71 protein-coding genes and 1 pseudogene (1 of these 72 only partly in view) are annotated in these 55741 nt (G+C 39.5%); 15 read left to right on the top strand and 57 right to left on the bottom strand.

The features are described from left to right. The first annotated feature begins 238 nt into the window (after positions 1 to 238). Positions 239 to 1194 (top strand): annotated as a pseudogene (locus tag OCV39_RS06250) (IS110 family transposase). 32 nt (positions 1195 to 1226) lie between these two features. On the opposite strand, the gene OCV39_RS06245 reads toward OCV39_RS06250, so the two are convergent. From OCV39_RS06245 to OCV39_RS06230, 4 genes are all read right to left on the bottom strand, one after another. After that, positions 1227 to 1712, bottom strand: a complete 486-nt coding sequence (locus OCV39_RS06245; RefSeq protein ID WP_261889298.1) for a hypothetical protein — start codon at positions 1710 to 1712, stop codon at positions 1227 to 1229. A gap of 702 nt (positions 1713 to 2414) precedes the next feature. Continuing rightward, entirely contained in the window at positions 2415 to 2951 is a 537-nt protein-coding gene (locus OCV39_RS06240) for a nucleotidyltransferase family protein (RefSeq protein ID WP_261889297.1), read from the bottom strand. A gap of 713 nt (positions 2952 to 3664) precedes the next feature. Continuing rightward, a complete protein-coding gene (locus tag OCV39_RS06235) occupies positions 3665 to 4144 on the bottom strand; it encodes a hypothetical protein (RefSeq protein ID WP_261889296.1) in 480 nt (159 codons plus the stop codon). Positions 4145 to 4351: 207 nt separating this feature from the next. After that, positions 4352 to 4969 (bottom strand): hypothetical protein, encoded by a 618-nt coding sequence (locus tag OCV39_RS06230; protein WP_261889295.1) that lies wholly within the window; start codon positions 4967 to 4969, stop codon positions 4352 to 4354. Between the two features lie 195 nt (positions 4970 to 5164). On the opposite strand from OCV39_RS06230, the gene OCV39_RS06225 reads away from it, so the two are divergent. Both OCV39_RS06225 and OCV39_RS06220 read left to right on the top strand, forming a co-directional pair. Beyond that, a complete protein-coding gene (locus OCV39_RS06225) occupies positions 5165 to 5413 on the top strand; it encodes a type II toxin-antitoxin system Phd/YefM family antitoxin (RefSeq protein ID WP_171757608.1) in 249 nt (82 codons plus the stop codon). Beyond that, on the top strand, positions 5403 to 5693 hold the full coding sequence (locus OCV39_RS06220) for a type II toxin-antitoxin system RelE family toxin (RefSeq protein WP_053302227.1): 291 nt from the start codon (positions 5403 to 5405) through the stop codon (positions 5691 to 5693). The genes OCV39_RS06225 and OCV39_RS06220 overlap by 11 nt, the downstream gene beginning before the upstream one ends. A gap of 136 nt (positions 5694 to 5829) precedes the next feature. Here the strand turns inward: OCV39_RS06220 and OCV39_RS06210 are convergent, their stop codons facing one another. The 3 genes from OCV39_RS06210 to OCV39_RS06200 form a co-directional block, all read right to left on the bottom strand. Further along, complete coding sequence (locus OCV39_RS06210) at positions 5830 to 6378, bottom strand: hypothetical protein (RefSeq protein ID WP_261889293.1); 549 nt, start codon at positions 6376 to 6378, stop codon at positions 5830 to 5832. A gap of 148 nt (positions 6379 to 6526) precedes the next feature. Next, positions 6527 to 6919, bottom strand: coding sequence for an NUDIX hydrolase (locus tag OCV39_RS06205; RefSeq protein ID WP_261889292.1), 393 nt, complete (start codon positions 6917 to 6919; stop codon positions 6527 to 6529). Between the two features lie 138 nt (positions 6920 to 7057). Next, on the bottom strand, positions 7058 to 7435 hold the full coding sequence (locus tag OCV39_RS06200) for a PH domain-containing protein (RefSeq protein WP_017054357.1): 378 nt from the start codon (positions 7433 to 7435) through the stop codon (positions 7058 to 7060). Between the two features lie 211 nt (positions 7436 to 7646). Between OCV39_RS06200 and OCV39_RS06195 the strand changes: the two genes are divergently transcribed. The 3 genes from OCV39_RS06195 to OCV39_RS06185 all read left to right on the top strand — a co-directional run bounded on the left by OCV39_RS06195 (position 7647) and on the right by OCV39_RS06185 (position 8725). Beyond that, positions 7647 to 7925: a type II toxin-antitoxin system RelB/DinJ family antitoxin gene (locus OCV39_RS06195; protein ID WP_017054632.1), complete on the top strand. Its 279-nt coding sequence runs from the start codon at positions 7647 to 7649 to the stop codon at positions 7923 to 7925. Continuing rightward, positions 7918 to 8187, top strand: a complete 270-nt coding sequence (locus OCV39_RS06190) for a type II toxin-antitoxin system YafQ family toxin (RefSeq protein WP_017054631.1) — start codon at positions 7918 to 7920, stop codon at positions 8185 to 8187. The genes OCV39_RS06195 and OCV39_RS06190 overlap by 8 nt, the downstream gene beginning before the upstream one ends. A 229-nt stretch (positions 8188 to 8416) precedes the next feature. Beyond that, positions 8417 to 8725: a thiamine-binding protein gene (locus OCV39_RS06185; protein WP_261889485.1), complete on the top strand. Its 309-nt coding sequence runs from the start codon at positions 8417 to 8419 to the stop codon at positions 8723 to 8725. Between the two features lie 722 nt (positions 8726 to 9447). On the opposite strand, the gene OCV39_RS06180 is transcribed toward OCV39_RS06185, so the two are convergent. The 10 genes from OCV39_RS06180 to OCV39_RS06135 all read right to left on the bottom strand — a co-directional run bounded on the left by OCV39_RS06180 (position 9448) and on the right by OCV39_RS06135 (position 17375). Then, on the bottom strand, positions 9448 to 10158 hold the full coding sequence (locus OCV39_RS06180) for an HAD family hydrolase (RefSeq protein WP_261889291.1): 711 nt from the start codon (positions 10156 to 10158) through the stop codon (positions 9448 to 9450). A 190-nt stretch (positions 10159 to 10348) separates the two neighbouring features. Continuing rightward, complete coding sequence (locus OCV39_RS06175) at positions 10349 to 10774, bottom strand: hypothetical protein (RefSeq protein WP_261889290.1); 426 nt, start codon at positions 10772 to 10774, stop codon at positions 10349 to 10351. Positions 10775 to 11602: 828 nt separating this feature from the next. Then, a complete protein-coding gene (locus tag OCV39_RS06170; RefSeq protein ID WP_261889484.1) occupies positions 11603 to 12004 on the bottom strand; it encodes a GFA family protein in 402 nt (133 codons plus the stop codon). A 114-nt stretch (positions 12005 to 12118) separates the two neighbouring features. Further along, complete coding sequence (locus tag OCV39_RS06165) at positions 12119 to 13054, bottom strand: hypothetical protein (RefSeq protein WP_261889289.1); 936 nt, start codon at positions 13052 to 13054, stop codon at positions 12119 to 12121. 177 nt (positions 13055 to 13231) lie between these two features. Continuing rightward, entirely contained in the window at positions 13232 to 13819 is a 588-nt protein-coding gene (locus OCV39_RS06160) for a DUF1294 domain-containing protein (RefSeq protein ID WP_261889288.1), read from the bottom strand. A 726-nt stretch (positions 13820 to 14545) separates the two neighbouring features. Further along, positions 14546 to 14740 (bottom strand): hypothetical protein, encoded by a 195-nt coding sequence (locus OCV39_RS06155; RefSeq protein WP_261889287.1) that lies wholly within the window; start codon positions 14738 to 14740, stop codon positions 14546 to 14548. A 262-nt stretch (positions 14741 to 15002) separates the two neighbouring features. After that, positions 15003 to 15281, bottom strand: a complete 279-nt coding sequence (locus OCV39_RS06150) for a hypothetical protein (RefSeq protein ID WP_261889286.1) — start codon at positions 15279 to 15281, stop codon at positions 15003 to 15005. A gap of 172 nt (positions 15282 to 15453) precedes the next feature. Next, complete coding sequence (locus OCV39_RS06145; protein WP_261889285.1) at positions 15454 to 16089, bottom strand: CatB-related O-acetyltransferase; 636 nt, start codon at positions 16087 to 16089, stop codon at positions 15454 to 15456. A gap of 423 nt (positions 16090 to 16512) precedes the next feature. Further along, positions 16513 to 16644 carry a hypothetical protein gene (locus OCV39_RS06140; protein WP_261889284.1) on the bottom strand — a complete coding sequence of 44 codons (132 nt, stop codon included), beginning with the start codon at positions 16642 to 16644 and terminating at the stop codon, positions 16513 to 16515. Between the two features lie 212 nt (positions 16645 to 16856). Then, complete coding sequence (locus OCV39_RS06135) at positions 16857 to 17375, bottom strand: hypothetical protein (protein WP_261889283.1); 519 nt, start codon at positions 17373 to 17375, stop codon at positions 16857 to 16859. 196 nt (positions 17376 to 17571) lie between these two features. Between OCV39_RS06135 and OCV39_RS06130 the strand changes: the two genes are divergently transcribed. Together OCV39_RS06130 and OCV39_RS06125 are read left to right on the top strand one after the other, a co-directional pair. Then, positions 17572 to 17820 carry a type II toxin-antitoxin system Phd/YefM family antitoxin gene (locus OCV39_RS06130; protein ID WP_171757608.1) on the top strand — a complete coding sequence of 83 codons (249 nt, stop codon included), beginning with the start codon at positions 17572 to 17574 and terminating at the stop codon, positions 17818 to 17820. Further along, positions 17810 to 18100, top strand: a complete 291-nt coding sequence (locus OCV39_RS06125) for a type II toxin-antitoxin system RelE family toxin (protein ID WP_053302227.1) — start codon at positions 17810 to 17812, stop codon at positions 18098 to 18100. Before OCV39_RS06130 ends, OCV39_RS06125 begins: the two co-directional genes overlap by 11 nt. A gap of 130 nt (positions 18101 to 18230) precedes the next feature. Here OCV39_RS06125 and OCV39_RS06120 read toward each other — a convergent pair whose 3' ends face one another. The 7 genes from OCV39_RS06120 to OCV39_RS06090 form a co-directional block, all read right to left on the bottom strand. Continuing rightward, positions 18231 to 18851 (bottom strand): hypothetical protein, encoded by a 621-nt coding sequence (locus OCV39_RS06120; RefSeq protein ID WP_261889282.1) that lies wholly within the window; start codon positions 18849 to 18851, stop codon positions 18231 to 18233. A gap of 153 nt (positions 18852 to 19004) precedes the next feature. Then, on the bottom strand, positions 19005 to 19439 hold the full coding sequence (locus OCV39_RS06115) for a GNAT family N-acetyltransferase (protein WP_261889281.1): 435 nt from the start codon (positions 19437 to 19439) through the stop codon (positions 19005 to 19007). Positions 19440 to 19592: 153 nt separating this feature from the next. Beyond that, positions 19593 to 19982, bottom strand: coding sequence for a hypothetical protein (locus OCV39_RS06110; protein ID WP_261889280.1), 390 nt, complete (start codon positions 19980 to 19982; stop codon positions 19593 to 19595). Positions 19983 to 20033: 51 nt separating this feature from the next. Continuing rightward, positions 20034 to 20885, bottom strand: coding sequence for an IS3 family transposase (locus OCV39_RS06105; protein ID WP_261889241.1), 852 nt, complete (start codon positions 20883 to 20885; stop codon positions 20034 to 20036). Continuing rightward, positions 20882 to 21190, bottom strand: coding sequence for a transposase (locus OCV39_RS06100; protein WP_017054517.1), 309 nt, complete (start codon positions 21188 to 21190; stop codon positions 20882 to 20884). The genes OCV39_RS06105 and OCV39_RS06100 overlap by 4 nt, the downstream gene beginning before the upstream one ends. Before the next feature lie 198 nt (positions 21191 to 21388). After that, positions 21389 to 22843: a caspase family protein gene (locus OCV39_RS06095; RefSeq protein WP_261889279.1), complete on the bottom strand. Its 1455-nt coding sequence runs from the start codon at positions 22841 to 22843 to the stop codon at positions 21389 to 21391. 760 nt (positions 22844 to 23603) lie between these two features. Further along, positions 23604 to 24029, bottom strand: a complete 426-nt coding sequence (locus OCV39_RS06090; protein ID WP_261889278.1) for a GNAT family N-acetyltransferase — start codon at positions 24027 to 24029, stop codon at positions 23604 to 23606. Positions 24030 to 24260: 231 nt separating this feature from the next. On the opposite strand from OCV39_RS06090, the gene OCV39_RS06085 reads away from it, so the two are divergent. Next, positions 24261 to 24857: a hypothetical protein gene (locus tag OCV39_RS06085; RefSeq protein ID WP_261889277.1), complete on the top strand. Its 597-nt coding sequence runs from the start codon at positions 24261 to 24263 to the stop codon at positions 24855 to 24857. A 222-nt stretch (positions 24858 to 25079) separates the two neighbouring features. Next, positions 25080 to 25481 carry a YkgJ family cysteine cluster protein gene (locus OCV39_RS06080; protein WP_261889276.1) on the top strand — a complete coding sequence of 134 codons (402 nt, stop codon included), beginning with the start codon at positions 25080 to 25082 and terminating at the stop codon, positions 25479 to 25481. A 138-nt stretch (positions 25482 to 25619) separates the two neighbouring features. On the opposite strand, the gene OCV39_RS06070 is transcribed toward OCV39_RS06080, so the two are convergent. The 11 genes from OCV39_RS06070 to OCV39_RS06020 all read right to left on the bottom strand — a co-directional run bounded on the left by OCV39_RS06070 (position 25620) and on the right by OCV39_RS06020 (position 33406). Then, positions 25620 to 26057: a GNAT family N-acetyltransferase gene (locus OCV39_RS06070; protein ID WP_261889275.1), complete on the bottom strand. Its 438-nt coding sequence runs from the start codon at positions 26055 to 26057 to the stop codon at positions 25620 to 25622. Between the two features lie 105 nt (positions 26058 to 26162). Then, positions 26163 to 26609, bottom strand: a complete 447-nt coding sequence (locus tag OCV39_RS06065) for a GNAT family N-acetyltransferase (protein WP_261889274.1) — start codon at positions 26607 to 26609, stop codon at positions 26163 to 26165. 722 nt (positions 26610 to 27331) lie between these two features. Further along, complete coding sequence (locus OCV39_RS06060; RefSeq protein WP_261889273.1) at positions 27332 to 27811, bottom strand: DM13 domain-containing protein; 480 nt, start codon at positions 27809 to 27811, stop codon at positions 27332 to 27334. Positions 27812 to 28048: 237 nt separating this feature from the next. Beyond that, positions 28049 to 28705, bottom strand: coding sequence for a hypothetical protein (locus OCV39_RS06055; protein WP_261889272.1), 657 nt, complete (start codon positions 28703 to 28705; stop codon positions 28049 to 28051). 150 nt (positions 28706 to 28855) lie between these two features. Continuing rightward, positions 28856 to 29359 carry a peptide deformylase gene (def, locus tag OCV39_RS06050; RefSeq protein ID WP_261889271.1) on the bottom strand — a complete coding sequence of 168 codons (504 nt, stop codon included), beginning with the start codon at positions 29357 to 29359 and terminating at the stop codon, positions 28856 to 28858. 146 nt (positions 29360 to 29505) lie between these two features. Beyond that, positions 29506 to 30009 carry a hypothetical protein gene (locus OCV39_RS06045; protein ID WP_261889270.1) on the bottom strand — a complete coding sequence of 168 codons (504 nt, stop codon included), beginning with the start codon at positions 30007 to 30009 and terminating at the stop codon, positions 29506 to 29508. A gap of 134 nt (positions 30010 to 30143) precedes the next feature. Continuing rightward, on the bottom strand, positions 30144 to 30458 hold the full coding sequence (locus tag OCV39_RS06040; RefSeq protein ID WP_012550279.1) for a helix-turn-helix domain-containing protein: 315 nt from the start codon (positions 30456 to 30458) through the stop codon (positions 30144 to 30146). Further along, entirely contained in the window at positions 30445 to 30777 is a 333-nt protein-coding gene (locus tag OCV39_RS06035) for a type II toxin-antitoxin system RelE/ParE family toxin (RefSeq protein ID WP_023603298.1), read from the bottom strand. The genes OCV39_RS06040 and OCV39_RS06035 overlap by 14 nt, the downstream gene beginning before the upstream one ends. A gap of 205 nt (positions 30778 to 30982) precedes the next feature. Then, the gene (locus OCV39_RS06030; RefSeq protein WP_261889269.1) at positions 30983 to 31876 is read right to left on the bottom strand and encodes a hypothetical protein; all 894 of its coding nucleotides are present in this window, start codon (positions 31874 to 31876) and stop codon (positions 30983 to 30985) included. 149 nt (positions 31877 to 32025) lie between these two features. Then, complete coding sequence (locus OCV39_RS06025) at positions 32026 to 32472, bottom strand: hypothetical protein (RefSeq protein WP_171757633.1); 447 nt, start codon at positions 32470 to 32472, stop codon at positions 32026 to 32028. Positions 32473 to 32608: 136 nt separating this feature from the next. Beyond that, positions 32609 to 33406, bottom strand: coding sequence for a hypothetical protein (locus OCV39_RS06020; RefSeq protein ID WP_261889268.1), 798 nt, complete (start codon positions 33404 to 33406; stop codon positions 32609 to 32611). 694 nt (positions 33407 to 34100) lie between these two features. On the opposite strand from OCV39_RS06020, the gene OCV39_RS06015 reads away from it, so the two are divergent. Next, positions 34101 to 34373: a type II toxin-antitoxin system TacA family antitoxin gene (locus OCV39_RS06015; RefSeq protein WP_261889267.1), complete on the top strand. Its 273-nt coding sequence runs from the start codon at positions 34101 to 34103 to the stop codon at positions 34371 to 34373. Further along, entirely contained in the window at positions 34370 to 34867 is a 498-nt protein-coding gene (locus OCV39_RS06010; protein ID WP_261889266.1) for a GNAT family N-acetyltransferase, read from the top strand. The genes OCV39_RS06015 and OCV39_RS06010 overlap by 4 nt, the downstream gene beginning before the upstream one ends. A gap of 1279 nt (positions 34868 to 36146) precedes the next feature. Here the strand turns inward: OCV39_RS06010 and OCV39_RS06005 are convergent. From OCV39_RS06005 to OCV39_RS05980, 6 genes are all read right to left on the bottom strand, one after another. Continuing rightward, on the bottom strand, positions 36147 to 37109 hold the full coding sequence (locus OCV39_RS06005; protein WP_261889265.1) for a DUF2971 domain-containing protein: 963 nt from the start codon (positions 37107 to 37109) through the stop codon (positions 36147 to 36149). A 136-nt stretch (positions 37110 to 37245) separates the two neighbouring features. After that, on the bottom strand, positions 37246 to 37728 hold the full coding sequence (locus OCV39_RS06000; protein ID WP_136996049.1) for a putative signal transducing protein: 483 nt from the start codon (positions 37726 to 37728) through the stop codon (positions 37246 to 37248). A 129-nt stretch (positions 37729 to 37857) separates the two neighbouring features. Beyond that, on the bottom strand, positions 37858 to 39183 hold the full coding sequence (locus tag OCV39_RS05995) for an ApeA N-terminal domain 1-containing protein (protein WP_261889264.1): 1326 nt from the start codon (positions 39181 to 39183) through the stop codon (positions 37858 to 37860). Between the two features lie 138 nt (positions 39184 to 39321). Beyond that, positions 39322 to 39831, bottom strand: a complete 510-nt coding sequence (locus tag OCV39_RS05990) for a ClbS/DfsB family four-helix bundle protein (protein WP_261889263.1) — start codon at positions 39829 to 39831, stop codon at positions 39322 to 39324. A gap of 150 nt (positions 39832 to 39981) precedes the next feature. Further along, positions 39982 to 40749: a GIY-YIG nuclease family protein gene (locus OCV39_RS05985; protein ID WP_261889262.1), complete on the bottom strand. Its 768-nt coding sequence runs from the start codon at positions 40747 to 40749 to the stop codon at positions 39982 to 39984. Positions 40750 to 40916: 167 nt separating this feature from the next. Further along, the gene (locus tag OCV39_RS05980; protein ID WP_261889261.1) at positions 40917 to 41291 is read right to left on the bottom strand and encodes a DUF6232 family protein; all 375 of its coding nucleotides are present in this window, start codon (positions 41289 to 41291) and stop codon (positions 40917 to 40919) included. Between the two features lie 198 nt (positions 41292 to 41489). On the opposite strand from OCV39_RS05980, the gene OCV39_RS05975 reads away from it, so the two are divergent. Beyond that, on the top strand, positions 41490 to 41774 hold the full coding sequence (locus OCV39_RS05975; protein WP_017051427.1) for a type II toxin-antitoxin system RelB/DinJ family antitoxin: 285 nt from the start codon (positions 41490 to 41492) through the stop codon (positions 41772 to 41774). Next, positions 41771 to 42049 carry a type II toxin-antitoxin system RelE/ParE family toxin gene (locus OCV39_RS05970; protein ID WP_136996165.1) on the top strand — a complete coding sequence of 93 codons (279 nt, stop codon included), beginning with the start codon at positions 41771 to 41773 and terminating at the stop codon, positions 42047 to 42049. The genes OCV39_RS05975 and OCV39_RS05970 overlap by 4 nt, the downstream gene beginning before the upstream one ends. A gap of 134 nt (positions 42050 to 42183) precedes the next feature. Here the strand turns inward: OCV39_RS05970 and OCV39_RS05960 are convergent, their stop codons facing one another. The 5 genes from OCV39_RS05960 to OCV39_RS05940 all read right to left on the bottom strand — a co-directional run bounded on the left by OCV39_RS05960 (position 42184) and on the right by OCV39_RS05940 (position 45025). After that, the gene (locus OCV39_RS05960; protein WP_069507788.1) at positions 42184 to 42486 is read right to left on the bottom strand and encodes a hypothetical protein; all 303 of its coding nucleotides are present in this window, start codon (positions 42484 to 42486) and stop codon (positions 42184 to 42186) included. 141 nt (positions 42487 to 42627) lie between these two features. Further along, positions 42628 to 43041 (bottom strand): hypothetical protein, encoded by a 414-nt coding sequence (locus tag OCV39_RS05955; RefSeq protein WP_261889260.1) that lies wholly within the window; start codon positions 43039 to 43041, stop codon positions 42628 to 42630. Between the two features lie 139 nt (positions 43042 to 43180). Beyond that, entirely contained in the window at positions 43181 to 43711 is a 531-nt protein-coding gene (locus OCV39_RS05950; RefSeq protein WP_261889259.1) for a HEPN domain-containing protein, read from the bottom strand. 159 nt (positions 43712 to 43870) lie between these two features. Further along, positions 43871 to 44290 carry a hypothetical protein gene (locus tag OCV39_RS05945; RefSeq protein WP_261889258.1) on the bottom strand — a complete coding sequence of 140 codons (420 nt, stop codon included), beginning with the start codon at positions 44288 to 44290 and terminating at the stop codon, positions 43871 to 43873. 156 nt (positions 44291 to 44446) lie between these two features. Further along, positions 44447 to 45025, bottom strand: a complete 579-nt coding sequence (locus OCV39_RS05940) for a hypothetical protein (protein ID WP_261889257.1) — start codon at positions 45023 to 45025, stop codon at positions 44447 to 44449. A gap of 226 nt (positions 45026 to 45251) precedes the next feature. On the opposite strand from OCV39_RS05940, the gene OCV39_RS05935 reads away from it, so the two are divergent. Beyond that, positions 45252 to 45653 carry a YkgJ family cysteine cluster protein gene (locus tag OCV39_RS05935; RefSeq protein ID WP_261889256.1) on the top strand — a complete coding sequence of 134 codons (402 nt, stop codon included), beginning with the start codon at positions 45252 to 45254 and terminating at the stop codon, positions 45651 to 45653. A 140-nt stretch (positions 45654 to 45793) separates the two neighbouring features. Here the strand turns inward: OCV39_RS05935 and OCV39_RS05930 are convergent, their stop codons facing one another. The 11 genes from OCV39_RS05930 to OCV39_RS05875 form a co-directional block, all read right to left on the bottom strand. Next, a complete protein-coding gene (locus OCV39_RS05930) occupies positions 45794 to 46249 on the bottom strand; it encodes a GNAT family N-acetyltransferase (protein WP_029203407.1) in 456 nt (151 codons plus the stop codon). A gap of 126 nt (positions 46250 to 46375) precedes the next feature. After that, positions 46376 to 47038, bottom strand: a complete 663-nt coding sequence (locus OCV39_RS05925) for a hypothetical protein (protein WP_261889255.1) — start codon at positions 47036 to 47038, stop codon at positions 46376 to 46378. A 728-nt stretch (positions 47039 to 47766) separates the two neighbouring features. Continuing rightward, entirely contained in the window at positions 47767 to 48237 is a 471-nt protein-coding gene (locus tag OCV39_RS05920) for a GNAT family N-acetyltransferase (RefSeq protein WP_113795341.1), read from the bottom strand. Between the two features lie 137 nt (positions 48238 to 48374). Next, positions 48375 to 48911 carry a nucleotidyltransferase family protein gene (locus tag OCV39_RS05915; protein ID WP_261889254.1) on the bottom strand — a complete coding sequence of 179 codons (537 nt, stop codon included), beginning with the start codon at positions 48909 to 48911 and terminating at the stop codon, positions 48375 to 48377. A gap of 132 nt (positions 48912 to 49043) precedes the next feature. Beyond that, positions 49044 to 49661, bottom strand: a complete 618-nt coding sequence (locus tag OCV39_RS05910) for a DUF2971 domain-containing protein (RefSeq protein WP_171757623.1) — start codon at positions 49659 to 49661, stop codon at positions 49044 to 49046. Between the two features lie 137 nt (positions 49662 to 49798). Beyond that, entirely contained in the window at positions 49799 to 50263 is a 465-nt protein-coding gene (locus OCV39_RS05905; protein WP_261889253.1) for a GNAT family N-acetyltransferase, read from the bottom strand. Between the two features lie 144 nt (positions 50264 to 50407). Next, positions 50408 to 50968, bottom strand: coding sequence for a nucleotidyltransferase family protein (locus tag OCV39_RS05900; protein WP_261889252.1), 561 nt, complete (start codon positions 50966 to 50968; stop codon positions 50408 to 50410). Positions 50969 to 52141: 1173 nt separating this feature from the next. Next, positions 52142 to 52666 (bottom strand): hypothetical protein, encoded by a 525-nt coding sequence (locus OCV39_RS05895; RefSeq protein ID WP_261889251.1) that lies wholly within the window; start codon positions 52664 to 52666, stop codon positions 52142 to 52144. Between the two features lie 149 nt (positions 52667 to 52815). Then, complete coding sequence (locus OCV39_RS05890) at positions 52816 to 53250, bottom strand: GNAT family N-acetyltransferase (protein WP_261889250.1); 435 nt, start codon at positions 53248 to 53250, stop codon at positions 52816 to 52818. Positions 53251 to 53399: 149 nt separating this feature from the next. Further along, complete coding sequence (locus tag OCV39_RS05885) at positions 53400 to 54206, bottom strand: hypothetical protein (protein WP_261889249.1); 807 nt, start codon at positions 54204 to 54206, stop codon at positions 53400 to 53402. 1295 nt (positions 54207 to 55501) lie between these two features. Continuing rightward, positions 55502 to 55741: the final stretch of a hypothetical protein gene (locus OCV39_RS05875; RefSeq protein WP_261889248.1), read on the bottom strand. Its footprint extends 327 nt past the window's final position; only the last 240 of its 567 coding nucleotides appear in the window; the start codon falls outside the window, past its right edge; it ends in the stop codon at positions 55502 to 55504.

The raw sequence follows: 55741 nt of genomic DNA, 5'->3' as shown, positions 1-55741 counted from the left end.
ACAAGCGTTAGGAGTCACTCTTAAATTGTTTGTATGGATAATAGGCACTCCAATCGGGTAAGGTGAGACCCAGACTTTAGCTGCAACTAAAGTTCTTCTATTTGGTAGTTCGATTAAATGATGGCTCCTCTATTGAGAGACCGATAACAAGTTCGAACGCCAGATAGAACTCCAAGCACCACACTCGAATAGTCTTCTGGGTCTCGAGCCCGCATTTGCAAGCAAGAGTTAGCTTATTATGAATACAAATACACTTCAAAACATTAATGTCGGCGTTGATACTGGCAAGTCACAATTAGATATTTACATCCGCCCTCTCGACATTTACTTCACTGTCCCAAACACCGAAAAAAGGCATCCGTGATGCCATCAAAACCATTAAGAAACACAAACCTCAGCGCATCGTCATCGAAGCGACTGGCCGATTAGAAATGCCCTTCATACTCGAATGCGATAAAGCCAAATTACCTTATGTGATTGCTAATCCGTTGCGTATTAAAAGTTCGCAGGTGCCACTGGACAACGAGCTAAAACGACCGATTAGATGCTGCTCTTATTGCACATTATGCTGAACGTATGCAACCCGAACTCACCAAACTGAAAAGCGAAAACATTCGCCTTATGAGTGACTTAGTCGCAAGGCGCAACCAGCTACTCACCATGCAAACCATGGAAAGAAATCGGCTACAAATATTACCAAAGAATATCTCATCAACCATTACTCCTATCCTTACCGCTCTGAAGAATCAGATAGAAAAAGTTGAAGCAAAGATAGCGAAACTGATTGATAGCTGTCCTGAGTATCAAGCCAAGAATGCGATTCTCCAAAGCATGCCTGGCGTGGGTAAGGTCCTTGCGGCCTCCTTAATTAGCAATGTGCCCGAATTAGGGTTTATCTCCAATAAACAAGCATCTTCGCTCATTGGTGTCGCACCAATAACAAGAGAGAGCGGCCGCTTCAAAGGCAAACGGATGATACAAGGAGGGCGAGCTCAAGTTAGGACCGTTATGTATATGGCGATGATGTCAACTATTCAGTGTAACCCAGTTTTCAAGGCAATTTATGAACGATTACTTGCAGCAGGAAAACCAAAAAAAGTAGCGATAGTTGCTTGTATGAGGAAGATGGTTGTGATTTTAAATTCAATGCTGAGAGACGGTGTGATGTGGGATAAAAATAGCGTCAAAAATTAACTATTGACGCCATAGTCTCTTGTTATACGAATTTACCCACCCAAGTTACTAAATAAGCTCATTAACTGGTTCACCGAACCAAATTTGGTTAATGCTTCGCTTACTAATTTCGAACCAGCATCTTTTGCACCTTGATTGAGAGTATCAACAAGCTTGTCCCCTAGATTTTGACTAACTTCTAAAGAGCTAGGAACTAACTTGAGAAGCTCCAGTCCTTTTGGAGACAGAGTTACATCAATACACTTCTTCGATGTATAAAACCCTGCCATTTCATTCTCTATTTTCCCGTACAGAAAGCCCGAATCAATAAGCCAAAGAGCTGTATCAAGTAAAAAGTCAGCCTCTTGGCATTTACTTGTATATTCTTCATACCCCTCGTTATCATCAAGGAATGAGCTATGCTCAAACTCGATACCGAGAAACTCAAAAGCATCAATTTCAGTTCTTCGAGGGAAGTTTTCATATAAATGAGCTAGCAGCATTGCCACCAACTCGTCGAACTTTTGAATGTTATTCATATTTTCCCAATTCGTATAACGCCGCATTAAGGGGTGAACAACGCCTCCACCCAACCTAAAGCATTGTACCGTAAACACTAAATTTGAAGTAGATGCAAAAATACCAAGCGTTGAGAATCCCTCTTAAATGCTTTGTTATATTGCCCGCACGACAGAGCCAAGTTTAGCGCCAAGGTGCTGAATTGGTTACAAATCTACTGACTTTGAACTCAGAAGTAAAACGGATAGTTCGAAACTCAATCATAGACAACAAAACGCACTTGGCCAAGAAACGAAATTAGGCAAATTTGAGCAATTCGATTAGCTAGAATGACAAAGAATTTGAGCGAGAACCCTGACGGCAAAGTGCGCTGAAACCACGATTTTCAATTTAGCTTCCACGAAAAAGAAGCCGCGCAGAATGAACTTGAGCCAGCAAAACTTACTAACGAGAAGACTTGCGTGACGTTGCAGCTAATTAACCGACAAACATTCTACGTGCGATGGTCATTTTGATGGCAACTTTCACGAAACGAACAGGTGTGTAGCTCGGACGCAGAACAAAGATAAACGAATAATTTAACCCTTTGAATCTTATGCAATATAACGCCCAATTAAGGTGCGACAACGCTATAACATCCAAACTAAACCACTGCACCGTAAACACAAAATTCAAATCAGAGTGAAATCGACAAGCGTTAGGAGTCACTCTTAAATTGTTTGTTAGGGCACTATTCTCAAAGATGGCCACTTTACTAACCACCCTTTTGAATTTACACGACTTTTAAACGTTTCTTGTGATCTTTTCGGGTTATGTGTGACACAGTAACCAAATAATGATTCATACCCAAAAGCTGATATGCATTCGTACTTTTCGGGAACAACTTGTCGGATAGCAATTGCCGTTTCTTTCTCTGGCCAGTAGCTCATAGCGTCCAGTGAACTTGTATAAGGTAAGTCACCATTGCGAGTGTGCATTATTGCCTGATTTCGAACTTGCCAATTAATTTCCGGCATTACCTGTTTAAGCTGAGCTTCATAGTATAGAAATGCATTAGGATCTCGCTCGTCAGGTGCGAAATAGATAACATCAGCATCATTCAATGGTGTCGCCACCTGAAAACCATGTAATGCATCCCACACAAGATTTCGGACAAAACCTGTTGCAATATAGCATTGAGGTAAACCCAGTTGAGATACACACTTCAAAGCGTTAACTCTAACTGGATCTTGTTTGATTAATTCTATGATTCTGTCCATTTCGCCCTGTGCCCTAACGCCGCATTAAGGGGTGAACAACGCATCCACCCAACCTAAAGCAATGTACCTTAAACACTAAATTTGAAGTAAAAGCAAAAATGCCAAGCGTTGAGAATCCCTCTTAAATGCTTTGTTATATTGCCCGCACGACAAAGCCAAGTCTAGCGCCAAGGTGCTGAATTGACTACAAATCTACTGGCTTTGAACTCAGATGTAAAATGGATAGTTCGAAACTCAACCATAGACAACAAAACGCACTTGGCAAAGAAACGAAACTAGGCAAAATTTGAATGGTTCTGTTAGCCAGAATGACAAAGAATTCGAGCGAGAAACCTGACAACAAAGTGCGCTGAAGCCACGATTTTCAATGAAGTTCCCACCAAAAAGAAACCGCGCAAAATGAACTTGAACCAACAAAACTTACTAACGAGGAGACTTGCGTGACGTTGCAGCTAATTAGCCGACAAACTTTCTACGTGCGATGGTCATTTTGATGGCATTTTTCACGAAAAGAACAGGTGTGTAGTTCGAACGCAGAACAAAGATAAACGGATAATTTAACCCTTTGAATCTTATGCAATATAACGCCCAATTAACTTGCGCAGCAACGCAATGCAGAGGTTCTGCACTGCGCCAAAATCACTAAAACCGATTAGAAGTAAAACTGCCACGCGTTGTAAGTCAGGTTAAATTGTTTGTTAGGCTTCTCTTAATTACGACTTTTGATCGTAAGAGTATGTGGCAACACAACCGCTACCCGCAGGGTGGAGCAGCATTAATACTCCCCCTTTATTTTCCATCCAAATATAATCACCAGTTTCAGCAGTGTAGTCAAAATTGGAGTTTTCTTTGGCATATGCTAAGCAAGACTTAGTTGTATGTAATACACCGGTTAAATCATAGTGGCATTTTTTGCCTTCTTTGATAAAAGTGGTTTTATTTAATACAGAGTCACCTTTAGAGCCCCATGAACTAACCATTGACAAAAAGTTAGGATTACTATTGTCAACAGTAACATTAACTCGAATATCAGTACCTCCGGCATTTTCATAAACTTTCTTTATTGCCGAATCACAACCTTTAAAGCCATGTTTATGCGCTTGGTTCACAGCAAAGTTGATGAAATCAGGGGCTCCAGCAAAAGATGAGGCAGAAAGTAATGTTAACAGTAGTACGCTGGTTTTTCTTTTCATATTATCACCTTGATTTGTAAGAGAAAGAATCATAACAATATGAAATAAATTGAATTTTGATTTAAATCACAATCTACGTCCTGAAGCCTAACGCCGCGTTAAGTGGCGAGCAACGCCAACCACCCGACCTAAGCCATTGTGACATATACACTAAATTTAAAGTAAGCCGAAAACACCAAGCGTTGGGAGTCCGTCTTGAACGCTTTGTTAGGCATTTTTCTTCTCAGGTTCCTTGTTCCTCCAGTCAATATGTACTGGATACGCTACTAAATTACAGTCCAAACCATAGGAATGTTGCTCACCACCTACGCTACATTTTGCGAACAAATGGTAATTACCATTGTATCTCTGCGGTGGTTCTGAAATTTGAATTTCACCTTTGCAATTCGGATAAATGCAGCCACAAGAATACGTAAAAACAACATAACCACTGTCAGTTCTACTTGCCAATCGGTCATTGTGCAAATGAGTGAAACCTGGTGACTCAGGAATATCAGCATTGAAGATCGTATAGTTATCGAAATATACAAACAGAGTCGTAAAAAACACGACTGAAAATACCCCGATATAGACCCAAAACGGAAGATCGAACACTGGATGTATAGCTAGTAGATCAGCCAATAAACCAAGAGCTGGTACAACTATAGAAAACACAAAACCTGCGATGAACTTTCCTTGGGACTCCGAAGAGATCTGCTTAAGATCATGCCTTAATTCGGGCATTTGTAGGTCAACGTATCGTTGACCACTGCCAATATTAACCACACCAGACTCGTTATTAATAACAGTCTGATTCTTACCTTGATTCGTCTGCTTGATTTCCATAACTATCCTGATGCCTAACGCCCAATTAAGGTGCGACAACGCTATAACACCCAAACTGAACCATTGCGCCTTAAACACAAATTTCAAATCGGAGTGAAATCGCCAAGCGTTGGGAGTCACTCTTAAATTGTTTGTTATATCACTTTACCATGCGCTACAATGACCATTATAAAGACCAGTTAAAGGACTTATTTAATGACCACTAGAATCTTAGCCGATGTTGCTGCAAGTATAACTGAACTAAAAGCAAACCCAATGAAAGTTGCTACTAGCGCTTATGGTGAACCTGTTGCTGTACTCAATCGAAATGAACCCGCCTTCTATTGCGTTCCAGCCGAAGCATACGAAATGATGATGGACAGACTCGAAGATCTTGAGCTACTTACAATAGCAAAAGAACGCGAATTAGAAGAGAGTATTTCGGTAAATATTGATGACCTATAAGCTTGATTTCAAAAAGAGCGCACTCAAAGAGTGGAAGAAACTCGGATCGACTTTACAACAGCAATTCAAGAAAAAGCTGATTGAGCGTTTAGACAACCCACATATACCTGCTTCCAAACTCTCTGGCGCAGATAACATGTATAAAATCAAACTACGTCAATCAGGTTATCGCTTAGTATACAAAGTTGAGGATGACGTAATCATAGTAACCGTCTTAGCTGTAGGCAAACGTGAACGAAGCGATGTTTACCGTAAGGCTATGAAAAGACTAGATGATTAGTGATTGTGATATAACGCCCAATTAAGGTGTGAGCCACGCTACCACTACACTCAAATTGGACGCCGTAAACACTAAACTTGACCCAAACCAAAAATGCCAAGCGTGGGGAATCACTCTTAAATTGTTTGTTATGCAATTATTGCACAAACAGCTTTTGATACTCAGAAAAGACCTGTCTTTGGAAGAATCTCTTATAATCAAAGTATTCCACACCAAGCGCATCATGTGCATTAGGGTCTATTCCAAGCGACTCATAAAACTTTGCTTGTTCTTCAGTTGCTTCATTTTCATAAGCTGCTTTTCTAGGTGGCATATCGTGGATCATTTTCAAAACATTGTTGATAAATGCAATGCCGTCATTAGATAACACACTTAATGAGCGAACTTTTAATTTTTGTAATCTTTTAAAGGTTTGATCAATGTCATCTGAGATTTCACCCGAGTATTGCTTCAAACTTTGTAAAATTTCAAGTAACTCTATTGAGATACTCGCACGTTCCGCCCTTTCTGCGATATTTTTTTGCTCTCTAGCATACCTAAGAGCTTTAACAGCTATAAATAAAGAAACCCCTGCTACTACTGTTGAGGCAGCAGCTACAGAAAGCGAAACATAATCTATGAATCTAGGTTCTGCTAATGCATTAATTGCTTCAACAATACTTCCTACTTCACTATTTTCTTGCACTAAACTCTCCTGATTGCATAACGCCCAATTAAGGTGCGACAACGCTGTAACACCCAAGCTAAACCATTGCACCGTAAACACAAATTTTAAATCGGAGTGAAATCGGCAAGCGTTAGGAGTCACTCTTAAATTGTTTGTTAGAACGATACTAAAGGTAGCGCCCAACTCTAGAATACTCGGCAAGAGCCAAACTATCAGCTTCAATGCCAACAGGAGCTGACGACAACGGATACCAATCCACACTCTCAGCCTCTTGTGCTGAAATTTCGCCTGTCCAATTATCAACAACATAGTAATGGATTAATTGTAACTCGCTAGTTGGATGATAAAGTGAACAAAGGTATTTGTAAGATTTAGGGTTCACATTCAATTCTTCGTTAACTTCACGGAACAAGGTTTGGACTTGGCTTTCACCACTTTCAATATGGCCACCGGGGATATTAATTACGCCCGCATCTGTTTCTCTCGTTTCGCTACGTTTTTCGAGTAATACACTATCGTGTTCTATCAACAAAAAAGATACGCATTCATGCACTATCATCAAATTTTCCTGTAAGTTCTAACGCCCAATTAAGGTGCGACAACGCTATAACACCCAACCTAAACCATTGCACCGTAAACACAAATTTCAAATCGGAGTGAAATCGACAAGCGTTAGGAGTCACTCTTAAATTGTTTGTTAGGCTAATACGTACTCACTAATGATGCGGTTGAATTGAACAATGTCAAAAGTACCTCTAATTTCGAACCTAACACGACCCACTTCACTCAAATACAATTCGATTTCACAGTCCAAGTCAAACGTACCTGATGTTTCAACTGAGAATGCATTAACTTTACTAAATGGCAGTGACGTATAGTCAACCTTTGAACCAGTGATGCCTTGAACATTTGCAGCAATTACGCGCTTATTTGTAAATATAACTTGGTCACGTACTGTCTTAAATGCTGCAAGAATACTTTCACCATCAATCAGAAATTTTTGAAAATCTTCTCTAGCATCAGAAATATCAATGGGTTTGAGTTTGAATACTGATGAATTTTTGAAATCAATCATATAGATACCTTATTCTAATTATTCGATTTTAGCCTAACGCCCAATGAAGGTGTGAGCCACGCTGCCACTTTACTCAATTTGGACGCCATAAACACTGAACTAAACCCAAGCCAAGAATGCCAAGCGTGGGGAATCACTCTTAAATTGTTTGTTATATGCTTTCACACACTGCTATACTTTGTGTGACATTGTAATACAAAAAGGTTATATCATGAGAAATGAAATGCTTAGCACTCGTATTGATCACGATACAAAAGCAGCTTTTACAAGCATTTGTGATGAAGTTGGTTTGAGTACATCACAAGCTATCAAACTATTTGCCAAGGCTGTAATTAATCATGGCGGTATTCCGTTCGATCTAAGAGTACCACAACCTAATAATGTAACAGCGGAAGCTATCCAACAACTTGTTGAAGGTAACGGTCACAAAGCCGAATCGGTTGAATCTATGCTAGCTGAACTCACGGAAGGTAAAGTTAGCAATGTATAATCTTGAATACTCGACACAATTTAAGAAAGACTTCAAAAAAGTTACAAAGATGCCAATCCAAGACATACTTGAAGTTGGAAATATCATTTCCAAGCTTCAACGCGGTGAAACTTTAGACCCCAAAAATGTCGATCATCCACTTACTGGTAACTGGGTCGGGTTTCGAGACTGTCATATAAAACCTGATTTAGTTTTGATATATCGTATTTTTGACGCACAACTTCAGTTAGCAAGAATTGGCTCACATAGTGACTTGTTCTGATCTCACCGCCCGCATATAACGCCGCGTTAAGGTGCGACAAACAAGTGTGCCATGCTTGAGCGAAGCGAAACCGGCACGCGTTTGGAGTCACTCTTAAACGCTTTGTTAGCCGACACTCTCAAGGTCAAACCTCGCCTCTTTCAAACAATGTTACTATGTGCCATTCGATACCAACAGAACCAATGAGAAATTATTGATGTCAGCTCAAAAACCACTACTCGATGAAGTCATGCTCGCTTTCCAAGTTATTCCAAGAGTGAAAGAAGGGAACAACTTTGAAGTCGTAGATAAAGCGATTGAAGCCGTTAAAGCTTCTGGTGTGCCCTTTCAAGTGAGCGCAATGGAAACAACAATGAAAGGTGAGTTAAACCAGCTGCTTGAAGTCGTGAAAGACGCACAACAAGCTTGTTATGATGCTGGCGCCGTAGAGGTTATTACCAACATTAAAATCCATAGCAAAACTGAAGCTGCTACAGACACATTCTGCACTTATGACAGAGGTGTAACCAAAGCCAACCACATGTTTGTAGACAACTAATTCTTGTGCCGTCACTGATATTTCCGACGTGACGGCTAACGCCCAATTAAGGTGCGATAACGCTATAAAACCCAGACTAAACCATTGCGCCGTAAACACAAAATTCAAATCGGAGTAAAATCGGCAAGCGTTAGGAGTCACTCTTAAATTGTTTGTTATATTGCCCGCACGATAGAGCCAAGTTTAGCGACAAGGTGCTGAATTGGTTACAAATCTACTGGCTTTGAACTCAGAAGTAAAACGGATAGTTCGAAACTAAACCATAGACAACAAAACGCACTTGGCAAAGAAGCGAAATGAGCTGAAATAGGAGAAATTTGAGTGCCCTGAGTGACAAAGAATTCGAACGAGAAACCTGACGACAAAGCGCTCTGAAACCACAATTTTCAATGAAATTTCCACGAAAAAGAAGCAGCGCAAAATGAACTTGAGCCAGCAAACTTACTAACGAGGAGACTTGCGTGACGTTGCAGCTAATTAACCACCACACTTTCTACGTGCGATGGTCATTTTGATGGCAACTTTCACGAAACGAACAGGTGTGTAGCTTGAACGCAGAACAAAGATAAACGGATAATTTAACTCTTTGAATCTTATGCAATATAACGCCCAATTAAGGTGCGACAACGCTATAACGCCTAAGCTAAACCATTACACCGTAAACACTAAATTCAAACCGAAGTGAAATCGTCAAGCGTTAGGAGTCACTCTTAAATTGTTTGTTATGCGTATTTTCCGATAATACTCAAGAGATCTTCTACAGTATGTGCGGTGTGATCAGGCTGAAATTCCCACAGCTCTGGCTCAGAGCGACTGTAACCCGCAGCAACGGCAATTACCTTAGTTTTACCACCAAGAGCCATTTCTAAATTGCGGGCAAACTTAGTATCTGCTTCGTGGTCGCCGATATACATGAGAAGTTCGCTATCTGTGTGACCAAATATTGACTCAACACACTTAATACCACCAAAGGCATGAGGCTTTTGATTACCATTTGACACATCATCATAGCCGACAATTGCCTTAAATGGAGCACCTATACCATTGCTTTTCAATACACTGCGAATATTGTTTTGTGAGTTCTGAGAGCAAATACCATGAGGTAGTAGAGAAAATTTATCGACCACAGTCTTGATACCATCAAACAATGCTACCTCTGTTTTATTTTTCTCTTGATGCTCAGCCCACAAACTTCCAGCTATAATCATTTCGTCATGAGTTAAGCCATAATAATCAACGTAAAGCTCTTGCCAATTTTTAGCGCCATGATTCGCTTCATGGTACGAATCCTCATCGTGTAAATACTTCGGTAAATGCTCACCCGTTAAGCGTGGCGCAACGATAGATAGAATAGATTTTGTGATATCAATATTTTTAGGAACGGAATTTACAAGAGTTCCATCATAATCCCACAGTATTGCATCTAGTTTCATTATTACCTCTATATTCTGAATCACGTTTAAGCATACAATTTACGCTAATTTTTCGCATACGCATAACGCCCAATTAAGGTGCGACAACGCTATAAAACCTAGACTAAACCATTACACCGTAAACACTAAATTCAAATCGGAGTAAAATCGGCAAGCGTTAGGAGTCACTCTTAAATTGTTTGTTAGCACTTTACATTACGCACTCTTTAGCCGCTTTAGCTTTCTCAATGCTTTTTTCGACTAAACTTTTGGTCTCTTCACTACCAATTGTCGATAGAACTTTATCCATTAATTTCTCAGCCGTTGATTCAGATGAAGCATCAACCAAACAGCTATACGCATTGGCAATGTTATCTTTTGCTTCAGCTAAAGCTCCTTGGTCGCTTAAATCAACATCTAATGCCTCTTGTACTGAAGCCGCTAGCTCTTTTGCCGATTCGGTTGCATCACCAAATTGCTCTAAATTCAAATTACCTAAATCAATTTCTGACATTTTCTCTTGTACGCTATCAACCGCTTGATTAGCTGCCTCTTGAGCTTGGTCAAGAGCTTTAGTTGCATCTTCACACCCTGATAGTGCTGCAACAAGAATAATAGCTGTAATATATTTGTTCATGTGAAACCTTAATGGCTGATAGTTGAAATGTCATCATAATCGAGCATGCACTATCAAGAAATAGTAATAACGTAACTTCTTATTATATATGCGATATGTACACTAAAAGAGGAGAGTTTAACAACTTACACCAGACCAGTGCTAACGCCGCATTAAGGGGTGAACAACGCCTCCACCCAACCTAAAGCATTGTACCGTAAACACTAAATTTGAAGTAGATGCAAAAACGCCAAGCGTTGAGAATCCCTCTTAAATGCTTTGTTATATTGCCCGCACGACAAAGCCAAGTTTAGCGCCAAGATGCTGAATTTGTTACAAATCTACTGGCTTTGAACTCAGAAGTAAAATGGATAGTTCGAAACTCAATCATAGAAAATAAAGCACACTTGGCTAAGAAGCGAAATGCGCTGAAATTGGACAAATTTGAGTAGCCTGAGTGACAAAGAATTCGAACGAGAAACCTGACGACAAAGCGCGCTGAAACCACAATTTTCAATGAAGTTTCCACGAAAAAGAAGCCGCGCAAAATGAACTTGAGCCAGCAAACTTACTAACGAGGAGACTTGCGTGACGTTGCAGCTAATTAACCACCACACTTTCTACGTGCGATGGTCATTTTGATGGCAACTTTCACGAAACGAACAGGTGTGTAGCTTGAACGCAGAACAAAGATAAACGGATAATTTAACTCTTTGAATCTTATGCAATATAACGCCCAATTAAGGTGCGACAACGCTATAACACCCAAGCTAAACCATTGCACCGTAAACACAAAATTCAAATCAGAGAGAAACCGCCACGCGTTGGGAGTCACTCTTAAATTGTTTGTTATGAAGCAGTTCTATCGGCTGGATGATTAACCCCGTCGTTTGTAACTACATCACCTAAATCAAATGGATTTACGCCCTCAAGACAGCCAATATTGAAACCATATTCTGTAGGAATTGAGCGACGTTGATGATGAGTATAAATACCACAATTTGAACAGAAGTAATGTTTCGCTGTATTGGTGTTAAATTGATACAACTTCAGAAACTCTTGTCCTTCAACGATTCTAATACCACTCAAATTGACAGAACCAACAATTGCGCCTTTTCTTCGGCAAATTGAGCAATCGCACCTTCTAGGGTTTTCGATCCCCTTTGGTAATGTTAACTCAAGAACTACCGAACCACAGTGGCACGTAGCTCTATGTTTTAGCCTAATTTTTGTATTTCCAACTTGATCAATCATACTTAAAGCCTCCCTGCTTCATAACGCTTTGCTAAGTGGTGAACAAGCGTGTGCCACACTTGAGCGAAGCGAAAAATGGCACGCGTTTGAGAATCCGTCTTAAGCAACTTGTTAGGTTTTCGGTTTTACAGATGCCGCTATTTCAGCGATTTTTTCTTTTTGTAGCATCATACGATCCGAGCTACCAGTAGATACTAACCTTAAATATGTGCCATCATCTAAGAAAGCCACAAATTGTATAGCTGTCATATCAGCTTTTCTAATTTCCATTCTATACCCAGATGTATTAGCAAAATTCGCCTCACCTTCGGATTGAATCTTAAAGTCCTCAAAACCAGGTATTGAGCTTGCCAAAGTATGAGAAGTCGATTTTAAATCGATTGCCCCAACACTAGAAAGTGAACTACCTATTGCTACTAAAGGCAACGTTCCAGATTTATCTGTACCATCGAATGTAGTGAGAATAACTGCAGATCCAGCAATTACGTTCGATAATTTGAAAGGTAGACTATAATCAAATTTGAAAGATAGAACTTCTAGCTTGTCTTCCAATGACGCAACTTCACCGAGCTTAATCGTTTTGATTGATTCGAAAACGGTCGATTCGCTCAATGAGTTTTCGCCCAATATATTGTAAGTAACCATGACCGTTTTTTGTCCTCTAAACAGCGCCATATACTTACTAACATAAATACCTGAAATTAACTGTCTACCAATGATGATTGGATCATTAATATCAGCAGAATCGAGCGTTTTAATCTCAAGAACCTCAACCCCCCTTTTCGCTAAGCCAACTCGTGCCAACTCAATATTATTAAAGAGGATAGATAACTTTTCATACGCATTTTCTGGAACCTCTGCAATTAGAATACTCGACTGGTTTTGGCTATTAAAGTAACCAGAAAACGTTTCTGACAGTGTGAATCCTGCAGGTTTTATCATACTCACCGATGTTCCTGGCACTTTAGTCTGCTCATCCGCAGCAAAAGAACTACAGGACAAAAGCATCAGCAGAAAGGAACATAACTGTTTAATTTTCAATATCATATGTAGCGACCTCCATATTTAACCGTAAACCTAACGCCCAATTAAGGTGCGACAACGCTATAAAAACCAAGCTAAACCATTGCACCGTAAACACAAATTTCAAACCGGAGTGAAATCGCTAAGCGTTAGGAGTCACTCTTAAATTGTTTGTTAGGCCACTGTACAACCGCTGTTCTATTAGTAAAAAACACTCGATATTCTTTGAATCAAAGTGATACCTGAGGGAGTAAAAGTCCAAAGAAATGCACTGATATTTAAGATTATAGTGATCCACAAAATTGCTTTGAACGGCTGCTTCTTCGATTTATGGCGTAGCTGACTTTGTGCGAACAATGCTCCAGGCCAGCCACCAAACAACGATAACATATGAAGTGAATTTTCTGGCGTTCTCCACTGCCCAGTTTGAGCTGCTTTTTTGTCCACTGAAAACATTACATACGTAATGAGACTTATACCGATATAAAGTGGAATTATAAATAATGGTCGACCAAAAACGATAAGTGCTGCACACGCGAAAACTAAATATGAACAACCAAATAATACGGTCAAAGGAAGTGCTTGCTTGCCTTCTATTGTTACATCAACGGCATTAAATCGCCCACGATTATCTTCACTAACTTCAAACGTTACTTCATCGTTTAACCTAGGTCGATGATTGCTATTTTTCACTGATGAAGCATGAATAAAAACTCTCAGATTACCATTCAACGCTGATATAAAACCGTAACCTTTTGAGTCATTCCATTCTGTAATCTTACCTTTCACGACCTTTTCCTATTGATAAAGTAACCTACGTGGCCTAACGCCGCGTTAAGTGGCGAGCAACGCTACCACTGCACTCAAGACATTATGCCATAAACACTGATGCATATCTTTAAACTAAAGCCGCCAAGCGTTGGGAGTCCGTCTTAAACGCTTTGTTATATTGCCCGCACGACAGAGCCAAGTTTAGCGCCAAGGTGCTGAATTGGTTACAAATCTACTGGCTTTGAACTCAGAAGTAAAATGGATAGTTCGAAACTCAATCATAGACAATAAAACGCACTTGGCTAAGAAGCGAAATGAGCTGAAATTGGAGAAATTTGAGTAGCCTGAGTGACAAAGAATTCGAATGAGAAACCTGACGACAAAGCGCGCTGAAACCACAATTTTCAGTGAAGTTTCCACGAAAAAGAAGCCGCGCAAAATAAACTTGAGCCAGCAAAACTTACTAATGAGGAGACTTGCGTGACGTTGCAGCTAATTAACCGACAAACATTCTACGTGCGATGGTCATTTTGATGGCAACTTTCACGAGACGAACAGGTGTGTAGTTCGGACGCAGAACAAAGATAAACGGATAATTTAACCCTTTGAATCTTATGCAATATAACGCCCAATTAACTTGCGCAGCAACGCAATACAGTGGTTCTGCACTGCGCCATAATCACTGAAACCGATTAGAAGTGAAACTGCCACGCGTTGCAAGTCAGGTTAAATTGTTTGTTAGGTTTATTTTTTCAACTTTCGATATACCGCATTAAAGTTGATCCCTAACCCCATGAAATTAGGCTTCACCTCAATCATATCTTCTTGAGGTTCTTTTAGAGCGCGATAAATACTTTCTTGGGCTGCAAGCCACTCTTTACCTTTTATGTTGATTTTAGGTGCTATAAACCCAAGAGTACTTTTATTATTGATATACATGGCATCAATAAAGCCTCGCTCATACAGCTCCTTGACTATATGGATATCAAATTTTTCGGTCGAATTATCTATTCGTTCAATATTGGACTTTGAATCAGGGAGCTTAAAGTATCTATATATTCTTTCATATTACCTCGAAAACCTAACGCCCAATTAAGGTGCGACAACGCTATAACACCCAAGCTAAACCATTGCACCGTAAACACAAAATTCAAATCGGAGTAAAATCGGCAAGCGTTAGGAGTCACTCTTAAATTGTTTGTTATGTGACATTTCTGCGCTGTGACTCTTTTTGATATTTTGACTCTCGATGCAACCAAATCCCCCAATACACAAAGAACATGAAAGCCGAGAAAACAAAATAATTAAGAACTTGTTCGCTTAAGTAATCGAAAAGAGTTTCCGCCGGTGATGATGAGTACTGAAGAAGTACATTGAATATGATGTAGAACGTAGTTATCAAGAAGCAACTTTTGAAGATCCAAGCAAGAAAACCCTGCTCTCTTACTTTTTGCCAGTGTTCAAACATTTGATTTTTCATACAACACCTTATTTACCAATAACATAGCTCTAAACTCTCTAACATTACGGATCTATCGACTTTCTCAGCTGGTCACATAACGCCGCGTTAAGGTGTGATGCACGCTTGGCTATACTTGAGCGAAGCGAAACTGCCAAGCGTGAGGAATCACTCTTAAACGCTTTGTTATGTGCTATTTTTGACCATCATACGCCAAAGCTGCACTCTTCAGTTGCTGAATGTCCGAGGCACACAGATACCGCTTTAATGCTTCGAACTTCTCCAAAGGCCAGTCATAAATTCGCATTTTCAGAAGCTCAGCAATAATCGATTCATCAAAGCGATATTTAACTAATTTCGCGGGCGTTCCTCCAACAACACTATAGGGAGCAACATCTTTGGTTACTACGCTATTTGCTGCAACTATCGCACCTTCTCCAATAGTTACACCAGGCATAACCATTGACCTCATCCCGAGCCATGCACCATCATGGATAAAGGTATCACCTTTACCTATATAAGCTTCATCAATGTAATCCATAAATGGGTACAAGCAGAACCAATCAGCTCTATGGGTATGATTACCACCCATTAAGATAACCACTTCTGCACCAATACAAACATAATCACCAATATGGAGCTTATCTATTTTCCACCTTGGTTCCCAATTACGGCTAACTTCATCACCGTGAAGATATCGAACAACAGATTCTTCAAACCCGCTATCCCAACAATCACTGTAATAACTGTGAGTACCTTTGATAGAAATATTAGAGTTAGTTACCACCTCATGGAGTAACTGAAATTTTGACCAATGCTTTTTTTGCATACGAAACCTCAAGCAAATGTTAAATAATAAGAATTATTGAAATAACACTATGCCGTCAGTGAATACGAGGCTGCTTTAAAAGAGGGATAAGTTTCATAAAAAACACCGTAAAGTGGAAGAAATTGATGATAGCACATAACGCCCAATTAAGGTGCGACAACGCTGTAACACCCAAGCTAAACCATTGCACCGTAAACACAAAATTCAAACCGGAGTGAAATCGCCAAGCGTTAGGAGTCATTCTTAAATTGTTTGTTATGTGCCTTTACCACTGTGAAATTTTATCAGTGAATACTATCGCTTAGCCTGAAGGTTTCACCATATGTAACTTTAAATTATTTAATTGTATCAGGTCGAATGCTCTATAACATTCAAATAAAAAGACCGCAAATTGCGATCTTTTACTTAAGAGTTAATTAAAATTTACTCTTCTTCGTCCCAAGAACTATCTGAAGATGAACCTGTACCTTCGCAGTCACTACAACCATCACCACCACATTCTCCACACAAACCTTGCGACTCAAATATTTCACGTTCTGAACTAGAATAAGCCATAACTTATACCTTAAATAGTATTGATAAGACTAGGAATTTTACAGTACGAGAGTCTGTTTCTCAACTTTAAGTTCGACCTATTCGAGTGGCACATAACGCCGCATTAAGGGGTGAACAACGCCTCCACCCGACCTAAAGTATTGTACCGTAAACACTAAATTTGAAGTAGATGCAAAAATGCCAAGCGTTGAGAATCCCTCTTAAATGCTTTGTTAGCCATTTGCCACGTATCGCAGCAAAACTGACCTTACAAAGCTGTTTGGCATTAACTCCAGACTGTAGTTTGAAGTTTCAATATAAAATTGTTTATGCCACTCATCAAAAGCAGATACTACTTTGTCGGCTGTATCCTCAGCGACAGTAGTACTATGCGGAAAAGTCGACAGTTCAAGTACGAGCTCTCGTGAAGCTTTTCCAAGTTCGGGACTGGAGTAAATTGAAAGAGCCATTGCTTTCTTTTGCAGTTCAAGAATAGCCTTATCAATTTCTAATTTTGATGCGTGTGGATTATTGTACAGAACTAAAAAGAAATCATAGACACCATTCATAAACACTTCTGATTTTTCTCGAAGTACATCGTGATTTTTTTGAACAATTTCTGATGTTTTTATCCGAATGTCTTTTTCTGCAATAACTTGGTTGCTATAGACCAACAGCAGCCCTGTAACAGAAGAACCTAAGACAGCAAAAGCTCCACTTATCAAAGCTAATTTAATATTAGATATTTCCAATTTCCCTCCTGATGGCTAACGCCCAATTAAGGTGCGACAACGCTATAACACCCAAACTGAACCATTGCGCCGTAAACACAAATTTCAAATCGGAGTGAAATCGCCAAGCGTTGAGAGTCACTCTTAAATTGTTTGTTATATCACTTTACCATGCGCTACAATGACCATTATAAAGACCAGTTAAAGGACTTATTTAATGACCACTAGAATCTTAGCCGATGTTGCTGCAAGTATAACTGAACTAAAAGCAAACCCAATGAAAGTTGCTACTAGCGCTTATGGTGAACCTGTTGCTGTACTCAATCGAAATGAACCCGCCTTCTATTGCGTTCCAGCCGAAGCATACGAAATGATGATGGACAGACTCGAAGATCTTGAGCTACTTACAATAGCAAAAGAACGCGAATTAGAAGAGAGTATTTCGGTAAATATTGATGACCTATAAGCTTGATTTCAAAAAGAGCGCACTCAAAGAGTGGAAGAAACTCGGATCGACTTTACAACAGCAATTCAAGAAAAAGCTGATTGAGCGTTTAGACAACCCACATATACCTGCTTCCAAACTCTCTGGCGCAGATAACATGTATAAAATCAAACTACGTCAATCAGGTTATCGCTTAGTATACAAAGTTGAGGATGACGTAATCATAGTAACCGTCTTAGCTGTAGGCAAACGTGAACGAAGCGATGTTTACCGTAAGGCTATGAAAAGACTAGATGATTAGTGATTGTGATATAACGCCCAATTAAGGTGCGACAACGCTATAACACCCAAATTAAACCATTGCACCGTAAACACAAAATTCAAATCGAAGTGAACTCGCCAAGCGTTAGGAGTCACTCTTAAATTGTTTGTTATGTGATTTTCCGTAGCTCAGAACTTTTTTCAAGCAACTTTACACACTGTAAAGCTACGGGAGATATGCCAAACGCAATGTTCCACTCACTACTACTAAATGTCGCAGGCTTAGGGTCTGGCAATAGTAAACCTCTTCGTATCAATTCAGGTATATCCACATAAAGGTTACCACCATTCTTAATCTCGTCACCAATTTGATGGGTGATTAATATTCGTTTGAATGCTTCATATTCATGCGTGGGTTCTAACTTAGCCAACTCAATGAACAATAATACGAGATCGTCACTGATACCCTGTAATGAAGAAACCATTGACCGCTTATCTTGAGTCGAGAAGTTGAAATCAGGATCATTACAGTACAACAAAGCATAAGACATCACGACTATATCACTGCTAGTATTTAGAGCATTATTTACATAATCAGACAACAAGTCTTGCCCTTCACTACTATCTAAGCAATGGATTAGTTTATCTCTTTCCTGTGGAGTCATAACTTCGTACCGAGCATCAACATACTTCATAAAGTTATCGATTTTTCTCTTTCGAGACTTGTTGTACGCATCTTTTAAGCACCCATATACGCTTACCGCCCCTTTTCCAACAATCTGAATTTCCATGCGATACCCTCTGAAATCACATAACGCCGCGTTAAGTGGTGAGCAACGCTACCACTGCATTCAAGACATTACGCCCTAAACACTGATGCATATCTTTGAACTGAAGCCGCCAAGCGTTGGGAATCCGTCTTAAACGCTTTGTTATACGCGTGGTTAAGTCCTGAGTGAGATACTCATTACGCTATGATTTGGCTCACTTTCAATATCAACCACCGACCAACCTAGAGACTGGTACAACGGGGCGTCATTTGTATAAGCATACAGATGACTTTCAAGCATTTCTGATACTTGCTCAACACCTCGGTTAATCAACTCACTAGCAATGCCCTGACCGCGCAACTCTGGCGAAACAAAGACAGCATTAAACCAAATGACATCTGAACTTCCATGTGGCTCTTTAAAACGAGAATAATCCAATCCACCGATAACTTCGTTGTTTCTCAAAGCAACCAAGACTGGAGGAAGATTAGCTTCAGGTTTATAGGTATCAACGAAGAAAAAGTCAGACCATTCACTTTGAAATAACCTTTCTAGATCAGCCCAATACGGACTATTCTCATCACAAACTCTGAATACTAACTTGTTCATATTCGATTATTTCCTAAAAGCGTATAACGCCCAATTAAGGGGTGAACAACGCCTACACCCAAACCTAAAGCATTGTGCCATAAACACTAAATTTGAAGTAGAAGCAAAAATGCCAAGCGTTGTAAATCCCTCTTAAATTGATTGTTATAAGCACTATTTCACTACACTAACTACTGATATTAATACCGCTAACAAAGCAATTATGGTCGTAGCTTTGAATTGTGCACTGCCCTCATGAGATGACAACAAACGCTGCGCCTCACCAAGTGTGGTTAGCGCAATGTTTCGTGTATTGAATGCTACTGAAAGCTTACCTGAGCACTTTTGAATTGAGTTGTAATCATCAGGCATGTTTGTATGAGGTTCAATTTCAGAGTCCAACTCAGAAAGCTGTTTACGAAGTTTTCCCAGTTTCGCCTCGAAACCATGAAGCTTTTTTGAGCATAAAATGTGATAAAACTGGGGTTTAAACTCAGATATATCATTGAGCACGGAGAAGCATTCCTTGTTCAATTCCATCGATTTTTTATTGATTTTATTCATCTTAACTTTCCTGTGCTTTGGTGTACCCCACAAAAAGTAGACAGTACATAACTACATACTTTCGTACTCAACGGGGCTGACATGCCCCAACGCTGAGTGTCTTCTTTTTCGATTGTAGAACACTTCGATATATTCGAAGATCCCCATTCGGGCTTCTTCGATTGTTTGATAATCTTCTGCGTAAATCAATTCGACTTTCAGTCGACTGAAGAACGACTCCATTACTGCATTGTCCCAACAGTTACCCTGACGGCTCATGCTTGGTACGCCTCCATGCTTTCGCATGAAGTCCTGATACTTATAAGCTCTGTATTGTACACCACGGTCTGAGTGGATTAAGACGCCTTTCGGCGGCTTGCGTGACTTAAACGCCATTTTCAAAGCGTTGGTGATGAGCACCTCTGTCATATTGGTGTCTAATGACCAACCCACAATGCGTCTCGAGTGAAGGTCTAACACTGTCGCAAGATAGAGCCAACGGCTCTTTACCCAGATATAGGTGATGTCGGTGACCCACTTCTGGTTGGGGCTCTCGGCCTCAAAGTCTCTACGCAATAAATTATCGGCGACATTCGTCATCGCCGCGACATCTTTACTGTATTTAAACCCTTTTCCATTTCGAGCCTTAATACCCTTTTTCGTCATAATATCAGCAATATAGTTCACACTGCAGGCATAGCCTGCTTTGTTTAACTCTTCAGCTAAGCGAACTGAACCATACCTAGCCCGATACTCGGCAAAGGTACACATAACTAGCTGTTCAAAGCGGCTTCGACGCTTTGCTCGCTCGCTAAGCGAGCGACCTAACCATTTGTAGTAACCACTCGGGGACACGCCTAATGCACAACACATAAGAACAACGGCATACTCACCCACATAACTTTCGATGAACTCGTACTTCACTCTTGCTGCTTCGCGAAGTACGCCGAGACCTTCTTTAGGAATTCCATCTCATCTTTAAGTCGTTTGTTTTCGCGCTTAAGCGCTCGCAGTTCTTCGGATTCTTTCTTGGAGTAATCAACACCGTCTAAGGTGTTAAACTGTTTATCAGACAAGCGGTTAAATTGACGCTTCCAGTTAGCAATCTGTTGGGCGCTGACGCCCAACTCTTTCGCAACGGATGCGGCTGTACGACCTGGAAGCTCGGACAGACGAACTGCTTCTTTGCGGAATTCTTCGGTGTACGCTGGATTACGATGTTTAGCCATAAATCACCTCTCAATTAGACCCTAGATCTAACTTAGTAAAGTGTCTACTAAACGTGGGGTACTCGGGCTTATAACGCCGCGTTAAGTAGTGAGCAACGCCACCACGAAACCTAACCATACCACCATAAACACAAAACCCAACGATAGCACTGAAAATGCCATGCGTTGGGAATCTGTCTTAAACGCTTTGTTAAGCTTCTACTTTTCAGTGCCTTCTTCTTCTTTTTTGATGTCGAAAGTCTTATTCAGTGGTTCAAGTAAAAACTCACTAAAATCCGAGACTAACTGTTCTGAAAGCTCTGCGCTTGTTAACGATTTAAGGGCTACAAATTTTGTAGACCATTTTAACTTTTGCTTTAGAGTACGCTTATTCCAACCGCTTTCATCATAAGCTGCATATGAAAAAAACACACGAAGATCTGTTTTAGATAGCAAAGGAACAATAAATGCTACCCCAGCATTTATATTGGGATATTTAGGTTCAGCTTTTAATTCAATTAGCTTTACTGGTTGATCTACCGTAATTCTGTACCCAGACACCTCTAGATCAGAATAATTTACAGTTTTGTAATGATTATCATCACTTTCATCTGTAAAAAGGCTCGCTGTAGCAAATAGAGATTTTTTAGGAACCCTCTTCGTACGCTCAACACGACTATATACTGGACGCGCAAAGTACGAGTTATCTGTATTTACTAGCCAATTACCAATGGAGGCTGAATTATCTGCGACTTCATCACTAGTTTGAATACTGTATTCATATAATTCTTCAGAGTCACCTGAAAAATTTTTCGATTCTAAAGATGCTATAAATGAATTAAATAAATTATAAGCTTCTTGTTCATCACAATACCTTTCAGCATCCAATTTGATTACATCAATTAAGCTAGAGAATTGTTGCTTTGATTCTTCTTGTTCACCAGAAACGATGAGCGCAGATAGTTTTTCACGTAAGGTTTTTGTTATCGTACAAAAATGCTCCGTAAAATCTGCTTGAACTACAAAAAAAGGGGTTTGCTCAGCATCTGATGCAAAAGAATCAGAAACCTGATCGATGATATCTTTATATCGAATAGTATCAGCGGTATGATTTTTAACCGCTTCAATTATACTTTTTGTAAAAAAGCTTAGAGCTTCATCTTGGTATGAGTACTGCTCTAGCTGAGAGGAGAACATAAAATAACATTTTTCAAACTTACCTTTCGATTCATTTAAGTACTTATCAAAAGAGTCTGAGTCCTTGATGTATGCTTTGCCAGAATGGCATGCATCAACTATCTTTACAGTTACTTTAGCATTGAGAGCTTTTAAGAGATTATCCAGCTCTTCATTCTCTAACGAAGTTTGTTTTCTTCGGTTTGTATCAAAATCACTTAGTAAAAAGTAAAACTCATTTCCTGTAAAGTCACCGTGACCAGAGTAGTAAAATACAACCTCGTCAATCGCCTCTTTACCCTTGTGTTTATTTATAAATTCAATCAACTGTGCTTTTACATTCGCACTTGTTGTATTGGTAGATAGCTCTAAAACATCTGCGTATTTAGAGTCTTGTTTCAGAATTGATGTGACAGCAACTGCATCCGCCGCACAGCCTGGAAGATCATTATCTTTACTGCCATAATCACTTACAGCAAGAACTATACCTAAGTTCATAATCGTTTCTCAAAATAAAGAAATTATAACAACAGAATGGCAATCCGTAAATTAAATGTAGACAATAGAAGCTTAACGCCGCATTAAGGGGTGAACAACGCCTCCACCCCACCTAAAGCATTGTACCGTAAACACTAAATTTGAAGTAGATGCAAAAATGCCAAGCGTTGAGAATCCCTCTTAAATGCTTTGTTATATTGCCCGCACGGCAGAGCTAAGTTTAGCACCAAGGTGCTGAATTAATTACAAATCTACTGGCTTTGAACTCTAAAGTAAAACGGATAGTTCGAAACTCAATCATAGACAATAAAGCACACTTGGCTAAGAAGCGAAATGAGCTGAAATTGGAAAAATTTGAGTAGCCTGAGTGACAAAGAATTCGAGCAATAAACCTGACGGCAAAGTGCGCTGAAGCCACAAATTCCAATGAAGCTCCCACGAAAAAGAAGCCGCGCAAAATGAACTTGAGCCAGCGAAACTTACTAACGAGGAGACTTGCGTGACGTTGCAGCTAATTTGCCGACGCACTTTCTACGTGCGATGGTCATTTTGATGGCAACTTTCACGAAACGAACAGGTGTGTAGCTTGAACGCAGAACAAAGATAAACGAATAATTTAACCCTTTGAATCTTATGCAATATAACGCCCAATTAAGGTGCGACAACGCTATAACACCCAAGCTAAACCATTGCGCCGTAAACACAAAATTCAAATCAAAGTGAACTCGCCAAGCGTTAGGAGTCACTCTTAAATTGTTTGTTAGGTTTGTGCCTCAAAGCTCATTAGATAATAGCCTTCTTTCCCTTTGCCCGCTGTTTCTAGAATTGTGAAGCCTTGAGAAAGGTAAAACTTGGTAGCATTTGTATTTTGAACCAAACACTTGAGACTTAAGCGATTACTTAGAGATTTAGCATGATTTAGTAATTTTAAACCAACACCTTGCTTAAGGTTTTTAGGGCTTACAAACAGATGATGTATGAAGTTTTCAGGCTTCCAGATTGAGATAAAACCGATAACGGTATCCTGCTCTACAGCTACCCAAATTTCTTCTCCATCAGTGTCTTTCACAAAATCAGTTAAACAATATATTGCTGTGTCCATGAAAGTGAAAGTGGCAACTCTAGATTCAAAGTAAAGTTGCGCTGTTGCTTCGTAATGATGAGACTGAAACCTGATTATTTCCATGAACTTACCTATAAACCTAACGCCGCATTAAGGTGTGAACAACGCGATCACGAGACTTAACCTTACTACCGTAAACACCGCACTCAAAGATAAAATGAAAAAATGCCAAGAGTTGAGAATCAGCCTTAAATGCTTTGTTATGTTTTGCTCAAAATTGAGACAACCTTAGCCACCAAAAGCTACTAGTTTTATTGAAACAACTGGAATATTAAACGACTTTTCGAGGTTATTATGACATTTACTAAATCTACATTATTCCCCTCCCTATTAGTAGTTACACTAGCTGGCTGTAGCTCAGCACCGCAATTTAATATCTCGGAAGATTCGTCAAAGTCATTTTCAGTAACAGAAATAACTGATGATAAACTTTCTACGGAGCAACTAAGTGAAGTAAATCAACAATTAATCGAGGATAAACTGTCCGAAGTGTTAGCTTTTTGCTTACCTAGGCTTTCCGGATACGAAGCTAAGTCAGAGAAACAAGCTAGGCAAGCTTACTGGCTTTCGATGTCTGGACTAGTAGCTGGTTCAATTGCTGTTCCAGCACTCGCAGCTGCCTCTGCGACTTCAAATGCAGCATGGATTGCTGGTCTTGGAGGATGGGCTGGTGCCACGAACTTTGCAAGCCAAACCTTACAAGAGTCCGGATTGAGTGGAGGAACTATTGCCTCAACTCGTAACAACATAGTAAATAAAGTAACAAATCAAATAGAGATTGCTGCTGATGGAAACCAAACTTTTGAAATCCGAAGAAATGCTTTGATGAAAGCTAGAGCAGCCTGCATCATGTATGAGATAGCTATACCTACGATCGCGGCAGGTGAGTAGTTTGTAAAGAACATAACGCCGCGTTAAGTGGTGAACAGCGCTACCACTGCACTCAAGACATTATGCCATAAACACTGATGCATATCTTTAAACTGAAGCCGCCAAGCGTTGTGAATCCGTCTTAAACGCTTTGTTATATGCAAACTCCCATCCCAAATGCAGAGCCAATTTCACTATTGATGATAGACTCAATCAATAACCTCCTAATTCAAAGTAAACACCATGAAAGACTGCAACCAATGTGGGAAATGCTGCATCAAATATGGCGATGGTGATTTAGCAGCCACGCAGGAAGAAATAGACCTGTGGGAGCTGTTTAATCCAGATATCTTTGAATATGTGAAAGATGGGAAAATCTGGTTTAATCCAGAAACCAGAGAACAATTAAACCATTGTCCATTTTTGGAGTTAGTGCCGAAGTCAAAGCCAGAAGAGAAAGATAAATATACATGCAGTATTTACTTCGACCGACCAGAAGATTGTCGCCACTACCCTAGCCTTATCAACGAAATGGTTCGAGACGAATGTGAAATGATAGAAATTACTGACTTAGAAAACCCTAAGAAAGCTCAGAAAGAACTCGATAAGCTGATGAGTTCAAGCCGACCTTCGAGCTATTCCTAGGTTGATTTAGGCAATTGCATATAACGCCCTGTTAAGGGGTGAGCAACGCAATACCGAAGCCGCCGCATACCACCTTAAACACTAAAACCAACGCATAGTGAAAATGCCACGCGTTGCGAATCCCTCTTAAACAGTTTGTTAGGCTTGTAGCTCCAACAACTGCTCAGCCCCAGAGCTTTTCACGACTTCAAAGCCCAACTTCAAATACAGTTGCTTAGCTGGATTCGTTTCAATCACGCTTAACCCAACCTTAGATTTCGTTGTTTCCGCTTTAGCAATTAGGCCAAGAATTAGCTTACTGCCTATTTTCAAACCTTGAAACTCAGGAGAGAGCTGAATTTGAACCAAATACCAATAGTTAAGTTCTTCGGTGTATGTGGCTTTGAACAACCCAATAGGCTTACCATCCATTTCAACGATTTGCGCATGAGGAAACTCAAAGCGTATTCGCTTTTCATATTCTTCGGTACTCGTTGGCATACCTGCTTCTTCTAGATACTGCCTCATCGTTTTATCACGTAATGACAGCAAGAAAGGAATATCTGTCTCGCCCGCCCGTCTAAGGGAAATATCCATGTTTCCTCCAAAAGCCTAACGCCGCATTAAGGTGTGAGCGGCGCTTGCCTATACTTTGAGCGAAGCGAAAACGGCAAGCGTTGCGAATCACTCTTAAATGCTTTGTTATACGCGTGGTTGAGTCCTGAGTGGGATACTCATTACGCTATGGTTTGGCTCACTTTCAATATCAACCGCCGACCAACCTAGTGACTGGTACAACGGGGCTACATTTGTATAAGCATACAGATTGCTTTGAAGGGTTTCTGATACTTGATTAACACCTCGGTTAATCAACTCGCTAGCGATGCCCTGACCACGCCATTCTGGTGAAACAAAGACAGCATTAAACCAAATAACATCTGAACTTCCGTGTGGCTCTTTAAAACGAGAATAAGCTAGCCCACCGATAACTTCGTTGTATCTCAAAGCGACCAAAACAGGAGGAAGATTAACTTCAGGTTTGTAGGTATCACAAAACAAGAAATCAGACCATTCACTTTGAAATAGATTCTCTAGATCTGTCCAATATTGGCTATTTTCATCACAACTTCTGAATACTACTTTGTTCATATTGGACTATTTCCTTAAAAGCGTATAACGCCGCGTTAAGTAGTGAGCAACGCCTACCACCTAACCTAAACCATTACACCGTAAACACCAAAACTGACTTGAACTGAAAATGCCGAGCGTTGGGAATCTGTCTTAAACGCTTTGTTAGTTTGCTTACATGATGCAGCCAAAGTTTAGTGCCAAGGCACTGAATTAGTTACAAAACTACTGGCTTTGAACACTAATGTAAAATTGAAAACTACGGAACTCAAGCCCAACCAACAAAACGAGTTTGGCTAAGAAGCGACATGCAATAAACAACCACAGTTTCAAGCCCTTTAACTGACAAAGGATTCATTCGACAAACCTGACAACCAAGTGCGACAAAGCCATTCGTTAGCGAGTTAGCCGCCAAGAAAAAGAAGCAGCGCGAGGCGTGCTAAGCGACCAAAATTACTGATGTGGAGAAATGAATAACGTTTGACCCAAAGAGCTAAAAAACACCCTACACGCGATGAGATTTGGTTGCACAACTTTAGAAAAACGAGCAGGTGTAAAGCACAGAAACCAGACAAAGCTCTTCGATTAAAAACGCTTTTCTACTATTGCAAACTAACGCCCAATTAAGGTGCGACAACGCTATAACACCCAAGCTAAACCATTGCACCGTAAACACAAATTTCAAATCGAAGTGATACTGCCACGCGTTGGGAGTCACTCTTAAATTGTTTGTTAGGAGTGGCTCATTTTTGGTATTTCGCTGACGTGATAAACTCACCAAATGTCTCACACCATACAATAACCGTATTATATTTAGAGACATCGATACCTTTCGGTATTTTGACCGCAAAGTTTTCGAAAGTCTTAACATTACCAATGCGAACCATACTGTCTTTTAATCGATTAAAATCAGATTCAGTTTCGACAAACTCGGTTGACAGGTAAAGCTTATAATCAGGACCGGGCGCAAGGCTTCCAGTTAATGTTATGTACTCTGGACCAACTGCTACCTGACCTTCACCCCAATGAAAAGTGTCACTATCCTTGAGGTCTTTTTTGAACATCGCGGAAAACTGTGCTTGGGAAGATAATTGAGTGACTTCAGACTCAGTTGGAGATGTTGGTGCAATAAGAATCGGCAGCATATAAATGCCTAAACCAACACCGAATGCCCCCACAGACAAGTGAGTGACTAAAAGTAATATAATTGTCTTTATTTTCATAGCTGTCCCTTCCTTAGTAACAACTTATCTTACCAACAAAACAGATACTTGAAATAACAATTGTGTCTTCATATAAAATGAAGTCTTTTCTCTCTAGCAGCTTTAATCAAATTCAACTTGAGAAAATGCCTCCAGACCACTCCTAACGCCTAATTAAGGTGCGACAACGCTATAACACCCAAGCTAAACCATTGCACCGTAAACACAAATTTCAAATCGGAGTAAAATCGGCAAGCGTTAGGAGTCACTCTTAAATTGTTTGTTAGGTTTTTTTGATGTCTCTTTTTTGGATTCAACATTACTTTTATTCTTAAAGACTTGACTAGAATGAATAAGGTCTCCTGATTCAATACTTTTTTTAAACTTTCGAATATCAAGTTTAAGGGAGCACCAAAGTACAAAATCAACCTTGAATGCTACTTTTAACAAGCTCTTTTCAACAACATGCTGAGCTATAAGTTGCCCGGCTTCATTACCAGATAATAATTTCATGTATATCGCTTCATTTTTGGTGAAATCATCCAGATTTTTACCTTTTAAAAAACGGTATTTACGAATTCTCTGATCTAAATTTACTGCTAAAAGTGGGTACTCTTCAGAAACTAACATCACAGCTTCATCGAGTTCTTTTTCAAACCCTTCAGAATTATTTGCATAATGAGTAAATGCTCGCTGTCGTCCACGTTCCCACTCCTTAATATCAGAGTTTTGGTTTTTGGCAAACTCTTGCGCACTTTTAACTTCAAGCATCTCAAAATTCAGTTTATAAAGCGAAGTAATAGCTTTACGTAATGAGCGTTTTCGCTGACTTCTTGATTTTACAGCACCAGCAAGTTCACTAAGAACCCACCCTACTGCAACACCTAAAATCGGTAACATTTCTTTGAATTCCACGAAACCTCCCTTGCAACCTAACGCCCAATTAAGGGGTGAACAACGACTCCACCCAAACCTAAAGCATTGTGCCATAAACACTAAATTTGAAGTAGAAGCAAAAATACCAAGCGTTGTGAATCCCTCTTAAATTGCTTGTTATGAGCGGGGTTAAGAGTTCGCTTTAACGCACTTTTTAACCTTTTTCATTGCCATTTGACGCTTAAGTGGTGAAAGATAGTCAATAAACAAGTTACCCGACAAATGATCTATCTCGTGCTGCATTACGATTGCTAGAAACTCATCACTTTCGATGGTAATCGGCTTACCTTCGCGATCTAACGCAGACACAATAACTGAAGTAAAACGCTCTACGTCTGCATAGTAATCAGGAACTGATAAACAGCCTTCTTGACCCAATGCTTTATCCGAGCCACTAACCACTTCAGGGTTGACCATAATTAACGGTTCATCTCGACTTTCTGAAAGGTCGATAATTACAACGGCCTCTTTTCGACCAACTTGAGTCGACGCCAAACCAATACCATTGTCAGTCGCATATAACGTTTCCAACATGTCGTCTATTAATGTTTGTACCGTCGAGAGATCTTGCACCTTTTCCGCTTTGACCTTAAGCCTTGGGTCTGGTGCAGTCAGAATTTCTAAAACTGCCATACTTTCCTTCTAATTCTTGGAAGCTCATAACGCCCAATTAAGGGGTGAGCAACGCTACCACCCAACCTAAAGCATTGTACCGTAAACACTAAAATTGAAGTAGAAGCAAAAATGCCAAGCGTTGGGAATCCCTCTTAAATTGTTTGTTATGAGTATTTTCGCGTGAGTTTTTCTGAAATCACAGTAAACCCAGCTAAACGACAAACAAGATGATTTAAAGTCAATTTAAGCTCTTTGATTAGGCAACCATTTGCTCTGTCAGTAAATTCTGAGCTGACACTGCCCAAAGGTAAACTGAATTTCCGGAGTTGTTTATGAGTAAATTCATGATTAAGGTTATGAGCAAGGTTGTTACGTACTTTGTTAAATTCGGTCAAGCTTGATAAAACACCATCATCAACAACACCAAAAGCACCTACAACCTGAATCTTTTGATAATAACTTAAACGACCTTTTTCAATAAGTTTTTTGCCTTTTGGTAATTCTGCAACAATGTATCTTTCGAGCAAATTCTCTGAATATAAGTGAACCTGAAGCATGAATAATATTGGATTTTCAATCTCTCCTATATACGAGTTTACTTCTTCGATTGTTGCTTGATTAATTTTATCAAGTTCACTTTTTGTTGTTTCGTACTTACTGTTTTCCATATTACTCCAGATACTCATAACGCCCAATTAAGGTGTGAAGCACGCTACCCCTACACCCAATTTGAACACCGTAAACACTGAACTAGATTCAAACCAAAAATGCCAAACGTGCTGAATCACTCTTAAATTGTTTGTTATAGCTCAGCGATATGTGACAGGGTTTCTGGATGACGCTGAACCAATTTTAAAAGGGTTACCGCTTGTCCATTTGGTGCGCTACGCCCTTGTTCCCAATTTTCTAATGTACGAGATGATGTATGCAGTAAATGTGCAAACACACCACGAGACATATTAAATTGTTCACGAATACTCACGATTTCATTAGGTGAAATATCTAACTCACTGAAATCGTTAACTTGATGAGTTTTAAGGGTTAACTTACCCTCAGAATGTTCTTTAGCCTCAATAATAGCTGAACTTAACTCTGTAAATAGGTCACGATTGCTCATTACGCCACGCCTCCATAAAAGCCTTTAATTGTTTCTTTTGGTCTGCGGTTAAATCGGACATTTCATTCTTGCCATAAATTGTCAGCAAGTAGAAACGACGTTTTTCATCGAGGAAGTAATAGATAACACGAGAGCCACCACGCTTGCCCTTGCCTTTACTTGCAACTCGAATCTTTCGCAAACCACCTGTACCTTGAATCACATCACCCTGTTTCGGGTTAGACATTAATTCAGCTTGAAAAAGTCTAAACTCTTCATCGCTGAGATACTCATTACGGTACTTTTCAAATATGGTCGATTCGACAAATATACTTTTCATATGCAAAGTATACGCAAGTAACGTACAGATAGCAAAACTGTACGTTGTTAACGTAGTTAATTTTTTGAAAGCGATGCTGACCTGAGCTATAACGCCCAATTAACTTGCGCAGCAACGCAATACAAAGGTTCTGCACTGCGCCATAACCACTAAAACCGATTAGAAGTAAAACTGCCACGCGTTGTAAGTCAGGTTAAATTGTTTGTTAAATGCCTGACTTCTTATAGTGATTGGTGACTTGTTCTAATACACCCAACTGCAAAAGATCATTAACGTCTCTGGCATTATTGCCAAAGATCATATTTAATTTTCTCAACGAATGATACTTTCGATACTTACGGAAAGGATTTTCACAAACTAATGTATAGCTCTCTGAGAAATCCCACGGATTAGTCACTTCAGGCTTAGTCCAGTAATTCTTGTGCCTATAATACAAATCACACAAAATCACCGCATCAACATGATTATATTCGCTATTTGATACAAAACTTGATTGAGTAAATAATCCCTTATTCCCAAACAATGATAGGCAATATTTATTTATGTCTAACCCATCATCACAACAGACAATTAAAACATTGAGCTGATCAATTCTTGAACCATCACTCTTTACTTGTAAGGAACATAAATTATCTTTCAGCTTGTTATCAAAATTTTTATGGGTGTAAACCTTACCCAATTTTTTCAATACATGAGCTAATTCGTCTACCATTGACAGGGAAGATAGGCGCCCAGCGCAACTAATTTTTACCCCATCGGAGCCATCTAATTTATGTTTACAGGTATAGTCTGCACACTTAACTTCGATTAGAACTTCTAAACTATCAATGTAAAATCCACAATCAACATTTTTGGGAGGAGCAATTTCAGGCTCATATCTAAATCCGACGGGAAACATATAAGCTAAAGATGCACAAATTGTTGTTTCACATGCATGCTGCAAATACACAACTTCATTAAACATTTCCCCAGATAATTGTAGCTCTTTTTTAAGTTTTGATATCTGGGTATGGTTCGCAAAAGGAGATAGTACAGCAAAAGATTTATCAAAGTTTTCACGATACTTCCCTGTACTCTCAATATACTGAAACCTCGTCATACTTCGTACTCTCCTTAAGGCATTTAACGCCGCATTAAGGGGTGAAAAACGCCTCCACCCGACCTAAAGTATTGTACCGTAAACACTAAATTTGAAGTAGATGCAAAAATGCCAAGCGTTGAGAATCCCTCTTAAATGCTTTGTTAGCACTATTTTGCGTTTGTCATGACTTGACGTTTTTGAGCACCAAGTACGTTTTCTCTAATGTCGCCTGGTAACTCGATCACTTCAACCTCTATCCCGAATGTAGAAACAGCTTTCGCAACCCAAGACTTACCTTTTGCATATTTCGCAGCTTCTTCACTAGTAAAACATAAAACCTTACGCCAGTTTTCACCAAGGTGTTCCTGAATAAGAAGCAACTTTAAAATGTCACCTTTAACTTTGTGTAATTGAGCTCCTTTTAGCTCACCAACTCGTGCATAGACTTCAACGACGACTTTGTTCTTCACGTCAATAGCATCAGGCTTAACACCTAGATCTATTGGCAACTTATTATCGTCATTGAATATAAAGCCCCGCTTTAAAGCCAAAGCTTGCAATATGTATGCTTCCGCTGTTTGTTGCTCAGATGAATCTGATGCATGTTTCTTCATTGATTACTCCATAGTGCTAACGCCCAATTAAGGTGCGACAACGCTATAACACCTAAGTTAAACCATTGCACCGTAAACACTAAATTCAAATAGGAGTGAAATCGACAAGCGTTAGAAGTCACTCTTAAATTGTTTGTTAGCTTTTTAATTCAAAGGGTTTGACTGAAATTTCAGACCTATTCACTGGAATATCAATTTGATATTTCACTAGTAAATCCCTAACGAGACTTTCAAACCAACTTGAAGCTAAAGGGGATAACCTTATCTCCTCAATAACTTGTTGAACCCCACCATGTAACTGTACAACTTTACCTAATTCGTTATTAACTAGGTCTTTATTAAATTGCTTATGCTCGCTATCAAAATCCTTTAACGGTGGTTCCTGGATAATTATCCTCACTTCCTTTTCATGTGAGAAAGCTAATCTTTTAGTTTTGAAAGGAGAGAGAAAGTAGTTTTCCATGACATAATTTGAGTCATAGTTCTTGTACGCCACAGGCTCTAGCTTTAAAGATTGTGGAAGAGCATCTTCAAGCTTAGAGACACTAGTTTTAACAACTAGGGATTCTGTTATGTTTTTCGAGTACAGTTTCCACATAGCTTCAGACTCATGCTCACTTTGATGCCAGCAGTTAACATATGTATATGTTTTTAGCCATTTAAGTGTACTAAATAATGACCTTTCTAATTCAGCGTCATGATTGTCTGAAAAAACAACCCACTGCCCTTTAAGCTTTAAATATGAAGCTTTAGCACTTTTTCCTTGTAAATTATTTTCTATTTCGCTTTTAAATGACTCATGCGTTGGTTTATTAATTGTCCCTTCGAAAGGGTCGTCGAACATATCAGCTCTAGATAAAAACAAACTATTGCTTTGAATCAAACCAATAAACTTTGCCAAATCTAAATATCGCCAAATTGTACTTTGTTCCAAACTTACTTCTCCCGAAAAAGCTAACGCCCAATTAAGGTGCGACAACGCTATAACACCCAAATTAAACCATTGCACCGTAAACACAAAATTCAAATCGGAGTAAAATCGGCAAGCGTTAGGAGTCACTCTTAAATTGTTTGTTAGAAGCGTTCTTAACCGTTATGTAGAACCTAGAATTTTGGGTTCGAAAGACGTAATTACTTATTCACTAGAACCACATTTGACGCAAGCATCATAAGTTCGCTTGCCTTCGCTGATAACAATGTACTCACCTACACACTTTTCGCACAAAACCAGTTTAGGATAAGCTACTTTGCCTTTTTTAGAGGATGAATCCCCTTCAGTTACATAAATTTTTCTCATTTGAACTTTCACATAATCATCTTAATGCGAACAATTATACTATGATTGAAACGAAATTTAGAACCAATCGAACTAAGATAAATAGTTACTATAATTCAAAGTTTTATCGAAGCTTCTAACGCCCAATTAAGGTGCGACAACGCTATAAAACCCAGACTAAACCATTGCGCCGTAAACACAAATTTCAAACCGGAGTGAAATCGGCAAGCGTTAGGAGTCACTCTTAAATTGTTTGTTAGTTTTGCGTGCCAAAATGACACAATGATTGCTTAACGCTCATTTTAAGACCATAATACATATGTGACATTTTGACACAAAAGGAAATCACATTATGGCGACTACTTTACCCCGCATCACTGCTAGAGTTGATGTCGATACACAACACTTACTGACAAAAGCGGCGGCAATTGCTGGCATGTCTAGTATTAACTCATTTGTTCTAAGTGCTGCTATCGAAAAAGCCAAACAAGTTATTGAACGTGAACAAGCCCTTAAACTTAGCCAAGTTGATGCTATGTTACTTATGGATGCTTTAGACCGTCCTGCAACAATCAACTCAAAATTGAAAACTGCTTCTGAACGTTACGAGAGCAAAACTCAATGATGAACACGGTACTACTAGAAAAAGCAAAACATGATAGAAATCGGTTCAACTGCGGTAGTGAAGCTCTTAATAACTACCTGAAAGTAATGGCGAGTCAGCAAGCAAAGAAAGACAACACCAGAACTTTCGTTTTAGAAGATAACAACGATAGCTCGCATGTCATTGGTTTTTATACACTAACAATGACACCAATCGATTTGAAGGCTTTACCCGACAAGCTACAGAAAAAACACCAATCATCGACTTCTGGTGGTCTAATTGCCCGTTTAGCAGTCGATGAACACTACAAAGGTAAAGGCTTTGGCGAGTGGCTCCTTATTGATGCACTTAGAAAGCTACTAGCAGCCAGTGATAGCGTTGCATTCCCTGTAGTCATTGTTGACGCCAAAGACGGTGCAAAAGACTTCTACGAGCGATATGGATTCCAAGCGTTTCAAGATACAGAAAATAAACTCTTTATTACTATTTCTGATGTAAGAGCGAATTTAGGCTAGTTGACTGCCTGCCTCCTAGCAAACTAACGCCCAATTAAGGTGCGACAACGCTATAACACCCAATCTAAACCATTGCGCCGTAAACACAAATTTCAAACCGGAGTGAACTCGCCAAGCGTTAGGAGTCACTCTTAAATTGTTTGTTATATTGCCCGCACGACAAAGCCAAGTTTAACGACAAGGTGCTGAATTTGCTACAAATCTACTGACTTTGAACTCAGAAGTAAAATGGACAGTTCGAAACTCAATCATAGACAACAAAACGTGCTTGGCTAAGAAACGAAATGAGCTGAAATTGGATTCAATCGATTAGCCTGAATGACAAAGAAGTCGAGCGACAAACCTGACGACAAAGTGCGCTGAAGCCACAACTTTCAATGCAGTCCCCACGAAAGAGAAGCCGCGCAAAATGAACTTGAGCCAGCAAAACTTACTAACGAGGAGACTTGCGTGACGTTGCAGCTAATTAACCGACACACTTTCTACGTGCGATGGTCATTTTGATGGCAACTTTCACGAACCGAACAGGTGTGTAGTTCGAACGCAGAAAAAAGAAAAACGGATAATTTAACTCTTTGAATCTTATGCAATATAACGCCGCATTAAGGGGTGAACAACGCCTCCACCCGACCTAAAGTATTGTACCGTAAACACTAAATTTGAAGTAGATACAAAAATGCCAAGCGTTGAGAATCCCTCTTAAATGCTTTGTTATATTGCCCGCACGACAGAGCCAATTTTAGCGCCAAGGTGCTGAATTGACTACAAATCTACTGGCTTTGAACTCAGATGTAAAACGGATAGTTCGAAACTCAACCATGGACAATAAAACGCACTTGGCTAAGAAGCGAAATGAGATGAAATTAGAGCCATTCGATTAGCCAGAATGACAAAGAATTCGAACAAGAAACCTGACAACAAAGGGAGCTGAAGCCACAACTTTCAATGAAGCCCCCACGAAAAAGAAGCCGCGCAAAATGAACTTGAGCCAGCAAAACTTACTAACGAGGAGACTTGCGTGACGTTGCAGCTAATTAACCGACAAACTTTCTACGTGCGATGGTCATTTTGATGGCAATTTTCACGAAAAGAACAGGTGTGTAGCTCGAACGCAGAACAAAGATAAACGGATAATTTAACCCTTTGAATCTTATGCAATATAACGCCGCATTAAGGTGTGAGCAACGCTACCACGATACTCAACCAGACCACCGTAAACACTAAACCCAACGATGAAATGAAAAGTGCCATGCGTTGGGAATCACTCTTAAATGCTTTGTTATATTTTTAATTGCCACCCAACTCTTTTATATTGCTGGACAATCACTTTTGTATTGGGAAGTCTTCCTTTTATTAACTTAGTAAGACGCTTAGCTCTTAATGGTGATACGGAAGAGCCAATGATAATACTTTCAATATCATTCTCATTTACTTCGACTAAATCAAGGTTGTTATGAATTTTTCTTACTTTAGTATTCGACTCATGATAGACAATTCGATATTCATTTTCATAACTCCACTCCGACATTTTCATGAAAAAATATCTCAACATAATGTTCAGAGTCGCATCTGAAAATTTATCTGAATGAATGTCGGTAAATCCATTTTGTGCTTCTAACTTTACAACCATTGAAGCCATATAGTTAAAGGCATTGTTTAAACTTTGGTGACCATTTTTATAGTTTACTTTTTTTGGAGATCCAAATGATGGGTTTTTCTTGAACTTAACAACTACCCCTCTATGTTCGTCAGCATAATGCGACCACATAAGCAAGTTATCTGGTTTAGTTGTTAACGATAAAATCCTGAACGTACTGATTATATCCGGCCAACTATTTAGTAACTCGTCACTAATTGCTTTAATTTCATTTCCCCAGTGTCTTTCATCAACACTTAAACGATTGTTAATTTCAGATTGATAGTCACTGAGTTCAGGAAAATCTTTCGAAACTACACTCATCATTGTATCCTTTAAGCGTTTAGTATTTAACTTTAGCTCCGGAACTGTTGAATCCATAGGATCATTAAACTTTAAAGGATCTGTGAACTTTATCGACTTATTTTTTAGCAACAACCTTAAAGTATTTTGATTCATATACTTATAGTAATTTTCTGGTGAATTTTCTACGTGCCCTGCATGAGTCGTATTTTTTTCACCTTTACGTCTAACAAGAGTTTTTACCTTTTTGTTCAGAAAGTTAACTCTTTTTTTAAGTTTTTCTACTTGTTTAAATGTGCTCATACTTCCTCTAAAAAATATAACGCCCAATTAAGGTGCGACAACGCTATAACACCTAAGCTAAACCATTGCGCCGTAAACACAAAACTCAAATCGGAGTGAAGCCGCCACGTGTTGGGAGTCACTCTTAAATTGTTTGTTATGGCGCTGAACTTGAAGCTAGCTGCTGAATGTCAATTAGGTCTACTTCCCTACTCAATATTCGTTTGTACTCTACCAGTTGATAAGCTGGCATAACCTGTAATTCAATGCCTTGATAACTTTTGACAACTGACTTTGCAAAGTCGATTTCTAGTTGATGCCATGAACCGTCCAATGACGATTGGATTTTGGTATTTTGAGATAAACCGATTTCAATTTTTTGATTTTGGTAAACCAACTGGAAATACTCTAAATCCCAACCGTATTCAGTATAACGAGTTAACGGTTTAGATATGAATTGAGATACGTGAGCCAAGAGCTTATTTGCATCAGAGTTGTGGATATAAAGGTCTATGTCTGCAATTTCACGGCTGCCACCATGAATAGTTGCAGCTAGCCCACCGACAATTTGGTACTCAATGCTCTCTGCATCCAAAAGTCCTTTCAACCACTTCAAGGCTACTTTCACTTTCTCACTCATCTAGTTCCCTTAGCTGAATTTTGCCCTGCGCCATAACGCCGCATTAAGGTGTGAGCGGCGTTTGGCTATACTTGAGCGAAGCGAAACTGCCAAGCGTTGCGAATCACTCTTAAATGATTTGTTAGCTGCCTATTCCAAACTTAGTCGACGTTGGTATTGGTGAATACGCTCTCGGTCGATACCTAGTTTTTCCAAGAGATGTGAGATGACTACCAGCCTTAACATATGACCAATATCGACATAATCATCAATACTAAGCTTATTCATCATAACCTTGGGTCGCCCAACATGAGCAAGTTCATTACGAATAGTAGATATAGCCTTACCAAGGTCGCACTCATTAACTTTTTCAAAGACTTTCCTTAATTGGAAAGCAAGCTCAGGAGAAGCATAAGTCTCTATCGGACCAACATATTTTGTTGCGGATGTACCGCCAAGATCGAGGTTAATTGCTTCTAATTGCGTAGAGTACAAAATAATATCACTGTGGGCATAATGAAGCGTGCGATAACCAGTTTCGTATTGGTGAGCTACTGATAACACACGAAAGTCGTCGTAGACTTTAAACCAATTTGATAACACTGTACTCATATCAAGTTGCTTCCAGTTCAGAGGCAAAAAGTTGTGATTAACTTCTTTTTGCGCCAATTTAACCGTGCGCGACTCTAGAACCATGCTATTCAGAACACTAACGACTTTATCTTTATTATTCAGTGTTAATTTTATCTCTTCTGGAAACACTGGGCGAGACATCAGAATTGAAAACAATGATGAAATTTTGGTTATTTGGTTGATTATATCCCCTGCACCTTCCAACTCTTTAGTCGCATAGCTAATATAGTACTTGAGTGATTTACGTAAATTGAAATACGCCTTAGGGTGTGTTTCTTGAATTGAATCAATGGCATGATCTAGCTTTTCTTTTGCATCTTTATCTCTAGAGTCAATAAGATTCTTAAGGCGGTCACCCACCATAGAGAAAGTTGCCACATTTGTAACTTCGATATTCCAGTCATCACTGGATACTTCAGCAATTGGGCTATCTTGATATTTCAATTGTGTTAACCACCCTTGAGGGTGAATAAATTCTTGCATTCCATTAAACGTAAAATGTGTACCTTTAACCAATTGTTCTTCGGTAACAAAGTCACCGATGATTAGGTAGAAAAAGCCATGTAAACCAGATTTAACGTGGACACTTCCCATATGGTGAGTACCACTATCAAAATCAAAAGATCCAACTAATGTACATTTTTTACCATTACTCAAAATGCCAAACAATCGTTCACAGCTTGATGGAGCCTCACTATCCGAAATAGAGTACTCAAGCTGGAGCCCATTTTGAGGGGAATATTTAATTTTAGCCGCGAACCTACCAGCATTTGAGTTTTCAGATTCAAAGAACTCTCCAAAAAACTCATAACTTTCAAAACAGTTGAATACTTCCTGAGCCAAATTGACCTCCTTTGGCAGCTAACGCCGCGTTAAGTGGTGAGCAACGCCAACCACCCTACCTAAACCATTGTGACATAATCACTTAACTCAAAGTAAGCCGAAAACGCCAAGCGTTGGGAATCCGTCTTAAACGCTTTGTTATGTGAATTCTCGATTGAAGCGCCTAACTTTTGTACGCATGTTTTTCATAGGTGATGACGTATTAAACTGAATCATGCGCCCCAAAGTCCATTGCTCATACCACGCGACACCATACAACTCATGGTCACTTAAGCTTGAAATAAGTAAAAGTATCTCGTTAACCGTAGACTCGAGCTCAATAAGTAAATCATCGTATTTCCAGTTACGATACTCATCGTGGAAGCTTTCAGCGAGCAAGCCCAATTGATTCCATTTGTAGCCTGTTTCCGGAAAATCTACTTGTTGATTTTGAGATCTTAGGTGATGCCATTTAAGAACGAGTTTCCCCCAACCAATCAAATAAGCCACCGTATCACTAACGCTAATGAGTGTACCTTTGACGTTGCCCTCTACGCCAGATTTACGAACGTTGCTTTCTGGAGTTGAACGATAGTCAGCCATAAGTTTCGGAAATATCGAGTTTATAGCTAGCTCCAATTCATCCTTATTTCTTGGTACAGAAGACATTTTGACCTCCATTCACATAACGCCGCATTAAGGGGTGAACAACGCCTCCACCCCACCTAAAGCATTGTACCGTAAACACTAAATTTGAAGTAGAAACAAAAGTGCGAAGCGTTGAGAATCCCTCTTAAATGCTTTGTTATATGCTAGTTATCACACATCAAGTTCCCTACGATTAGCATATGAAAACTCTAATACGAGCTCTTCCGTCTCAGCAAATCGTGGGGATCTTTGACCATCAAACGTTTGGTTGTAGCCATAAGTGTACGAATGATACTTATCAATATACTGAGCTTCCAATTTATCTAAATCACTTAGCGGGATACCGGACGCAAGCACCTCTATAGAAATACTGTCCGGTTTAACGTTCCAATCATGTTGGAGGGCAAGGTTAGTATGCTTGCCTTGAATAAGGTTATTCAGATGTTCTGAGAACAACCTACGTTTCAAATTGACAGTTTGTCCAATATAGCTCTTACCCGAAATGTTATTGTAGATCCTATATATACCAGAGATAGAGTCGAGTTCTTGTAATTCATTTTCCAGTTTTTTTAACCTATTTTCAGGTGTGACCTTGTTATTCTTGGAACCTCGATTATGTCGAAGCTTACTAGTTTGATTTCTATTTTCTTTCAATGCGCCAACTAGTGTTATTTGTATCGATATATCAGGTCGATAGTGATATGTAGCTGTAGTAACCTTACCTACGACTTTCCTATTTGAAATCACATGCTGGTATACTAGTTCATTAGTTATGGTATCAAATCTACCCACAAATATTGAATCGATATACACCCTCAACCTTGTATCTTTTTTTGAAGTAGTTCGACGAATAGAAACCTTCGAATATTCATCAATTAATGCAATTGACACCCGATCTATAAAAATAGGAATTTCGATTAGCTTTGTTATTACTTCCATTTTTCCTTTCTTATCATGTACGACTCACCGTATTGCATATAACGCCCAATTAACTTGCGCAGCAACGCAATACAATGATTCTGCACTGCGCCATAATCACTGAAACCGATTAGAAGTAAAACTGCCACGCGTTGTAAGTCAGGTTAAATTGTTTGTTATGTGACAAGCTAAAGTAGTCTACTTGCCTGTTTTTCAAAAATTTTCTTAACCACATGACTATTCGACTTAGCTACCGACACCCATTGTAAACCCGTTTCATCAATATGCTGAAATTCTACTTGTAACTCGTACCTTCTGACCGAGAATAGAGCAGAAAACATGCCAACTGTTAGAGCTAACGGAGCGGTAATTAACCCAAAAGACTCTGGACATATCATCCATACCACGCTTGCAACGACCAAACCAATACAGACAATTCTCAATGCATGATCTTGGAAAGTGTTAGCTTTAACTCTTACACCCTTAATTTTTGACAAAGGATACTCGTCTTTTTTAAACGTAAAGGTTGTACTACTAACTTTAAAATTGTCTTCAATAATCAAATGAACCTCCTGTCACATAACGCCCAATTAAGGTGCGACAACGCTAAAACACCCAAGCTAAACCATTGCACCGTAAACACTAAATTCAAATCGGAGTAAAATCGGCAAGCGTTAGGAGTCACTCTTAAATTGTTTGTTAGTTGCCCTTACTCAAGGCTAGTGCTAACATTTGTACACACGAAAACTTAGGAGCCATTCATGGATACTAGAATTCAATTCCGTATTGATGACGAAATTAAACGCTTAGCTCAACAAATGGCGGAGAGCCAAGGTCGTACACTTAGCGATGCTTGCCGTGAGCTTACAGAGCAAATGGCGGAGCAACAACGAAAAACATTATCTCATGACTCTTGGATAACTGAACAAGTAAACTTAGCATTTGAGAAATTCGACTCCGGGAAAGCTACATTTGTTGATCATGACTCAGCAAAAACTAGAATGGCTGAACGAAAAGCTAAAATTCGCAATCGAGGCCATCAATGATTTTATGGGAAGAAGAATCATTGAATGATCGTGAGAAAATATTTGAATTTCTTTATGACTTCAACCCTGACGCAGCTGAAAAGACTGACGAAATCATTGAAGATAAAGTTGAAAACTTACTTGAACAACCTTTAATGGGTGTTCAACGAGATGGTATTCGAGGCCGATTACTAATTATCCCCGAAATCTCTATGATCATTTCATACTGGGTCGATGGTTCAATTATTCGTGTAATGCGAGTTCTACATCAAAAGCAAAAATTTCCTGCAAACTAATAGTTTCGCAGGGCAACTAACGCCCTGTTAAGGGGTGAGCAACGCAATACCGATGCCGCCGCATACCACCTTAAACACTAAAGTCAACGCATAGTGAAAATGCCACGCGTTGCGAATCCCTCTTGAACAGTTTGTTAGCAATATTTTTGACGCAAATAAGCTTCTACCTTTGCAGCTACGATGTCGGATATAGATTCTACTACGATGCCTTCATAGGACTTAATGATATTGGAAACCGCGGCTTCAATAGCCCTTGCCTGTTCTTGGGTTCCTTGGAACTCGAAACTCTTATCAACACCATTGAGCAAAGCTAGATACTTCTCTTTGACATCAGCTTGGATTTTCTCAATTTCTACTTGATCTTCACTTGGGATAGATTGAGTATCCTTTAATCTTGTGATTTCTTTATATTTGTCAAAATCAATTATATTACTCATTGAATTTCCTCATATTGCTAACGCCTGCTTAAGTGGCTGCCAACAGAAGACACTTAAGCAAGCCACCGTAATCACAAAACTCAACCAAACCAAAAGTGCCGAAGGTTGGCAGTCCGTCTTAAAGCATTTGTTATGCACGTTCTAAAAGTGGCACCTTTCAACAAGGTACGGAAGTTTCTGACTCTGTGGCTCATGATTAAACACCACATAATTCAACTCTTCGTAAACAGCTTCAAACATTATATGTTCTGAACTACCTCCCAGGTAACGTTCAGCCCAACTTGGTGTACTTTTAAAAACTCGGCCTGTGAATTTTAAACTTGCATCATGTTTTACAATTGAATACCTACTATTTTCGTAAACATAGCCAACAATATCATGGCTTCGTAAAAACTGTTCTTCGCCATACCCTTCCAATGGTATTGCCCTGACACTTTTGCTTTTAAAAAGATAGTTGACATTCATTTCAATCGGTTCAAAACAACCATCTTCTACTACGATTTCTCCGCACCCAGCAAGGAGAAGTAATGATGTAATTTGAATTTGATACTTCATTTTCCACCTAAGTGCATAACGCCCAATTAAGGTGTGAGCCACGCTACCACTGCACTCAATTTGGACGCCGTAAACACTGAACTAGACCCAAACCGAAAATGCCAAGCGTGGGGAATCACGCTTAAATTGTTTGTTAGTATTATTTTGCTATTTTCAACTTTTCAGTTGCACTAACTAACCCTTTAATAAAACGAATAGCTTTATCTAGATCATCTCTTTTTACTATATGTGATTGAGTTACTGATGTATTTGCTTGATGAGCAGCATCACCTCTGAGTGATATTAATTGGTCTAGAACTTTTTTAGCTTGTGGAGGATGATAATTGTCCCATTTCCAGCTTTCAGTAATATCGATATCAAAGTAGGATTTGAACAATTGTCTCGTTTTGGCTGTATTTGGATTGAAGAACCTTTTTAGGTCTTCTGTTACTTTTCTTTGGACGAAGCCACCGATTTGGCTCCCCTTAACTGAGAATAACCAAACCTCAATTTCTTCTTGAAAACGGTCTTTAACGTATGTTTCCCAAGCAGCAAGTGTTAACACCATTCCTGCACGTTTCAATGACTCTGAATTATGGGAACACTGTCCATTTTTCTCTGAATCAAACCGCTCTAGCAACTCCTCTGCATCTTGGATTGCTCGCTCAAATAACTCTCCTGCCTTGGTCACCACAACCTCCTTATTCAAATAATAATACTAACGCCCAATTAAGGTGCGACAACGCTATAACACCCAAGCTAAACCATTACGCCGTAAACACAAAATTCAAATCGGAGTGAAATCGCCACGCGTTGGGAGTCACTCTTAAATTGTTTGTTATGTGAACTTTTAGCCGGAAACAGCCTTACATTTAGGGCAATTGTACTTGCCAAATGTTCTAAAGTTAGGCGGAAATTCCTCTATTAAGATTAACTTATTCTCATCACCGTAACATTTTGAACAAAATGGCCCTTCAGGCTTTCCATCTGTTAGCTCAGCTAAGTAGTAATGACCGTCTCTAAATAGCACTTCATCTTTTTGATTAAGCTGTGCCTCTAGTAATTTAATTTTATCTTTCAGGTCTAGATTCTCTTCACGAGCATCAGATAGAGCAAATTTAGCGTCGGAAAGTGCCTCTATCAGTTCAGCTAATTTCAACTTCATTTCTGCGTCTTTGAAAGACGTATCAATATTCCTGAATTCTTTAGTGATATCTAAAGCGGTTTTTATTGAGGATAAACCCGCAGCTATTGTGCCAATATCAGCCATAAACGTACTCCTTGATTGTTCACATAACGCCGCGTTAAGTAGTGAGCGACGCCTATCACCTAACCTAAACCATTGCACCGTAAACACAAAACTCGACTTGGACTGAAAATGCCGAGCGTTGCGAATCTGTCTTAAACGCTTTGTTAGTACAATTTCTCACAGTACAGTAACAAACTTATTAATTGCCGATTGATACCAAGCTCGAAGGAAGTTAAAAATTATCGAGGTTATTTTTTTACAAGCGTCTTGATTTAAGCGAATGAAATTATTTTTAATCTCAAGACCATCAACTCTTTTAGTTAACTGCTCCACGACTCTCGATTTGGAGAAACCATTTAAAAACGAATTATTATGAATTACACAATTTCTCAATTCGATGACCCCTTTTAAATCTTGTAGGAGCTCATTACAACTTGGTTTGTCTAACCCACATACGTCGTGGTTGTACTTAATGAATCTCTCTAGTGCGCTGCCCTTTAAGTCATTCCACTTTAGTTTTTGACTCGTGTAATTTTGTAGTGAAGTACAAAAATATGAAAATTGCTGTTCAAGGATTATAACTACTGAAAGTACATGACTTTTGTACGTTACATCGGGAAAACAGTTAATCACTGGTTTTTCTGAACGAGAAAACTCGACTGTACTGATTTTATCCAGAACTCGATTAAGATCTTGAGTATAAATATCGAGTAGATTCAAAGAACCTTTGAACCACTCAGAAGCAGGTGTTTCCAAATTGACCTCCATTGTACTAACGCCGCGTTAAGTGGTGAACAGCGCTACCACTACACTCAAGGCATTATGCCATAAACACTGATGCATATCTTTGAACTGAAGCCACCAAGCGTTGTGAATCCGTCTTAAACGCTTTGTTATATGCAAACTCCCATTCCAAATGCAGAGCTAATTTCACTATGGATGATAGACTCAACCAATAACCTCCTAATTCAAAGTAAACACCATGAAAGACTGCAACCAATGTGGGAAATGCTGCATCAAATATGGCGATGGTGATTTAGCAGCCACGCAGGAAGAAATAGACCTGTGGGAGCTGTTTAACCCAGATATCTTTGAATATGTGAAAGATGGAAAAATCTGGTTTGATCCAGAAACCAGAGAACAATTAAACCATTGTCCATTTTTGGAATTAGTGCCGAAGTCAAAGCCAGAAGAGAAAGATAAATATACATGCAGTATTTACTTCGACCGACCAGAAGATTGTCGCCACTACCCTAGCCTTATCAACGAAATGGTTCGAGACGAATGTGAAATGATAGAAATTACTGACTTAGAAAACCCTAAGAAAGCTCAGAAAGATCTCGATAAGGTGATGAGTTCAAGCCGACCTTCGAGCTATTCCTAGGTTGATTTAGGCAATTGCATATAACGCCGCATTAAGGGGTGAACAACGCCGCCACCCAACCTAAAGCATTGTACCGTAAACACTAAATTTGAAGTAGAAGCAAAAATGCCAAGCGCTGAGAATCCCTCTTAAATGCTTTGTTATGAGGCAAGGTTCAACGACAATGATAGGAAGTTTTCATCACTATCAATGACTTTATACCCTAGCCTTTCATAGAAACTTATCGCTTTAATATTACGAACAAAACTTGATAACGTAATGCTATCTCTATACTCATTCTTCGCTTTTTCATGAACATAAGCCATAATAGCTTGCCCTAAACTTTGGTTTTGAAATTCAGGAAAAACAACCAACAAGTGAACATGATATGAATTGCTGTACTGTTTGAAGCAGAGCATTCCAACACGAGTCTGCCCAGAGTAAACCCAATAAAACCAATTAGGCTCATAATCATTAATTAATCGATTTTTCTGATAATCATCACACCAACCAAAGACTGATTCTACGTGAGAATACAGCCCCATTTTCACCACTGAAAACAGCGACTCAAATTCACTTTCTAATACTGATTCTAACTTGATCACCATATGCCTCATAACGCCGCATTAAGGGGTGAACAACGCCTCCACCTAACCTAAAGCATTGTACCGTAAACACTAAATTTGAAGTAGAAACAAAAATGCCAAGCGTTGAGAATCCCTCTTAAATGCTTTGTTAAGTTTCTATTTCAACTCATGAACTCTCCCAGTAAAACGCTGAGCAGCCCAATCTAATGATTGAAGAACTAAAACATATTTACGCTCACCTACTGAAAATGGCCAACTATCACCAGGTTTAGAGTCCTTTCTAGATTTACCTTCACCATTTGGGAAGCTTACATTTGTCTGAGCAGTGAGTTCATATTCAATTGTTTGCACTCCAAGAACAACTTGGGTTTGTGGATCAATAAATGATTCACCAACTTTAAGTGTTCGCCAATAAACATAAACTGCTTCTTCTGGTTGTTCTGGTTGCTCAATATTATTGCCTTGTTGTTCTGCTACTTGTAATTCCCCCTCTAGTGATGCAACTTTACGATTCAACTTCTCTAGCTCAACCTCGTAAAATGGAAGGGTATTAGGTGTCGATTCTAACCATCTCAAGTACTTTTTATTTTCCTCTATCAGCAGGTCTCGCTGAGCAAGCAAAACACTATTTCTAGCCAACACTTCTTTGGTCTCTGCTTGATACTTCTGAGCTTTTGTTTCTACTAACTTAATTTTATTTTCGTCAAAAACAAAAAAGAATGCTGCCCAAGTAGCAGCCGCAACTACAAACGTATGACTTATAACCGTTTTAGTTGGATTATTTTCAAACCAATTGCTCAATTTTTTTAGTCTCTCCATTATGTCAACCTGTTGCCAAATTTATAGATTCCGACAGGAACTTAACGCCGCATTAAGGGGTGAACAACGCCCCCACCCGACCTAAAGTATTGTACCGTAAACACTAAATTTGAAGTAGATACAAAAATGCCAAGCGTTGAGAATCCCTCTTGAATGCTTTGTTATATTGCCCGCACGACAGAGCCAAGTTTAGCGCCAAGGTGCTGAATTGACTACAAATCTACTGGCTTTGAACTCAGATGTAAAACGGATAGCTCAAAACTCAACCATAGACAATAAAACGCACTTGGCTAAGAAGCGAAATGAGCTAAAATTAGAGCCATTCGATTAGCCAGAATGACAAAGAATTCGAACGAGAAACCTGACAGCAAAGTGCGCTGAAGCCACAATTTTCAATAAAACCCCCACCAAAAAGATGCCGCGCAAAATGAACTTGAGCCAACAAAACTTACTAACGAGGAGACTTGCGTGACGTTGCAGCTAATTAACCGCCACACTTTCTACGTGCGATGGTCATTTTGATGGCATTTTTCACGAAACGAACAGGTGTGTAGCTTAAACGTAGGACAAAGATAAACGGATAATTTAACCCTTTGAATCTTATGCAATATAACGCCGCGTTAAGTGGTGAGCAACGCTACCACCCTACCTAAACCGTTGTGCCGTAAACACTAAATTCAAAGCAAACCGAAAATGCCAAGCGTTGGGAATCCGTCTTAAACGCTTTGTTAGCTGCGTAGCTTTTTGGAGAGCAGGTTCTGTTTTGATTCGAACCCGGCGCTAGTATAAAAACCGATAGCTCCTGTGTTATTTGACCAAACATGCAGCTCAACTGAACTAGCGCCAAGAGCACTAGCCCACTCAGAAAAGTAAGAAACTAGCCCTGTAGCTACACCCAGCTTTCGAGCTTCGCTAGAAACGATTAACTCTTCAACATACCCATACGTTCGTGATTGCGTCCAGCGACGCTCTTTAACGTCAGTGAGATTCCCCAATAAAGCTCCGACTACCTTTCCATCGTGCTCGCGAACAATAAGTAACTGACTCTTATCAGATAGAATGTCTTGAAGCTCAGTCTTATTTAGTACATCTTCAGTTTTGCGAACAACATCTGGAGCTAAGTCTGAGTTGTGCTCATTCTCGGATATGAAAAGGCTAACCAATACATCTAAATCTTTGATTTGGGCTTCACGAACCATAAATTTTCTCCAAGCAGCTAACGCCCAATTAAGGTGCGACAACGCTATAACACCTAAGCTAAACCATTGCGCCGTAAACACTAAATTCAAATCGAAGTGAAATCGCCACGCGTTGGGAGTCACTCTTAAATTGTTTGTTAGGGCACTATTCTCAAAGATGGCCACTTTACTAACCACCCTTTTGAATTTACACGACTTTTAAACGTTTCTTGTGATCTTTTCGGGTTATGTGTGACACAGTAACCAAATAATGATTCATACCCAAAAGCTGATATGCATTCGTACTTTTCGGGAACAACTTGTCGGATAGCAATTGCCGTTTCTTTCTCTGGCCAGTAGCTCATAGCGTCCAGTGAACTTGTATAAGGTAAGTCACCATTGCGAGTGTGCATTATTGCCTGATTTCGAACTTGCCAGTTAATTTCCGGCATTACCTGTTTAAGCTGAGCTTCATAGTATAAATATGCATTAGGATCTCGCTCGTCAGGTGCGAAATAGATAACATCAGCATCATTCAATGGTGTCGCCACCTGAAAACCATGTAATGCATCCCACACAAGATTTCGGACGAAACCTGCTGCAATATAGCATTGAGGTAAACCCAGTAGAGATACACACTTCAAAGCGTTAACTCTAACTGGATCTTGTTTGATTAATTCTACGATTCTGTCCATTTCGCCCTGTGCCCTAACGCCGCGTTAAGTGGTGAGCAACGCTACCACCCAACCTAAACCATTGTGACATAAACACTTAGACTGAAGTAAGCCGAAAATGCCAAGCGTTGGGAATCCGTCTTAAACGCTTTGTTAGGCTTCAGGCACCAAAGTATATGATTTAGGTCTTTGTAACATTTTGGTTATTGAAATTTCATGTTTTAGAAATATTGCACGCTCTTCTTCGGATAAAACACACTTTAGACCACTATAAACATTTACTAGTTTTAGCTCATCAGAGAAAGGCATAAAAAGTAACCCATTGTCATCTTGTTGAATTTCATCCGATCTTAGATCCAATGGAAGACGATATTCTCTCTCATACCTCCAACCTTTATATTTGCATAGAGTTGCCGCAGGTATCTTATTTTTCCAATCATCACGGTTACGACTAATTTTCATAGGAGAGCTTACATATTTAATTTTGCTTAAATACTTTTTAGGAATCTCGAACTCAAAGCAGATACCACTGTGATTATCGGCGTAATGAGCCCACTGAACAGGATGCCCTAACCGTTTACTGAAACACAAAACACCTAAAATCCCATCAAAATGATGCCTAAAGTCAGCGAGAGCTTCATTAGATGTATTGGTTACATTAGGAAAGAACTCAAATGGGTCATTCAAGTTATCCAACGTTGCTATTTTTAGTCTCGATTTTTCCAAATTTTCTATGGCATATTTCTTTGCCATGAAGTGATAAACTCTCATGTGTTCTCCATTTGAAGCCTAACGCCGCGTTAAGTGGTGAGCAACGCTACCACCCAACCTAAACAATTGTGACATAGACACTTAACCCAAAGTAAGCTGAAAATGCCGAGCGTTGGGAATCCGTCTTAAACGCTTTGTTATGTGCGTATTTGATACAAGTGCCCTGACTCAAATTCATTCTCAGCTACGCACTTTATTTGCCAACCAAGTTTATGCGCCACTCTTTGGCTACCCACATTATCTGAAGCAATGAAAACTTTAACTTGGGTTAAGTCGACGGATTGCGCCAGTTTGAATATTGCTGACTTACACATTAGAGATGCTAGCCCTTGCCCCCAAAACTTCTGACGAATGAAATACCCAAAGTCTAGCTCAGCATCAAGTAGCGTAATTCCACAAAACCCAACAATTTCGTTAGTTTCGACAGACCTGAACGCAAACCTAGTTTCTGCCTGTTGCTCGTTAGCAAACCAAACCTCAGCTTCTGCATCAGTCAAAGGTCTTCTTGGTCCCAAAAACTCCATAGTTTGCTCGTTTTGAAGCAAGTCAAACACAGCACTTCGATCACTATCAACTAATTGTGAAATAACGATTTTGTCCACGTTTCCCTCCTAGCACATAACGCCCAATTAAGGGGTGAACAACGCTACCACCCTACCTAACGCATTGTACCGTAAACACTAAAATTGAAGTAGAAGCAAAAATACCAAGCGTTGAGAATCCCTCTTAAATTGTTTGTTAGTAGGTCAACTCCAAGGGAGCACCTGTACGTTATGCCACCTAGCCTTATAGCCAGCGGTCATTTTGTTGTAGTTAGCTTCTGTCATTGCTTTTTTGTTAGGTTTGATCAACATATTAAATGCGTCCTCTAACCCATAAGGGGAAAACAACTTAATGTTTCCTGAGCTATCTAGTGTGAACCCAATAGCAAAGGCAGAAAGCCAAGATTCGATACCTTGTTCAACCCGCTCGTATGCCTGTATGGAACAGCCAAACTTCTTGGAATATCGCTCATGTATGATTGCTTGGTTTTTTACATCAACGTCGACGACACCATGACTTAACCGTGAACAAATACGATTTTTGAATTCATCTTCGTTAGCATGATTAGAGCCGTCAAAATAGACAACATCAAAGTCTTTAACTTGAGCAAGAAGCGGTTTACTTTCGATACTATTCCAGATGATTTGAGTAATAGCACCGCCTGCAATATAAAAGTTTGGCAACCCTACTTCCAGGCACACTTCAGCTGTTTCGAGCAACTCTGGAACTTGGTGAATTAGATGCTTGAGTTTTTGTTTATTCATCCTGACCTACTAACGCCCAATTAAGGTGCGACAACGCTATAACACCCAAACTAAACCATTGCATCGTAAACACAAATTTTAAATCGAAGTGAAATCGGCAAGCGTTAGGAGTCACTCTTAAATTGTTTGTTAGAAGCGTTCTTAACCGTTATGTAGAACCTAGAATTTTGGGTTCGAAAGACGTAATTACTTATTCACTAGAACCACATTTGACGCAAGCATCATAAGTTCGCTTGCCTTCGCTGATAACAATGTACTTGCCTACACACTTTTCACACAAAACCAGTTTAGGATAAGCCAATTTGTCTTTTTTAGAGGATGAATCCCCTTCAGTTACATAAATTTTTCTCATTTGAACTTTCACATAATCATCTTAATGCGAACAATTATACTATGATTGAAACGAAATTTAGAACTAAGCGAGATAAGATAAATAGTTACTATAATTCAAAGTTTTATCGAAGCTTCTAACGCCGCGTTAAGTGGTGAGCAATGCTACCACTGCACTCAAGACATTATGCCATAAACACTGATGCATATCTTTGAACTAAAGCCGCCAAGCGTTGCGAATCCGTCTTAAACGCTTTGTTATATTGCCCGCACGACAGAGCCAAGTTTAGCGCCAAGGTGCTGAATTGGTTACAAATCTACTGGCTTTGAACTCAGAATTAAAACGGATAGTTCGAAACTCAATCATAGACAACAAAACGCACTTGGCTAAGAAACGAAATGAGCTGAAATTAGAGCCATTCGATTAGCTAGAATGACAAAGAATTCGAGCGAGAAACCTGACGGCAAAGTGCGCTGAAACCACGATTTTAATTTAGCTTCCACGAAAAAGAAGCCGCGCAAAATGAACTTGAGCCAGCGAAACTTACTAACGAGGAGACTTGCGTGACGTTGCTACTAATTAACCGACACACTTTCTACGTGCGATGGTCATTTTGATGGCAACTTTCACGAGACGAACAGGTGTGTAGATCAAACGCAGAACAAAGATAAACGGATAATTTAACCCCTTGAATCTTATGCAATATAACGCCGCGTTAAGTGGTGAGCAACGCCAACCACCCAGCCTAAACCATTGTGACATAAACACTTAAACTGAAGAAAGCCGAAAACGCCATGCGTTGGGAATCCGTCTTAAACGCTTTGTTAGGTGCGTGTTGCTTATTACAACTTTGGATATTGATGCAAAACCTCAATGTCACTTATTTGCGTTGGGTCACAGGTATATTCAAACTCACCAAGCCAATCGGCACTATGGCTATTAGGTGCGCTCAAGATTGCTTCTGGAGCACATTTTGCACTCAATAAAACACCACCTGATTCAATTGCATTTAAACCACTAGCAAACTTCTCTGCAACTTCTTTCTTCGGAGTCCAGCAAAAGCCAATTAGACCTTGATTATAAAGAAATTTACACTCACCTCGATAAAGACGGAGTTCATCACCGCTGTATTTTGGCAGTATAAACCTCAACCACGTGAGCACTAATTGATCGTTCCTTACATGCCTACGAATATGTCCACCATTTGAAATCCAAAATCTGTGCATTTTCTCGGTATCAAACGAAAAGGATTCAATATTATCAATGATATACTCCATCATTGATAACCATGTCTGACTTGGAACATCACAAACATACACACCAGCCATGGTCTTGGATGCTAAATCTTTATAATCGATACTTTTCAATTTTACCTCGTAGCACCTAACGCCGCGTTAAGTGGTGAACAACGCTACCACTGCACTCAAGACATTATGCCATAAACACTGATGCATATCTTAAAACTGAAGCCGCCAAGCGTTGGGAATCCGTCTTAAACGCTTTGTTATACGCGTGGTTAAGTCCTAAGTGAGATACTCATTACGCTATGATTTGGCTCACTTTCAATATCAACCACCGACCAACCTAGAGACTGGTACAACGGGGGGACATTTGTATAAGCATACAGATTACTTTGAAGCGTTTCTGATACTTGCTCAACACCTCGATTAATCAACTCACTAGCAATGCCCTGGCCGCGCAACTCTGGCGAAACAAAGACAGCATTAAACCAAATGACATCTGAACTTCCATGTGGCTCTTTAAAACGAGAATAAGCCAATCCACCGATAACTTCGTTGTTTATCAAAGCGACCAAAACAGGAGGAAGATTAGCTTCAGGTTTATAGGTATCAACGAAGAAAAAGTCAGACCATTCACTTTGAAATAACCTTTCTAGATCAGCCCAATACGGACTATTCTCATCACAAACTCTGAATACTAACTTGTTCATATTCGATTATTTCCTAAAAGCGTATAACGCCCAATTAAGGTGTGAGCCACGCTCCCACGGCACTCAATTTGGACACCGTAAACACTGAACTTGACCCAAACCAAAAATGCCAAGCGTGGGGAATCACGCTTAAATTGTTTGTTAGCAGGCTATAAACTCCCAACCATTTTTTTGAATTTTTCTCTATTTTCTTGGCGAGTTGAAAGCTCAGATATTAAAAAAACTAAACAAGCTTTAGTAGACTCTGCCTGTTCAAGGCACTCTTCATCTGAATAGCCATGAACTCCCTCACTAAGGACTTTATACAATTTTCCCAAAGGGTTAAGTCCGTTTGGTTGTAAATAAGCAGGAAGAGCAGTCCGAGCAATTTTTATTTTATCGCTCATTGGAGACTCTTTACGTAGATTATTGATTGACTCCAATAGAGAGTCTCCCAAATCACTTGCTATTGCATCAGTTTCAATTAAGTCTAATAATTTACTAATTTGATTTTCAACAATGCGCCTAAAATATGCAAACGCTGCAATACCGTATCCATTACTTAACGAAACCATTGCTTTTTGATAACAGTCCGCATCATCTTTAAAGAATTTTTGCAGATCTTTATTACGTTCAAGTTTCTTACGTGGCCACTGACCAAATTTTTCTAGCGTTATTTTTCCGTCGGCAACCGTTTTATGCACGTTAAACATATGCTTATCTTTACGACATGATACACATGTAAAACTAAAGCCTGAAATTCCTGTTTTAATATATTCAATTGGTCCATGACTAATACCACCTCGACTCCTCATGTCATGAAATGGCCTAAGTTGAAGGCATGTTTCACAAAACTCATCTATTTCATCAATAGCTAAATGCGTTCTTGATTTTTCTTCAAGTAAAAAAGTTTTAGATACATATAGAGCTTCATTCTCTAAAAAGGACTTAATATCTTGATCTGTTAATTCTTTCATAATACCTCTAAGATTGAGAAAGATATATTTGAGCTGGTCTGCTAACGCCGCATTAAGGGGTGAACAACGCATCCACCCAGCCTAAAGCATTGTACCGTAAACACTAAATTTGAAGTAGATGCAAGAATGCCAAGCGTTGAGAATCCCTCTTAAATGCTTTGTTATATTGCCCGCACGACAGAGCCAAGTTTAGCGCCAAGATGCTGAATTAATTACAAATCTACTGGCTTTGAACTCAGAAGTAAAATGGACAGCTCGAACCTCAATCATAGACAACAAAACGCACTTGACTAAGAAGCGAAATTAACTGGAATTGGAGTCATTCGAAGAGCCAGAATAGCAAAGAATTCGAGCGAGTAACCTGACAGCAAAGTGCGCTGAAGCCACGATTTTCAATGAAGTTCCCACCAAAAAGAAACCGCGCAAAATGAACTAGAGCCAACAAAACTTACTAACGAGGAGACTTGCGTGACGTTGCAGCTAATTAACAGTCAAACTTTCTACGTGCGATGGTCATTTTGATGGCATTTTTCACGAAAAGAACAGGTGTGTAGTTCGGACGCAGAACAAAGATAAACGGATAATTTAACCCCTTGAATCTTATGCAATATAACGCCCAATTAAGGTGCGACAACGCTATAACACCCAAGCTAACCCATTACACCGTAAACACAAATTTCAAACCGGAGTAAACTCGCCACGCGTTGGGAGTCACTCTTAAATTGTTTGTTATATTGCCCGCACGACAGAGTTAAGTTTAGCGCCAAGGTGCTGAATTGGTTACAAATCTACTGGTTCTGAACTCAGAAGTAAAACGGATAGTTCGAGACTCAACCATAGACAACAAAACGCACTTGGCTAAGAAACGAAATGAGCTGAAATTAGAGTCATTCGAAGAGCCAGAATAGCAAAGAATTCGAGCGAGTAACCTGACAGCAAAGTGCGCTGAAGCCACGATTTTCAATGAAATCCCCACCAAAAAGAAACCGCGCAAAATGAACTAGAGCCAACAAAACTTACTAACGAGGAGACTTGCGTGACGTTGCAGCTAATTAACCGACACACTTTCTACGTGCGATGGTCATTTTGATGGCATTTTTCACGAGACGAACAGGTGTGTAGCTTGGACGCAGAACAAAGATAAACGGATAATTTAACCCTTTGAATCTTATGCAATATAACGCCTTGTTAAGGTGTGAGCAACGCAATACCGATGCCGCCGCATACCACCTTAAACACCGAACGCAACGCATACTAAAAATGCCACGCGTTGAGAATCACTCTTAAACAATTTGTTATGGCACTGAGCACCAAAGAAACGACTGTACTTTACTGAAATACAACGTCTCAATATCAAAAAGCTCAATGAAAGGATCTTTACAGCCAAGCTTTCGATATAGAAATACCATTTTGCAAATTAAGCATGCTGCTAGTTTGATGATTTCATCATTATGAATAGAGTTAGCACCTTGCTCATAAGCGTATCGGCTTTGTGTAAACAAATCCTTGTTGCTATCAAGAACTTTGAGGTCTGT

Source organism: Vibrio cortegadensis, from assembly GCF_024347395.1.
GTDB lineage: Bacteria > Pseudomonadota > Gammaproteobacteria > Enterobacterales > Vibrionaceae > Vibrio > Vibrio cortegadensis.
This window is presented reverse-complemented; position numbering and strand designations above follow the sequence as displayed.

Coding starts and splice junctions, on each gene's coding strand:
- def (WP_261889271.1), bottom strand. CDS start 29,359: ATGGCAGTTTTAGAAATTCTGACTGCACCAGACCCAAGGCTTAAGGTC.
- OCV39_RS06095 (WP_261889279.1), bottom strand. CDS start 22,843: ATGAACTTAGGTATAGTTCTTGCTGTAAGTGATTATGGCAGTAAAGAT.
- OCV39_RS06145 (WP_261889285.1), bottom strand. CDS start 16,089: ATGCAAAAAAAGCATTGGTCAAAATTTCAGTTACTCCATGAGGTGGTA.
- OCV39_RS05915 (WP_261889254.1), bottom strand. CDS start 48,911: ATGGACAGAATCGTAGAATTAATCAAACAAGATCCAGTTAGAGTTAAC.
- OCV39_RS06040 (WP_012550279.1), bottom strand. CDS start 30,458: ATGAGCAATCGTGACCTATTTACAGAGTTAAGTTCAGCTATTATTGAG.
- OCV39_RS06230 (WP_261889295.1), bottom strand. CDS start 4,969: ATGGAAATCAAGCAGACGAATCAAGGTAAGAATCAGACTGTTATTAAT.
- OCV39_RS06100 (WP_017054517.1), bottom strand. CDS start 21,190: ATGGCTAAACATCGTAATCCAGCGTACACCGAAGAATTCCGCAAAGAA.
- OCV39_RS06030 (WP_261889269.1), bottom strand. CDS start 31,876: ATGACGAGGTTTCAGTATATTGAGAGTACAGGGAAGTATCGTGAAAAC.
- OCV39_RS06000 (WP_136996049.1), bottom strand. CDS start 37,728: ATGAGTGAGAAAGTGAAAGTAGCCTTGAAGTGGTTGAAAGGACTTTTG.
- OCV39_RS06015 (WP_261889267.1), top strand. CDS start 34,101: ATGGCGACTACTTTACCCCGCATCACTGCTAGAGTTGATGTCGATACA.
- OCV39_RS06010 (WP_261889266.1), top strand. CDS start 34,370: ATGATGAACACGGTACTACTAGAAAAAGCAAAACATGATAGAAATCGG.
- OCV39_RS06195 (WP_017054632.1), top strand. CDS start 7,647: ATGAGAAATGAAATGCTTAGCACTCGTATTGATCACGATACAAAAGCA.
- OCV39_RS06155 (WP_261889287.1), bottom strand. CDS start 14,740: ATGTATATCAATAATAAAAGTACTCTTGGGTTTATAGCACCTAAAATC.
- OCV39_RS06130 (WP_171757608.1), top strand. CDS start 17,572: ATGACCACTAGAATCTTAGCCGATGTTGCTGCAAGTATAACTGAACTA.
- OCV39_RS06165 (WP_261889289.1), bottom strand. CDS start 13,054: ATGATATTGAAAATTAAACAGTTATGTTCCTTTCTGCTGATGCTTTTG.
- OCV39_RS06190 (WP_017054631.1), top strand. CDS start 7,918: ATGTATAATCTTGAATACTCGACACAATTTAAGAAAGACTTCAAAAAA.
- OCV39_RS06065 (WP_261889274.1), bottom strand. CDS start 26,609: ATGAACAAAGTAGTATTCAGAAGTTGTGATGAAAATAGCCAATATTGG.
- OCV39_RS05890 (WP_261889250.1), bottom strand. CDS start 53,250: ATGAACAAGTTAGTATTCAGAGTTTGTGATGAGAATAGTCCGTATTGG.
- OCV39_RS05910 (WP_171757623.1), bottom strand. CDS start 49,661: ATGAGAGTTTATCACTTCATGGCAAAGAAATATGCCATAGAAAATTTG.
- OCV39_RS06060 (WP_261889273.1), bottom strand. CDS start 27,811: ATGAAAATAAAGACAATTATATTACTTTTAGTCACTCACTTGTCTGTG.
- OCV39_RS06035 (WP_023603298.1), bottom strand. CDS start 30,777: ATGAAAAGTATATTTGTCGAATCGACCATATTTGAAAAGTACCGTAAT.
- OCV39_RS05925 (WP_261889255.1), bottom strand. CDS start 47,038: ATGGAGAGACTAAAAAAATTGAGCAATTGGTTTGAAAATAATCCAACT.
- OCV39_RS06245 (WP_261889298.1), bottom strand. CDS start 1,712: ATGAATAACATTCAAAAGTTCGACGAGTTGGTGGCAATGCTGCTAGCT.
- OCV39_RS05900 (WP_261889252.1), bottom strand. CDS start 50,968: ATGAATAAACAAAAACTCAAGCATCTAATTCACCAAGTTCCAGAGTTG.
- OCV39_RS06025 (WP_171757633.1), bottom strand. CDS start 32,472: ATGAAGAAACATGCATCAGATTCATCTGAGCAACAAACAGCGGAAGCA.
- OCV39_RS06085 (WP_261889277.1), top strand. CDS start 24,261: ATGACATTTACTAAATCTACATTATTCCCCTCCCTATTAGTAGTTACA.
- OCV39_RS05955 (WP_261889260.1), bottom strand. CDS start 43,041: ATGAAGTATCAAATTCAAATTACATCATTACTTCTCCTTGCTGGGTGC.
- OCV39_RS05960 (WP_069507788.1), bottom strand. CDS start 42,486: ATGAGTAATATAATTGATTTTGACAAATATAAAGAAATCACAAGATTA.
- OCV39_RS05935 (WP_261889256.1), top strand. CDS start 45,252: ATGAAAGACTGCAACCAATGTGGGAAATGCTGCATCAAATATGGCGAT.
- OCV39_RS06070 (WP_261889275.1), bottom strand. CDS start 26,057: ATGGATATTTCCCTTAGACGGGCGGGCGAGACAGATATTCCTTTCTTG.
- OCV39_RS06180 (WP_261889291.1), bottom strand. CDS start 10,158: ATGAAACTAGATGCAATACTGTGGGATTATGATGGAACTCTTGTAAAT.
- OCV39_RS06080 (WP_261889276.1), top strand. CDS start 25,080: ATGAAAGACTGCAACCAATGTGGGAAATGCTGCATCAAATATGGCGAT.
- OCV39_RS05930 (WP_029203407.1), bottom strand. CDS start 46,249: ATGAGGCATATGGTGATCAAGTTAGAATCAGTATTAGAAAGTGAATTT.
- OCV39_RS06045 (WP_261889270.1), bottom strand. CDS start 30,009: ATGGAAAACAGTAAGTACGAAACAACAAAAAGTGAACTTGATAAAATT.
- OCV39_RS05920 (WP_113795341.1), bottom strand. CDS start 48,237: ATGGTTCGTGAAGCCCAAATCAAAGATTTAGATGTATTGGTTAGCCTT.
- OCV39_RS06090 (WP_261889278.1), bottom strand. CDS start 24,029: ATGGAAATAATCAGGTTTCAGTCTCATCATTACGAAGCAACAGCGCAA.
- OCV39_RS06225 (WP_171757608.1), top strand. CDS start 5,165: ATGACCACTAGAATCTTAGCCGATGTTGCTGCAAGTATAACTGAACTA.
- OCV39_RS05970 (WP_136996165.1), top strand. CDS start 41,771: ATGATTTTATGGGAAGAAGAATCATTGAATGATCGTGAGAAAATATTT.
- OCV39_RS06110 (WP_261889280.1), bottom strand. CDS start 19,982: ATGAATAAAATCAATAAAAAATCGATGGAATTGAACAAGGAATGCTTC.
- OCV39_RS05945 (WP_261889258.1), bottom strand. CDS start 44,290: ATGGCTGATATTGGCACAATAGCTGCGGGTTTATCCTCAATAAAAACC.
- OCV39_RS06175 (WP_261889290.1), bottom strand. CDS start 10,774: ATGAACAAATATATTACAGCTATTATTCTTGTTGCAGCACTATCAGGG.
- OCV39_RS05985 (WP_261889262.1), bottom strand. CDS start 40,749: ATGGAAGTAATAACAAAGCTAATCGAAATTCCTATTTTTATAGATCGG.
- OCV39_RS06125 (WP_053302227.1), top strand. CDS start 17,810: ATGACCTATAAGCTTGATTTCAAAAAGAGCGCACTCAAAGAGTGGAAG.
- OCV39_RS06140 (WP_261889284.1), bottom strand. CDS start 16,644: ATGGCTTATTCTAGTTCAGAACGTGAAATATTTGAGTCGCAAGGTTTG.
- OCV39_RS05975 (WP_017051427.1), top strand. CDS start 41,490: ATGGATACTAGAATTCAATTCCGTATTGATGACGAAATTAAACGCTTA.
- OCV39_RS06150 (WP_261889286.1), bottom strand. CDS start 15,281: ATGAAAAATCAAATGTTTGAACACTGGCAAAAAGTAAGAGAGCAGGGT.
- OCV39_RS06205 (WP_261889292.1), bottom strand. CDS start 6,919: ATGATAGTGCATGAATGCGTATCTTTTTTGTTGATAGAACACGATAGT.
- OCV39_RS06240 (WP_261889297.1), bottom strand. CDS start 2,951: ATGGACAGAATCATAGAATTAATCAAACAAGATCCAGTTAGAGTTAAC.
- OCV39_RS06235 (WP_261889296.1), bottom strand. CDS start 4,144: ATGAAAAGAAAAACCAGCGTACTACTGTTAACATTACTTTCTGCCTCA.
- OCV39_RS05885 (WP_261889249.1), bottom strand. CDS start 54,206: ATGAAAGAATTAACAGATCAAGATATTAAGTCCTTTTTAGAGAATGAA.
- OCV39_RS06200 (WP_017054357.1), bottom strand. CDS start 7,435: ATGATTGATTTCAAAAATTCATCAGTATTCAAACTCAAACCCATTGAT.
- OCV39_RS06115 (WP_261889281.1), bottom strand. CDS start 19,439: ATGAACAAGTTAGTATTCAGAGTTTGTGATGAGAATAGTCCGTATTGG.
- OCV39_RS06120 (WP_261889282.1), bottom strand. CDS start 18,851: ATGGAAATTCAGATTGTTGGAAAAGGGGCGGTAAGCGTATATGGGTGC.
- OCV39_RS06005 (WP_261889265.1), bottom strand. CDS start 37,109: ATGAGCACATTTAAACAAGTAGAAAAACTTAAAAAAAGAGTTAACTTT.
- OCV39_RS05990 (WP_261889263.1), bottom strand. CDS start 39,831: ATGTCTTCTGTACCAAGAAATAAGGATGAATTGGAGCTAGCTATAAAC.
- OCV39_RS06185 (WP_261889485.1), top strand. CDS start 8,417: ATGCTCGCTTTCCAAGTTATTCCAAGAGTGAAAGAAGGGAACAACTTT.
- OCV39_RS06220 (WP_053302227.1), top strand. CDS start 5,403: ATGACCTATAAGCTTGATTTCAAAAAGAGCGCACTCAAAGAGTGGAAG.